This window comes from Acetobacter sicerae (genome assembly GCF_011516765.1).
Taxonomy (GTDB): domain Bacteria; phylum Pseudomonadota; class Alphaproteobacteria; order Acetobacterales; family Acetobacteraceae; genus Acetobacter; species Acetobacter sicerae.
The window spans coordinates 458487-516157 of record NZ_JAAABN010000001.1 but is presented as its reverse complement, the minus strand read 5'-3'; the positions used below and the strand labels follow the sequence as shown (position 1 = coordinate 516157).

53 protein-coding genes and 2 tRNA genes (2 of these 55 cut by a window edge) are annotated in these 57671 nt (G+C 57.6%); 37 read left to right on the top strand and 18 right to left on the bottom strand.

The features are described 5' to 3' along the window. Both GVI59_RS02325 and GVI59_RS02320 read right to left on the bottom strand, forming a co-directional pair. A protein-coding gene (locus GVI59_RS02325; protein WP_173572756.1) for an AsmA family protein crosses the window boundary here: on the bottom strand, positions 1–1300 show its 5' portion. The gene continues 575 nt to the left of window position 1, outside the view; only the first 1300 of its 1875 coding nucleotides appear in the window; the start codon lies at positions 1298–1300; the stop codon falls past the left edge of the window. An 81-nt stretch (positions 1301–1381) separates the two neighbouring features. Then, on the bottom strand, positions 1382–2071 hold the full coding sequence (locus GVI59_RS02320; RefSeq protein ID WP_242012874.1) for a TetR/AcrR family transcriptional regulator: 690 nt from the start codon (positions 2069–2071) through the stop codon (positions 1382–1384). Positions 2072–2262: 191 nt separating this feature from the next. Between GVI59_RS02320 and GVI59_RS02315 the strand changes: the two genes are divergently transcribed. The 5 genes from GVI59_RS02315 (at position 2263) to GVI59_RS02295 (ending at position 8869) form a co-directional block, all read left to right on the top strand. Next, a complete protein-coding gene (locus GVI59_RS02315; protein ID WP_173572654.1) occupies positions 2263–3498 on the top strand; it encodes an efflux RND transporter periplasmic adaptor subunit in 1236 nt (411 codons plus the stop codon). A gap of 5 nt (positions 3499–3503) precedes the next feature. Further along, positions 3504–6656, top strand: coding sequence for an efflux RND transporter permease subunit (locus tag GVI59_RS02310; RefSeq protein WP_173572653.1), 3153 nt, complete (start codon positions 3504–3506; stop codon positions 6654–6656). Then, the gene (locus GVI59_RS02305; protein ID WP_173572755.1) at positions 6656–8158 is read left to right on the top strand and encodes an efflux transporter outer membrane subunit; all 1503 of its coding nucleotides are present in this window, start codon (positions 6656–6658) and stop codon (positions 8156–8158) included. Before GVI59_RS02310 ends, GVI59_RS02305 begins: the two co-directional genes overlap by 1 nt. Before the next feature lie 77 nt (positions 8159–8235). Beyond that, positions 8236–8309: transfer RNA gene (locus GVI59_RS02300), tRNA-Gly, on the top strand. 146 nt (positions 8310–8455) lie between these two features. Then, positions 8456–8869, top strand: coding sequence for an alcohol dehydrogenase (locus GVI59_RS02295; protein WP_173572652.1), 414 nt, complete (start codon positions 8456–8458; stop codon positions 8867–8869). Between the two features lie 71 nt (positions 8870–8940). Here the strand turns inward: GVI59_RS02295 and GVI59_RS02290 are convergent, their stop codons facing one another. Beyond that, positions 8941–9195: a DUF1653 domain-containing protein gene (locus tag GVI59_RS02290; RefSeq protein ID WP_173572651.1), complete on the bottom strand. Its 255-nt coding sequence runs from the start codon at positions 9193–9195 to the stop codon at positions 8941–8943. 107 nt (positions 9196–9302) lie between these two features. Between GVI59_RS02290 and GVI59_RS02285 the strand changes: the two genes are divergently transcribed. Beyond that, complete coding sequence (locus tag GVI59_RS02285) at positions 9303–9977, top strand: hypothetical protein (protein ID WP_331253044.1); 675 nt, start codon at positions 9303–9305, stop codon at positions 9975–9977. Positions 9978–10106: 129 nt separating this feature from the next. Here GVI59_RS02285 and GVI59_RS02280 read toward each other — a convergent pair whose 3' ends face one another. The 5 genes from GVI59_RS02280 to GVI59_RS18780 all read right to left on the bottom strand — a co-directional run bounded on the left by GVI59_RS02280 (position 10107) and on the right by GVI59_RS18780 (position 14740). Continuing rightward, the gene (locus tag GVI59_RS02280; RefSeq protein WP_173572649.1) at positions 10107–11534 is read right to left on the bottom strand and encodes a retropepsin-like aspartic protease; all 1428 of its coding nucleotides are present in this window, start codon (positions 11532–11534) and stop codon (positions 10107–10109) included. An 82-nt stretch (positions 11535–11616) separates the two neighbouring features. Next, entirely contained in the window at positions 11617–12585 is a 969-nt protein-coding gene (locus GVI59_RS02275) for an alpha/beta hydrolase (RefSeq protein WP_173572648.1), read from the bottom strand. Between the two features lie 32 nt (positions 12586–12617). Beyond that, entirely contained in the window at positions 12618–13880 is a 1263-nt protein-coding gene (gene murA / locus GVI59_RS02270; RefSeq protein WP_173572647.1) for a UDP-N-acetylglucosamine 1-carboxyvinyltransferase, read from the bottom strand. Between the two features lie 3 nt (positions 13881–13883). After that, complete coding sequence (dcd, locus tag GVI59_RS02265) at positions 13884–14438, bottom strand: dCTP deaminase (RefSeq protein WP_173572646.1); 555 nt, start codon at positions 14436–14438, stop codon at positions 13884–13886. Next, entirely contained in the window at positions 14438–14740 is a 303-nt protein-coding gene (locus tag GVI59_RS18780; protein ID WP_242012873.1) for a hypothetical protein, read from the bottom strand. The genes dcd and GVI59_RS18780 overlap by 1 nt, the downstream gene beginning before the upstream one ends. 255 nt (positions 14741–14995) lie before the next feature. On the opposite strand from GVI59_RS18780, the gene GVI59_RS02255 reads away from it, so the two are divergent. The 10 genes from GVI59_RS02255 to hflX all read left to right on the top strand — a co-directional run bounded on the left by GVI59_RS02255 (position 14996) and on the right by hflX (position 28431). Next, positions 14996–15190: an entericidin A/B family lipoprotein gene (locus GVI59_RS02255; protein ID WP_173572645.1), complete on the top strand. Its 195-nt coding sequence runs from the start codon at positions 14996–14998 to the stop codon at positions 15188–15190. Between the two features lie 189 nt (positions 15191–15379). Next, entirely contained in the window at positions 15380–16120 is a 741-nt protein-coding gene (locus GVI59_RS02250; protein ID WP_173572753.1) for a hypothetical protein, read from the top strand. Between the two features lie 254 nt (positions 16121–16374). After that, positions 16375–18975 carry a cation:proton antiporter gene (locus GVI59_RS02245; protein WP_173572644.1) on the top strand — a complete coding sequence of 867 codons (2601 nt, stop codon included), beginning with the start codon at positions 16375–16377 and terminating at the stop codon, positions 18973–18975. A 67-nt stretch (positions 18976–19042) separates the two neighbouring features. Beyond that, positions 19043–20152 (top strand): tRNA dihydrouridine synthase DusB, encoded by a 1110-nt coding sequence (gene dusB, locus GVI59_RS02240; RefSeq protein ID WP_173572643.1) that lies wholly within the window; start codon positions 19043–19045, stop codon positions 20150–20152. Then, positions 20149–21312, top strand: coding sequence for a two-component system sensor histidine kinase NtrB (locus GVI59_RS02235; RefSeq protein WP_242012872.1), 1164 nt, complete (start codon positions 20149–20151; stop codon positions 21310–21312). The genes dusB and GVI59_RS02235 overlap by 4 nt, the downstream gene beginning before the upstream one ends. Before the next feature lie 84 nt (positions 21313–21396). Continuing rightward, on the top strand, positions 21397–22872 hold the full coding sequence (gene ntrC / locus GVI59_RS02230; protein WP_173572642.1) for a nitrogen regulation protein NR(I): 1476 nt from the start codon (positions 21397–21399) through the stop codon (positions 22870–22872). A 50-nt stretch (positions 22873–22922) separates the two neighbouring features. Further along, a complete protein-coding gene (locus GVI59_RS02225) occupies positions 22923–25178 on the top strand; it encodes a sensor histidine kinase NtrY-like (protein WP_173572641.1) in 2256 nt (751 codons plus the stop codon). Then, complete coding sequence (ntrX, locus tag GVI59_RS02220; protein WP_173572640.1) at positions 25168–26556, top strand: nitrogen assimilation response regulator NtrX; 1389 nt, start codon at positions 25168–25170, stop codon at positions 26554–26556. Before GVI59_RS02225 ends, ntrX begins: the two co-directional genes overlap by 11 nt. A 248-nt stretch (positions 26557–26804) precedes the next feature. Beyond that, positions 26805–27131, top strand: coding sequence for an RNA chaperone Hfq (gene hfq, locus GVI59_RS02215; RefSeq protein ID WP_173572639.1), 327 nt, complete (start codon positions 26805–26807; stop codon positions 27129–27131). Then, entirely contained in the window at positions 27091–28431 is a 1341-nt protein-coding gene (gene hflX, locus GVI59_RS02210) for a GTPase HflX (protein WP_173572638.1), read from the top strand. Before hfq ends, hflX begins: the two co-directional genes overlap by 41 nt. Before the next feature lie 228 nt (positions 28432–28659). Here hflX and GVI59_RS02205 read toward each other — a convergent pair. Next, positions 28660–28736, bottom strand: a tRNA-Asp gene (locus GVI59_RS02205). 271 nt (positions 28737–29007) lie between these two features. Here GVI59_RS02205 and GVI59_RS02200 point away from each other — a divergent pair. After that, positions 29008–29901 carry a retroviral-like aspartic protease family protein gene (locus tag GVI59_RS02200; RefSeq protein ID WP_173572637.1) on the top strand — a complete coding sequence of 298 codons (894 nt, stop codon included), beginning with the start codon at positions 29008–29010 and terminating at the stop codon, positions 29899–29901. Between the two features lie 100 nt (positions 29902–30001). Here the strand turns inward: GVI59_RS02200 and GVI59_RS02195 are convergent, their stop codons facing one another. Both GVI59_RS02195 and GVI59_RS02190 read right to left on the bottom strand, forming a co-directional pair. Further along, entirely contained in the window at positions 30002–30526 is a 525-nt protein-coding gene (locus GVI59_RS02195) for a carboxymuconolactone decarboxylase family protein (protein WP_173572636.1), read from the bottom strand. A gap of 143 nt (positions 30527–30669) precedes the next feature. Further along, positions 30670–31212, bottom strand: a complete 543-nt coding sequence (locus tag GVI59_RS02190) for a peroxiredoxin (protein WP_173572635.1) — start codon at positions 31210–31212, stop codon at positions 30670–30672. Positions 31213–31359: 147 nt separating this feature from the next. On the opposite strand from GVI59_RS02190, the gene GVI59_RS02185 reads away from it, so the two are divergent. The 3 genes from GVI59_RS02185 (at position 31360) to GVI59_RS02175 (ending at position 33296) form a co-directional block, all read left to right on the top strand. After that, positions 31360–32301, top strand: a complete 942-nt coding sequence (locus tag GVI59_RS02185) for a hydrogen peroxide-inducible genes activator (protein WP_173572634.1) — start codon at positions 31360–31362, stop codon at positions 32299–32301. A 176-nt stretch (positions 32302–32477) separates the two neighbouring features. Continuing rightward, the gene (gene ykgO / locus GVI59_RS02180) at positions 32478–32603 is read left to right on the top strand and encodes a type B 50S ribosomal protein L36 (protein ID WP_003625637.1); all 126 of its coding nucleotides are present in this window, start codon (positions 32478–32480) and stop codon (positions 32601–32603) included. A gap of 87 nt (positions 32604–32690) precedes the next feature. Further along, positions 32691–33296: a tetratricopeptide repeat protein gene (locus GVI59_RS02175; RefSeq protein WP_242012871.1), complete on the top strand. Its 606-nt coding sequence runs from the start codon at positions 32691–32693 to the stop codon at positions 33294–33296. Positions 33297–33362: 66 nt separating this feature from the next. Here GVI59_RS02175 and GVI59_RS02170 read toward each other — a convergent pair whose 3' ends face one another. Further along, a complete protein-coding gene (locus tag GVI59_RS02170) occupies positions 33363–33917 on the bottom strand; it encodes a Dps family protein (RefSeq protein ID WP_173572632.1) in 555 nt (184 codons plus the stop codon). A 216-nt stretch (positions 33918–34133) separates the two neighbouring features. After that, complete coding sequence (locus GVI59_RS02165) at positions 34134–34841, bottom strand: tRNA1(Val) (adenine(37)-N6)-methyltransferase (protein ID WP_173572751.1); 708 nt, start codon at positions 34839–34841, stop codon at positions 34134–34136. A 193-nt stretch (positions 34842–35034) separates the two neighbouring features. Between GVI59_RS02165 and GVI59_RS02160 the strand changes: the two genes are divergently transcribed. After that, positions 35035–36174 carry a polyprenyl synthetase family protein gene (locus tag GVI59_RS02160; protein WP_173572631.1) on the top strand — a complete coding sequence of 380 codons (1140 nt, stop codon included), beginning with the start codon at positions 35035–35037 and terminating at the stop codon, positions 36172–36174. Positions 36175–36256: 82 nt separating this feature from the next. Here GVI59_RS02160 and murI read toward each other — a convergent pair whose 3' ends face one another. Both murI and GVI59_RS02150 read right to left on the bottom strand, forming a co-directional pair. Beyond that, positions 36257–37180, bottom strand: coding sequence for a glutamate racemase (murI, locus tag GVI59_RS02155; protein WP_173572630.1), 924 nt, complete (start codon positions 37178–37180; stop codon positions 36257–36259). An 18-nt stretch (positions 37181–37198) separates the two neighbouring features. Beyond that, positions 37199–37954, bottom strand: a complete 756-nt coding sequence (locus GVI59_RS02150) for an orotate phosphoribosyltransferase (RefSeq protein WP_173572629.1) — start codon at positions 37952–37954, stop codon at positions 37199–37201. A gap of 123 nt (positions 37955–38077) precedes the next feature. Between GVI59_RS02150 and GVI59_RS02145 the strand changes: the two genes are divergently transcribed. The 15 genes from GVI59_RS02145 to GVI59_RS02080 all read left to right on the top strand — a co-directional run bounded on the left by GVI59_RS02145 (position 38078) and on the right by GVI59_RS02080 (position 53809). Continuing rightward, entirely contained in the window at positions 38078–38992 is a 915-nt protein-coding gene (locus GVI59_RS02145) for an ELM1/GtrOC1 family putative glycosyltransferase (protein WP_173572628.1), read from the top strand. A gap of 194 nt (positions 38993–39186) precedes the next feature. Beyond that, positions 39187–39525, top strand: coding sequence for a hypothetical protein (locus GVI59_RS02140; protein WP_173572627.1), 339 nt, complete (start codon positions 39187–39189; stop codon positions 39523–39525). 271 nt (positions 39526–39796) lie between these two features. Further along, positions 39797–40885, top strand: a complete 1089-nt coding sequence (locus GVI59_RS02135; RefSeq protein WP_173572626.1) for a PilN domain-containing protein — start codon at positions 39797–39799, stop codon at positions 40883–40885. A 44-nt stretch (positions 40886–40929) separates the two neighbouring features. Next, positions 40930–41514, top strand: a complete 585-nt coding sequence (gene gspM / locus GVI59_RS02130; RefSeq protein ID WP_173572625.1) for a type II secretion system protein GspM — start codon at positions 40930–40932, stop codon at positions 41512–41514. Between the two features lie 60 nt (positions 41515–41574). Continuing rightward, the gene (gene gspD, locus GVI59_RS02125) at positions 41575–43872 is read left to right on the top strand and encodes a type II secretion system secretin GspD (RefSeq protein ID WP_173572624.1); all 2298 of its coding nucleotides are present in this window, start codon (positions 41575–41577) and stop codon (positions 43870–43872) included. 5 nt (positions 43873–43877) lie between these two features. Then, complete coding sequence (locus GVI59_RS02120) at positions 43878–44735, top strand: type II secretion system minor pseudopilin (RefSeq protein WP_173572623.1); 858 nt, start codon at positions 43878–43880, stop codon at positions 44733–44735. Between the two features lie 585 nt (positions 44736–45320). After that, complete coding sequence (locus tag GVI59_RS02115; protein ID WP_173572622.1) at positions 45321–47021, top strand: cholesterol oxidase substrate-binding domain-containing protein; 1701 nt, start codon at positions 45321–45323, stop codon at positions 47019–47021. Positions 47022–47049: 28 nt separating this feature from the next. Further along, the gene (locus GVI59_RS19250; protein ID WP_269150899.1) at positions 47050–47181 is read left to right on the top strand and encodes a hypothetical protein; all 132 of its coding nucleotides are present in this window, start codon (positions 47050–47052) and stop codon (positions 47179–47181) included. 44 nt (positions 47182–47225) lie between these two features. After that, positions 47226–48914, top strand: coding sequence for a GspE/PulE family protein (locus GVI59_RS02110; protein WP_242012870.1), 1689 nt, complete (start codon positions 47226–47228; stop codon positions 48912–48914). A 5-nt stretch (positions 48915–48919) separates the two neighbouring features. After that, entirely contained in the window at positions 48920–50161 is a 1242-nt protein-coding gene (locus tag GVI59_RS02105) for a type II secretion system F family protein (protein ID WP_173572620.1), read from the top strand. Next, positions 50158–50637 carry a prepilin-type N-terminal cleavage/methylation domain-containing protein gene (locus GVI59_RS02100; protein WP_173572619.1) on the top strand — a complete coding sequence of 160 codons (480 nt, stop codon included), beginning with the start codon at positions 50158–50160 and terminating at the stop codon, positions 50635–50637. The genes GVI59_RS02105 and GVI59_RS02100 overlap by 4 nt, the downstream gene beginning before the upstream one ends. Then, on the top strand, positions 50624–51019 hold the full coding sequence (locus GVI59_RS02095; protein ID WP_173572618.1) for a type IV pilus modification PilV family protein: 396 nt from the start codon (positions 50624–50626) through the stop codon (positions 51017–51019). Before GVI59_RS02100 ends, GVI59_RS02095 begins: the two co-directional genes overlap by 14 nt. Then, positions 51016–51594, top strand: coding sequence for a prepilin-type N-terminal cleavage/methylation domain-containing protein (locus GVI59_RS02090; protein ID WP_173572617.1), 579 nt, complete (start codon positions 51016–51018; stop codon positions 51592–51594). The genes GVI59_RS02095 and GVI59_RS02090 overlap by 4 nt, the downstream gene beginning before the upstream one ends. Before the next feature lie 145 nt (positions 51595–51739). Beyond that, positions 51740–51988 (top strand): acyl carrier protein, encoded by a 249-nt coding sequence (locus tag GVI59_RS02085; RefSeq protein WP_010668610.1) that lies wholly within the window; start codon positions 51740–51742, stop codon positions 51986–51988. 36 nt (positions 51989–52024) lie between these two features. Then, positions 52025–53809, top strand: a complete 1785-nt coding sequence (locus tag GVI59_RS02080; RefSeq protein WP_232876241.1) for an HAD-IIIC family phosphatase — start codon at positions 52025–52027, stop codon at positions 53807–53809. Positions 53810–53985: 176 nt separating this feature from the next. Here GVI59_RS02080 and GVI59_RS02075 read toward each other — a convergent pair whose 3' ends face one another. Next, positions 53986–55290, bottom strand: a complete 1305-nt coding sequence (locus tag GVI59_RS02075; RefSeq protein WP_173572615.1) for a hypothetical protein — start codon at positions 55288–55290, stop codon at positions 53986–53988. A gap of 305 nt (positions 55291–55595) precedes the next feature. Between GVI59_RS02075 and GVI59_RS02070 the strand changes: the two genes are divergently transcribed. Beyond that, complete coding sequence (locus tag GVI59_RS02070; RefSeq protein ID WP_173572614.1) at positions 55596–55838, top strand: hypothetical protein; 243 nt, start codon at positions 55596–55598, stop codon at positions 55836–55838. A 145-nt stretch (positions 55839–55983) separates the two neighbouring features. On the opposite strand, the gene gltA is transcribed toward GVI59_RS02070, so the two are convergent. After that, complete coding sequence (gltA, locus tag GVI59_RS02065; protein ID WP_173572613.1) at positions 55984–57276, bottom strand: citrate synthase; 1293 nt, start codon at positions 57274–57276, stop codon at positions 55984–55986. A gap of 160 nt (positions 57277–57436) precedes the next feature. Continuing rightward, positions 57437–57671 carry the 3' end of a SixA phosphatase family protein gene (locus GVI59_RS02060; protein ID WP_232876239.1) on the bottom strand. It continues 305 nt past the right edge of the window, so 235 of the gene's 540 nt are visible here — the last part of the coding sequence; the start codon falls outside the window, past its right edge; it ends in the stop codon at positions 57437–57439.

Below are 57671 nucleotides of genomic sequence, written 5' to 3'. Positions count from 1 at the left end.
TGCTTACATCCACTGTGGCATGCAGCGAGGAGCCGCGCGGATGAGTGGCGATCTCACCCGAAGCGTGCAGTGACGCCTTCATCCAGCCGAGTTGCAGGGAGGAGATGTTGATTCTGCCGGGCTGCTGGCTTGCCGCAAGGCTTGCGTCGGAAAACACAAGGTTGTTGTAGCGCACGGATCGGGCTGAGAGATGGACGTCGAACAGCGGATCGGGGCGGGCAGGGGCCACAAGCGGGATGTCGGTGACGTGCTGTCCGGATTTCGGACTGCTCTGGCTGGCGGACTGCAGGCCGTTCAGGTCGAGCTTTGCAAACGCCATGTTTCCGGTGATTTCATCAGGAGAGCCTGATTTGCCTTCGGTGAAGGTGATGTCGGCGTTTTCAATGGGGTTGTCGCGCAGAAGGCCGGTGGTCCGGGTCATCGTCCAGACATCGCCCTTGTGTGTAAAATGCCCTTCCAGATTGAGAACCATGCTGAAGCTGTCAGGGTTCGCACCGGCGATGGCCATCAGGGGCGCTGATGTCGGTGTGCGCAGGGTCAGCTTTCCGTCAATGCCGTCAAAATCGAACAGGTCGGTCATGGCGCCGTCGAGATCGAGCGTCAGATCTCCGGATGAGACATGCAGGTTGGTCGGGTAGAGTTTTCCGGCCTGACGCAGAATGGTCAGCGGACCAAGATGAGCCGTAAGCGCGATGGGGGTGTCATTATAGCCGCCCGCGACGGTCATTTCGAAAGGACTGCTGTCGCTTGTTGAAGAGAGCGTGACAGTATCGAGGGTGGTGCGATAGGCGTGCCCGTTCGCCGAGCGATAGATGATTTCGCTGTCCTTGATGGTCGCCTGCCGGATGCCGGGAAACCAGTTCCAGTCCGCTGCTGTCTCTTTCTTTGCTTCCGGTTTCCTGTCCGGTCGGGATGGTGCGCCAAACCGCCAGTTCGGGGTGCGATCTGCCGTGCGTTCGAACAGACCGGAGAAGCGGGTCAGCACGAGATCACGGGTTTCGGCAGGTCCATGCAGAAGCGACATCAGACGCACCTGCGTATGGAGATGACCGAGGGTGATCATCTCCGGCCTGCTGCCGTTCGGGATATTGGCGATGCTGAGATCATCGACATCGAGCGTCAGCCAGCGGCCCGGAGAGACGTGCGCGCTGCCGACATGCACTGTGCGCCCGGTCGCCTTGGTCAACTTTCGGGTTGCGAGTGCGGCGAGATCAAGATGGGAGAGGGCAAGGAAACCACCGCCGCAGACCACGGCGCTCAGACCGACCACACCGAGGGCAACGAGAGCAAGACGACGCACAGACGAATCTCCGGCTATTGAACCGGGCTCTCTCATGCTCCTCAAATCGTGGGGAAATAAAGGCCGGACAGAAAAAACAGGTTATCGGGAAGACTGTTGCGCGATCCCGACAGGAGACTGGCCCCATTCCGCATGGAGGCCGGCGAGAAAGAGGCGGGCGCCTTCAGCAATGACGGCGCGGGATTCTTCAGCGCTGGTTTCCTTGTTGAACAGGGCGTGCAGCATTCTCTCTCCTGCGGTCAGGCTGAAGAGCTGCTGGGCCTTGCGGTCTATCCGTGTCTCGGGATGACCATGCTGCGTGCAGTAGGCGCATAGCCATGCCTGCAGGACGTTCGATTTCCCGCACTGCTTGAGGCTGTTCATGATGTCACGAAGATCTTCGGCCTCCGACGCGCTGGCGATGATGGCGCGGATCAGTTCGATGGTTTCCGGCCGGGTGAGGTGAGCCGCCAGATCGTCCAGCAGTCCGATCAGTTCGTCTTCGGAGGTGCGGGCATGTTCGCGGATGGACAGTGAAAAACAGAAGAGCCGTTTTTCTATCAGGGATTGAAACAGGTCCTGTTTGGACGGGAACTGCTGATACAGCGTGCGTTTGGACATGCCGGAGCACTGGGCGACCTTGTCCATGGAGACGGCCTGATAACCATATCTCCGCAGGGCTTCATCCGCCGCAGAGAGAATTCGCTCACGCCGTTCGCACTCCGCCATTTCCGGTGGTCGACCTGGGCCACGGCAGGAAGAATGCTGGTGTTCCTTAACATTCATAACCATCCCCATGTGCGCCTTCGCGCAGGATCTGTCCATTGGATGATGTGACAGAGCAGGCTTGACCTGAGGTTAGGAAACTAGGTAGTTTCTATTCAATCAGGCAATGAGATTCGTCAATTGTTCCTTTTTTTAAGGAACAGGGCCGATCATGCCGTTCCCGTTTCTATTCTACACACAATCAGCAGGATGTATCCGTGAAAAGCCCCGTCCGTAGTTTTTCAGCCCCGGCCCTGTGCGCATCGGTTGCCAGCCTGCTGGTTCTGACTGCCTGTAACAAGAAAGCCCCGCAGCAGGGTGCGCCACCGCCACAGCAGGTGGAAGTGCTGACCGTGAAGCCCCGTCCGGTCCAGATTCGTACCGTGCTTCCCGGACGTACCGAAGCCTATGAAATCGCAATGGTCCGCCCGCAGGTCAGCGGCGTCATCCAGAAGCGCCTGTTCGTTCAGGGAACGGATGTGCAGGCCGGGCAGCAGCTCTATCAGATCGATCCGAGCATCTATCAGGCGGCTTATGACAGCGCCAACGGTCAACTCGCGCAGGCTCAGGCAAATGCCATTACGGCAAAGGCCAAGCTGGAGCGTTATGGTCCGCTGAAAGCAGCGCACGCCGTCAGCAAGCAGGAATATGACGACGCTCTGGCCGCCTCGCGCTCCGCCGACGCCCAGATCCTGATCGCGAAGGGACAGGTGGAAAACGCCGCCACCAATCTGCGCTACACGCACGTCAACGCGCCGATTTCCGGACGCATCGGTCGTACGATCCTGACGGTCGGCGCTCTGGTGCAGGCCGGTCAGTCGAGCAACCTCGCCATCATCACGCGTCTTGACCCGATTTACGTTGACGTCAATCTGCCCGCGATTTCCCTGCTTCGTCTGCGCCGCGAGGTTGCCGCAGGACAGATTCACACCAATGCCGACAATTCCGTGCCGGTCTCGCTGGAGCTGGAGGACGGCTCCACATACGATCAGGTCGGAAAGATGCAGTTCAGCGAAGTCAATGTGGATGAAGCCACAGCGACAATCGTAGTCCGGGCCGTCTTCCCCAATCCGCAGAAATACCTCCTGCCGGGCATGTATGTGCATGCAACGCTCGATGAGGGCACCAATCCGCAGGCTCTGCTCGTGCCCCAGCAGGCTGTGACGCGGAACAGTCATGGTGATCCGCAGGTGATGGTCGTGGAAGAAGGGGACAAGGTCGCCCAGCGCGCGATCACGACCAGCTCCACGCATGACAGTGACTGGATCGTAAGCTCCGGCCTGAAGGCAGGAGACCGGGTGGTGGTGATCGGCCTTCAGAAAGTGCATCCGGGCGACAAGGTCACGGTTACGCCGTTCAAGGAAGCCGCTGCCCCTGACGCGCAACCTGCCAATACCCAGCCTTCAGACGCCCAGCCTGCTGGCGCGTCCTCCTCAGACGCCGGGAAAAACTAAGCAGCATGTCACGCTTCTTCATTGACCGGCCGGTCTTCGCGTGGGTCATCGGCCTTATCATCATGCTGATAGGCAGTGTGGCCATATTCCGCATGCCGATCGCGCAGTATCCATCCATCGCCCCGCCACAGGTCTCCGTCAGTGTGACCTATCCCGGCGCTTCGGCGGAAACCGTGAACAACACGGTGGTGCGGCCGATCCTTCAGCAGATGTTCGGTCTCGATCATCTCGAATATATCTCGTCGCAGTCCTATGCGTCGGGTCAGATGGAAATCGACCTGACCTTCGAGCAGGGAACCAATCCTGACATTGCGCAGGTGCAGGTGCAGAACAAGCTGCAGCTTGCCCAGCCACGTCTTCCAACGGAAGTGACCGCGCAGGGTCTTACGGTCGCCAAGGCCGTGAAGAACTTCATGATGGTCATCGGCTTCATCTCCGCCGATGGCTCCATGAACGCGCAGGATATCGCGGACTATGTTGCCTCCAACGTGTCCGATCCGCTGTCTCGTGTCACCGGCGTGGGCGATCACACCCTGTTCGGTTCGGAATACGCGATGCGTATCTGGCTCGATCCGCGCAAACTTTACAGCTACGGGCTGACCGTAGGGGACGTGCAGGCGGCTATCCAGAGCCAGAACATTCAGGTCTCGTCAGGTGAACTGGGTGGTCTTCCTGCGGTGCCGGGCGCCAGTCTGGATGCGACCATCATCGGTCCGACACGACTGACGGCGCCCGAGGAGTTCCGCAAGATCCTGCTGAAGGTCATGCCCAACGGCTCACAGGTCCGCATCGGCGACGTCGCCAAGGTGGAGTTCGGCGCGCAGAGCTACAACTTCAACTCGCTTTATAACGGCCATCCGGCCGCCGGTATGGCGCTGAAGCTGACGCCCGGCGCCAACCAGCTGACGACCGAAGCCGCCGTGCGTGAGGAAGTGAAGCGTCTTGAGAAGTTCTATCCGGCCGGGCTGAAGACCTTCTACCCGCTCGATACCGAGCCGTTCATCGTCCTGTCCATCCATGAAGTGGTCGTTACCCTTGCTGAAGCAATCGGGCTCGTCTTCCTTGTGATGCTGGTGTTCCTCCAGAACTTCCGCGCCACGTTGATCCCGACCATCGCTGTTCCGGTGGTGCTGCTCGGCACGTTCGGCTTCCTGTCGGCTCTGGGGTTCTCGATCAACACACTGACCATGCTTGCCATGGTTCTGGCCGTCGGCCTGCTGGTGGATGACGCCATCGTCGTTGTCGAAAACGTCGAGCGCGTGATGCACGAGAAGAATCTCTCACCGAGAGAAGCGGCCCGTGTGTCGATGGATGAAATCTCCGGCGCGCTGATCGGCATCGTGCTGGTGCTGACGGCCGTGTTCCTGCCCATGGCGGCTTTCACCGGCTCCACGGGTGTGATCTATCGCCAGTTCTCCATCACCATCTGCGCCGCCATGTGGCTGTCCGTGCTGGTGGCGATGATCATGACCCCGGCGTTGTGCGCGACGATGCTCAAGCCGGGCGAGCATGAAAAGACCAGGGGACTGGCTGGCTGGTTCAACCGTGCCTTCAACCGTCTGACGCATGGCTATCTGCGTGGGGTCAATCTGATCATCGGCCATCGGGTCCTGTCGATGATCGGGTTTGCCGTGATTACGGCCTGCGCGGTCTTCCTGTTCATGCGCCTTCCGGGCGGCTTCCTTCCCGACGAGGATCAGGGCCTGATCTTCGGACAGGTGACGACGCCTCCGGGCGCGACGCAGGAACAGACGGCGAAAGTCACGAAGAAGGTCTCGGATTACGTTCTCAAGACCGAGAGCGCGAATGTTGAGTCCGTCTATGTCATGAACGGCTTCAACTTTGCCGGGCAGGGACAGAGTGCCGGCGCCTTCTTCATCAAGCTGAAACCGTGGGATGAGCGCACGGGAGCGGGGCAGGGCGCGGCGGCTGTCGCCGGGCGTATCATGATGCATTTCTGGGGTGACCCGGAGGCGCAGATTTTCGCCATCAATCCGCCTGCCGTGCTCGAACTGGGTAACGCTTCAGGCTTCGACCTTGAGCTGGAAGATCGTGGCCATGTTGGTCATGACCAGCTCCTTGCCGCCCGTAACATGGTTCTCGGACGCGCTGCGCAGGACAAACGCCTGATGGCTGTCCGTCCGAACGGCATGGAAGACGCGCCGCAATATCATCTTGATATTGACCGTGAAAAAGCCAACGCGCTGGGTGTGTCGGTTGCGGACATCAACACGCTGGTCAACGGCGCATTGGGTTCCATCTATGTGAACCAGTTCATGCGCGATGACCGTGTGAAGCAGGTTTATATTCAGGGCATGCCGTCCTCGCGCATGGTGCCGGTTGATCTGGACGCCTGGTACCTGCGCAACACGGGTGGGACGATGGTTCCGTTCAATGCTGTTGTCAGCGGGAACTGGATTGTCGGGCCGCAGAAGGTGGAGAACTACAACGGCCTGAACGCCTTTGAAATTCTCGGTCAGCCTGCGGTCGGTTACAGCTCCGGCGACGCCATTGCCGCGATTACGCAGATCCTGAACGATCTGCCGCCCGGCATCGGTTATGAATGGACCGGCCTGTCCTTCGAGCAGATGGCGGCTGGCTCTTCGACCGGTCCACTCTATGCGCTGGCCGCAACCGTCATCCTGCTCTGCCTTGCGGCTCTGTATGAAAGCTGGGCCATCCCCTTCGCGGTGATCCTGGTCATTCCGCTCGGCGTGCTGGGCGCCATTGCCGCCACACTGTGGTGCAACCGCGACAATGACGTCTATTTCCAGGTCGGCCTGCTCACCACGGTCGGTCTGGCGGTCAAGAACGCCATTCTGATCGTCGAATTCGCCAAGGCGAACTTCGAAGCGGGGCAGACATTGGAAGAGGCCGTGGTCAACGCTGGACGCGAGCGACTGCGCCCGATCCTGATGACGTCGATCGCCTTCGTGCTGGGTGTGCTCCCGCTGGCCATCGCCTCGGGCGCCGGTTCCGCCGCACGTCAGGCCATCGGTATCAGCGTGGTCGGCGGCATGCTGACCGCGACCTTCCTGGCCATCTTCTTCGTGCCGCTGTTCTTTGTTCTGGTGCTGCGCCTGTTCAGGGTGCGTCGCCTGTCGGAGCGCCGTGACGATGACAGACTTCCTCCCACCGCCACGCCGGAGGCGACATGATGAGCGTTCTTTCTCGCGTCCGTAGTGGAGTGGTCTCCCGTTCCGGCAGTATGACCATGGCGGCGATGCTGCTGGCGGGCTGTACCATGGAGCCGACCTATCACAGGCCGAAAGCGCCTGTGGCGGGCGCCTATCCTGCCGAGCCGATGGCGAAGCCGAAGAAGGCTGAAGACGTCCTGCAAACACCGGCTTCTGATATCGGCTGGGCGGACTTCTTTGTTGATCCGCGTCTCAAGGCGCTGATTGCGATCGCCATGCGTGAGAACCGTGATCTGCGTGTCGCCGTAGCGAACATCGCGCAGTCGGCGGCGCAATATGACGTGCAGCACGCGTCTCTGCTTCCGCCCATCGGGGCGACGGGGCAGGCGATGTATATGGCTCCGTCCCAGACTGCCGGTTTCAGCTTCGCGCCGGGCGTCGGTGAGACCATTTCGACATTCCGTTATTACAGTGCGGGCATCGGTTTTTCTTCCTATGAGATCGATATTTTCGGTCGTATCCGCAGTCTGTCGAAATCGACGGCCGAAGCCGCCCTGAAACAGGTGGCGGCCGAACGGTCCGTGCGGATCAGCATCGTTTCGCAGGTCGCCAACGCCTATCTGGCCTGGTTGGGGGATAAGGAAGTTCTCGACATCGCCAACAGGGCAGTCGCGAATCTGGATGAGAATCTCAAGCTCATTCGCCTGCGCTACGATCATGGTGAAGAAAACCTGCTGACCGTGCGACAGGCGGAAACGCAGGTGGATCAGGCCCGTCAGCTTCAGGCGCAGCAGACCCGGCTTGTGGCGCAGGATGAAAACAACATCACCCTGCTGATCGGTGCGCCGATCCCGGCCGATCTCCCTCCGGCCCGTCCGCTGGGCGAGCAGAACCTGATGGCGGATATTCCAGCCGGACTCCCGTCGGATCTTCTGTTCCGGCGTCCGGACATCATTGCCGCCGAGCATGATCTGCTGTCGGCAAACGCCACCATTGGCGCGGCCCGCGCCGCGTTCTTCCCGAAATTCACACTGACGGCGACAGATGGCGTCAGCAGTCTGCTGTTCCACCGTCTGTTTACGGCTCCAGCGACGACATGGGGTCTGCAACCCAATGTCAGCATTCCGATATTCACTTGGGGTCAGAACAGGGGAAATCTGGAATCTGCCAAGGCGGGCAGGGACATCAAGCTGGCGACATATGAAAAGGCGATCCAGACGGCTTTCCGCGAGGTGTCGGATACGCTTGTGGCACGCGCCACCTATCTGGAAGAGAGCCGCCGCATGGACGACTATGTTCATGAGATGGCCGATGCGTACCGTCTCTCCAAGATGCGGTATTCCGTGGGAACGGACTCCTATCTCAATCAGTTGGTCATGCAGCGGAATCTGCTTCAGGCGGAGCAGTCCCGTGTGGCGGTGCAGGTCGCTCGATATGAAAATATCGTGACGTTCTATCGCGCCCTTGGGGGCGGATGGAGCGAGCAGACCGTGCGTTCACCAAGAGTTCCGTCGAAACTCTGATGATCTATCCGCCGGGCGTGGCAGTGGGCGTGGAGTGATTGCCATGCCCGATCGGGCAGATTATAGAGCAGGGGAATGCGGGTGTAGTTCAATGGTAGAACGGCAGCTTCCCAAGCTGCATACGAGGGTTCGATTCCCTTCACCCGCTCCAGAAAGACTTTTCTGAACGGGGTTTTACAAACCTCCCGATATTGTGAACGCCTGTTTCCCCCGTGAGACATGGCCCTATGCCTCCTGCATGTGTTGCGCGGAAGATTGCATTGAAGCAACATACCGACAAAGCAACAGGAGCTTTCGATGACCCGTTTTTACCTTCGCGTTCTTGCTGCGACGTCTTTTGTCGCGGGCGCCGCGTCCGTCGCACTTTCAGCCCATGCCGCCGAACTGCCTGCTGTTTACGGCAAGGCTCCTACGGCTGTTGCATCTCCGGCAGATGTCGCTTCCGTTTCTCCGGCCAACGTGGCTGGCCTGCTGAACTATTGCGTGGAGACCAATCAGGTCTCTCACGATGATGGTGACTCGCTTCAGGCTGCGATCAACGCCAAGACGAACGCTGTTCCCATGGATCACAATGGCAACATGGACTACGCGATCGGTTCATCAGGTGAGTTCCTGATCAACGGCAACCGTTCGACCATCACGTCGCTGGAACCTGCTGCTCAGGGCAATGTCTGCTCATCAGTTCTGGCCCGCGCCAAGTCTCTGATCTGATATTTCGGACAGTCCGGCAGGAAAAGTCCTCTCCAGCGCACGTTGGAGAGGACTTTTTTTATGGAAAGATCTCAGGCTCGCCCTGAAAACCTGTCTCCGGATCTGCTGCCCTCGTCGGGTTCCACGAAGGCGAACCGGGGTCTGCCATCGACAAGTTCGGTCCACATGGACAACGGTCGCGCCCACAGGGTGCCGTGGGCTTCACTTCGATAGATAACCAGCCACTCCTCCGTTTCACTGTGACGCACCGTATGAAGGACTGTATAAAGTCCCCCCTTGTAATGCCGGTACAGACCCGGCTGAATGGAAAAAGGGATGTCCTGCAAGATCGTCTCGCTCCTTCAGGGAATTACGGTATGGTAGCAGGAATAAGTGGTTGATGTGTCTTCGTCATGACCCTTCGGGCATGATCGTCAGGTGGAGTTTTTCAGTCTTGCATTCATTTTCCCTGTCGCCATCAGTAAAACGCTTCGCAGTGACGGCTTCATCTGTTCAGCAGCGTCTTCGCGGGCAACGGTCAGCGGTCATGCTGGGAGCCTGTCTGTCCTCTCTGGTGTTTTCATCAGGGTATGTACAGGCGGCCACCACGCAGACCCATCACACCACCTCCCATACAAGGCATCGCGCCACCTCTAAAACGACGAGTGCTTCGTCGAAAGGCAATCCTGTCATTCTGACCCAGCAGCCGGGAACGGAACTGGACAGGGAAGCGCGTAAACTCGCGGCTGAGGACATCGCGACATCGCGCCGTCACAAGGAAGAGCCTCTTGTGCTGATAGGCTCGGCTCCGCTTTCGACCCAAAAAGGCGATGTTGCACTGTTCATTGAACTTCAGTCGGCCGCATTATGTGGATCGGCTGGATGTTCAACCGATGTGTATCTGCACAAGGGTCAGGACTGGGTGAAAATCCTGGATTCCGTAAGCGGTCAGATTGCCGTGCTGCCGACCAGTCATCGTGGCATGTATGATCTTATGGTGGATGGTTCGGATCGCTGGCTCTGGGACGGCAATACCTATCAGGACACGATCAATGCTGCGCCGATTGGCAATCTGCGTGGAGAAATCGAACAGTTTCAGAATAAACATAAAAATACAAAAAGCAGATAATAAGGTTTAATCATATATTTCCGGCATTCATCTGTTCTGCAACTGATACAGAGCAGATGAATGCCCATTCTTTAAACAAGGCCGCCGTTTGCTCTAATTCCTATGCTGTAAGAGTAATATAGCCCGTTACTATCGGGTTGTCTGAAGATTGACGCAGAAGACGCGGCTGTTTCTGTCAAACTGGATGGTTCCGTAATTCAGGATGGCTGTTGTCAGTAACGGTCGCATATGGACCGGGGTCTGCTGGTAGCGAACAGGCGCCATGAGTTGCTGCGAGCCAAAGGCGACCGAGGCTTGTTCAATCGCTACGATTGCAGTCTGTTCTCCTGCAATCGTAGCCAGGTGTTCGCGGAAAGCATGTTGTCGGAGTGAGGGTGTCAGGGAAGGCGTATTGACTTCCAGTATCTCCGGAACGTTGTTACCCGTATCGACAATAGTGAAATCCTGACTTCCGTTCAGTGTGACAATATCCATCAGCCAGGCCTTCTGTCCGCTTCTGAGCGTAGCGAGAACAATAGGATCCGTGCAGTTCAGAGGCTTTTCCGAACCAAATTCGAGCCCTGTTTTGCTGAAAGTCACGTGAGATAATTTCAGCAGTTGCTGAAGCCCGACAATGACAGGACTATCCGGGCTGGTGACGGATGCGATCTGGTTACGAAAAACTGTTCCGCCAATATTCAGGGACGGCACAATCACAAACTGCGATGTCGCAAAAAAGGAGTGCCCCGCGCCATCCTGAATCAGGGAGCTTTTTGCGATCACCCGCAGGTTGTGTCGTCTGGCGAAGCCGCTTGGCACTGACAGGGTATCCGAACCCGTATCGAAGACAGCGTCGGTTTTTTCTCCGTCAACGGTTACGCGGCCTTTTGCGTTGATCGGCTGGTGGCCATTCACCAGTTGTGTGCTTTGCCAGAAGGGAATGGTCTCGCTTGGGGAAAGGCTGACGCTCTGTTCCGGTATGGTGTCTGGTGAAACCACGAGATCCATCTGGGAAGCGTTTCGCACTGTCAGATCCGGGATGTGATAGAACGCCCGAAGCGGCTCAAGGTATTGTCTGCGCATGGCGTCTGTCGCGATTGCCCACGCATGGATGTCACCATCGAGAAAGAAGTTGCCAGTCCGCATGGTCGCTATGATCAGACCGAGAGGCGTGATCATGCGCTCCGGGTCAGCCATTGGGCCAAGAGCATGAGCGAGTTTATCGAGCTGTTCGTTGGATGCGGAAAAATTACCGGCACTCCGCGCAATGGCCGCCAGTGAAAGCCGGGCTTCAAAAACCTTTTCAAGCGGAGACGCCGTAGGGCTGGCCTTGAGATGCTCGATGACTTTGCTCAGCCCGATAACATCTCCATCTTCCATCTGAAGTATGACGCCGAGTTTGTCGCGTGCTGAAAGATAGTAGGAACCATCAGGGTCCTGATGGATCATGCTTTTATCGAAAGCAGCGATTTTTCCAGATTGGGCGTGAAGTGTAACGGGCGAGAGGGCTGTTGCGCCAGTCAGAAACAGAGTGGCGAAAACAGCTCGCAGGCCGAGACGAAAAGCGGAAGAGCGCATGAGAAATTCCGAACCGTGACTGTAACAGTCTGTTTCGGAATGTAGCAGAGGTCAAGTTCGGGAGGCAGCGGAGAACACGGGCCTAGCCAGCGTATGGGAGAGCCATGGCGCGTCGCATGGCGTCAAGGCGTCTTGTGGACGACCGGATTGTGACACCGGCACGTGGATCAAGCTCGAATGCATGGAAGGCTCCCGGGAAAACTTCCAGTTCCACAGGAACACCCGCCTGCATGAGGCGCGTCGCGTAGTTCAGGTCTTCCGGCAGGAAGAGGTCGATCGAGCCGACGCCGATATAGGTTGGCGGCAGATCGTTGAACGAGGCGGTGCGGGCAGGCGCGGCGAACGGAGAGACGCCATCCTCTCCCGGTGTGGTTCCCAGATAGGATTCCCATCCGAACAGATTCATTTCCGGCGTCCAGACAAAAGCGCCGCTGCCGGGGATCTCCGGTGTCGCGAGAACAGTGCGATCATCGAGCATCGGGTATTGCAGGTTCTGAAACGCAAGCGCCGGACCGCCGCGCTGGCGCGTCAGCAGGGCGAGACCTGCGGCCAGTCCACCTCCAGCGCTTTCACCCGCCACACCGATGCGTCTCGCGTCAATATGCAACTCCCCGGCCTTGTCCGCCATCCACAGCAGGGTAGCGTAACAATCTTCCATGAGAGCAGGGAAAGGATGTTCCGGAGCCAGCCGGTAATCCACCGAGACAATGATGCAGTCCAGTTCCAGAGCCCACCGGCGCAGTGTGGGAGCCATGGCGTCCGGTGTGCCCATGACAAATCCGCCGCCGTGGATATGCAGAACAGCAGGGCGAGGCATGTCGGAACTCGCTTCGGGTTCGATAACGAGAACCCGGACCTCCGGGTCATCCGGCATCCCGGGGATCAGCCGCTCGGCTGTTATGACCGGAAGGTCGTCCTTCATTCCGGGAGGCGGCTGACGGCTGGCCCGTGCAGCCGGAAGAGATGCGGCATCCAGCGAGGCTGGTCCAAGACGGTCAAGAAGAGGACGCAGTTCCGGGTCAACAAACTGCCGGAGATCTGTTTCTGTCATGATGTCCTCCTCCTGCTTTTTTCAGATAGGGTTCAGCCCTTCACGCGCTCGATGTTCGCGCCACAGGCCGCCAGCTTTTTCTCGACCGCTTCATAACCACGGTCAAGATGATAGACCCGGCTGAGCGTCGTCTCTCCATGCGCAGCGAGGCCAGCGAGGATCAGCGAGAACGAGGCGCGCAGGTCCGTGGCCATGACCGGTGCGCCGGAAAGGGCATGCACGCCGCGGATAATCGCGGAAGAGCCATGCACGTTGATCCGCGCGCCCATCCGGTTGAGTTCCGGCACATGCATGAAACGGTTTTCGAAGATCGTCTCGGTGATCATCGAGGCGCCTTCAGCCACCGCCAGCATCGCCATGAACTGGGCCTGCATGTCGGTCGGGAAACCGGGATAGGGCTCGGTCATGATGTCGATGCCACGCAGCGCACCGGTGCGACGCACCCGCATGCCGTAGCTTTCCTGCGTCACTTCAACGCCGGTTTCTTCCAGCGCCCGGACAACCGCGCCGAGATCGTCCACCCGACCGCCAAGGAGCTTCAGGTCGCCACCGGTGATGCCCGCGGCGCAGGCATATGTCCCGCATTCGATACGGTCCGGCATGATCCTGTGTTCCGCGCCATGCAGGGAGTCCACGCCGTCAATGACCAGCGTGCCGCTGCCCGAACCGGTAATCTTTGCGCCCATCGCGTTGAGACAGGCGACCAGATCGCCAATTTCCGGCTCGCGCGCCGCGTTGACAATCTCGGTGCGTCCTTTGGCCAGCGTTGCGGCCATGAGCAGGTTTTCTGTCGCGCCGACCGAGGCGAACGGCAGGATGACGCGGTCGCCGATCAGTCCTTTGGGAGCGGTAGCGTTGATGTAGCCGCCCTCAAGACGGATTTCCGCGCCGAGTGTCTCAAGCCCCTTGAGGTGCATGTCCACCGGACGGGTGCCGATGGCGCAGCCGCCGGGAAGGGAGACACGGGCCTTGCCGCAACGGGCGAGCAGCGGACCGAGCACGAGGATGGAGGCGCGCATCTTCGACACGATGTCGTAGGGCGCTTCGGTGTTCGTGATCTCGCCGCCGATGGAATAGGACGTGCCGTCGCCCTTGAGATCTTCAACGGTAACGCCGTGCTGGACCAGCAGATCGCGCATCGTGGCGATATCGGCGATGCGCGGCACATTGGTCAGAACCAGACGCTCAGCCGTCAGCAGGCCGGCGACCATGAGTTTCAGACCAGCGTTCTTGGCGCCACCGATGGTGATCTCGCCATGAAGAGGCCTGCCGCCCCGGATGATGAAACGGTCCATATCTCAGAGCCTCGGTGTCGCGACGCCGCGCTGGTGCATATATTTCCCCGCACGGTCGGCGTAGCTGACCTCACAGGGAGACGCGCCCTGAAAGAACAGGAACTGGCAGATGCCTTCGTTCGCATAGATCCGGGCGGGCAGGGGGGTCGTGTTGCTGATTTCGATCGTCACCTGACCTTCCCACTCGGGTTCCAGCGGGGTGACGTTCACGATGATGCCGCAGCGGGCGTAGGTGGATTTGCCGAGGCAGACCACCAGCGTGTCGCGCGGAATGCGGAAATACTCGATCGTATGCGCCAGGACGAAGCTGTTCGGCGGAATGATGCAGACATCGGCCTTGCGGGAGACGAAGCTGTCCGCGCTGAAGGATTTCGGATCGACGATGGCGCTGTTCACATCGGTGAAAATTCTGAAGTCGTCGGCGACGCGGGCATCATAGCCGTAAGAGGACAGGCCGTAGGAGATGACGCCATCACGCTTCTGGTTTTCCACAAAAGGCTCGATCATGCCGGCATTGAGCGCCCTGTCTCGGATCCAGGTGTCAGGCATGATTGGCATCAGGGGGTCTCCGGAATGGTGGGGGAAGCGCACGAGGCATCGCCGCTCTCTGGTAAATCCTGGCGGTCTGATGATGTTTCCATCGCGGTCCGCGCACGTGCCTGCGCCTTACGCCGCCTGAGGTTGGCGCGCAAGGCCTCGGCCTCATCCGCGAGGCGTTTCTGGCGCGCTGCTTCTGCCGCCGGCGTCAGGTGCGATGTCTCGGGTTTGGGCTTCTTTTCGCCTTTTCCGGCCGAAGGGCGGTCCGGCCTGTGTGCCGGTCGGCCAACAGTATTGGTGCTGTCATCACCTGGCGCTGACATTCTGAATTTTCTGCCTGTTTTCTGTGGGTGACCCCATAAAGAAGCCAGATCATGAATTTTTCTGCAATCCACTCCTTTGTAGAGTCTGGTCGCAGTTGACCATCCGTTCATGACGTCATTCTGACGACACGGCGCGCAGGATATCTCATTGTTTGTTCATGTATGGAGGTTAAATCGGCGCAACCTTCCGTAATGACAGGCGTTCTCAGGTCATCACGCTATCTGGGAGCTGAAACAGAAATGCAGAATGTTAAAATGATCAAGGCTAGAACAACCGGCGGCCGTATTGTCCGTCTCGCCGGCGCGGCGGCTTTCATGCTGAGCCTTGCGGCATGTAATGCTGTCCATGGCGCTGGCAAGGATGTCAGTGCGGTCGGTCATGATGTGTCCCGTGGTGCGAGCGCTGCCCAGCAGGGCATCACCAACTCGACGGGTGCATCCACCCACTGATTCGGGGCTGAAGAAGCGAACTGATCAGGAAAGCAGGTCAGCCGAAGTTTTCGGTCTGGCCTGTTTTCGGGTTTTCAGGCTGGTCGCTTCCTGTAATGGAGGCATTGATCTGTCCATGAGGCGTATCGAAAAGAGATCGCATGTGGAATGATCGGTGTTCAAAATGAGGCGGAAGGAAGAGCGGAAAGCATGCGGAAAAATATGGGGCGGATTCTGTTGCTCCTGACATCGGTTTCGCTGGGGGTTGCGTTGTCCGGGCCGGCGACGGCGCAGAAACAGGCTCAGACGTCAAAAATTTCCCATGTACACCGCCCGGTTCCAGCCGGAGATGTGACGACAGGCGATGCTGCTGTTGATCGTTTCAACGATGCGCAGCTTGCTTCAGCGTATCGGGGGCCTGTTTATTATCCGGGGCAGCCTGTTCCTCAGGCGCAACCGGTCAAATTGGGCCAGAATCAAACGGTTGAGGGGGATGCGACAGGTGACGCCGAGGTTGATCTTCTCAACGATGCGCAGATAGGAGCGGCTTACAAGGGGCCGGTGTATTACGCAGGACACCCTGTTCCGCAGGCGCAGCCAGTCAGGATCGGCAGGAATGTTCCCGTCGCACTTCCAGAGAAAACCCCTCTGGCTGGTGACGCCAACGGGGACGATAAGGTCGATCTCCTGAATGCGTCCCAGATTGGTGAAGCCTACAAGGGGCCTGTCTATTATCCCGGACAGCCTGTGCCGTCGGCAAAGCCGGTCAAGATTGCGACCGTTGCGCTTCCTGCCGGGCACGGAGCGGGTGTCGTTCCTGCAGCGCCGGTTGCGGCAACCCGGTCGGTGCTCGTCGTCGCGCCGATGGCGGCCCCTGTCGCCATACAGACGATGCCTCCGGTTCCAGCCTGCGCGCCCGCTGCGTCCGTCCCGGTAGCGCCCCACCACTGATGCGATATCTGTGATAGAGCGTGAAGGCGATGCGAGTTTCGGCTGTGTGGGCGGGCCATGAAGTGGGATTGCGTCCGGGGCAGGAATCCCGGACCTTCCCGGGATCATTTATGGTTCTGAGTAGGCGCGCCATATGGTTGCCCGAAATGTTCCGCAATAGGGACAAGCTCACAGTACGGGAAACCGTTCTGGGGTAAGTCTTGTGAGACAGGATTGAGAACCGGCGCAGGACCGCTGCGCTGAAGGGGAATTTGATGGAAGTGACGGGCCTGGCGGCAGTTCTGCTGGCAATTGCGCTGCTGTTGGTTGTTGTGAGTGCGGTGCAGCCCGTCGCCCGACGCTTTGAGGTGTCGGAAACCGTGCTTCTGGCTCTGGTCGGCATCGTCATCGGTGGTGGTGCGGACCTGATCATCCGCAGCACCTATACCGGGAAAATACCCAGCGTCGCGGGAACGGCCCTGAACGGGGTGGCTGAAACCTTCCTCGACTTTCCCGTCAGCAGTGAGGTCTTCCTGCTGGTCTTTCTGCCTGTGCTGGTCTTTCAGGGCGCGCTCGTCATCGACGTGAGGCGACTGGCTGACGAGGCCGCGACTGTCCTTCTGCTGGCTGTCGTCGCGGTGCTGGTGTCCACCGCGACCATCGGGTTCGCCCTGATGCCGTTCGCGCAGATGCCGCTCATCGTCTGTCTGCTGCTTGGTTCGATCGTGGCGACCACGGACCCCTCTGCCGTGGCCGGAATTTTCCGTGACATCGGTGCTTCCTCGCGCCTGACCCGTCTGGTGGAGGGCGAGGCGCTTCTCAATGACGCCGCCGCCATCGCCATCTTCGCGGTTCTGCTGGCAGCAGTGACGTCACATCAGTCGATTCATATCGGCAGCGCTGCCCTTTCTTTTGTCATTTCATTCTCCGGGGCCATCGCGATCGGCGTCATCGGCGCGCGTATGATGCTTTATATCATCACCGCACTGGGCAACGCTCCGGCGGCCGAAACGACCATGACCGTCGCGCTGCCCTACATCGTCTATATTCTGTGCGATGAAGTGATCGGGGTGTCAGGCGTGGTGGCGACCGCCGCCGCCGGGCTGACGCTTTCGGTGTATGGGCCGTCCACGTTCCGGCCCCAGACATGGCAGTTCCTGAACGAGCTGTGGCAGCAGCTGGTGTTCTGGGCCGGGTCACTCGTCTTCGTGCTGGCCTCGATGCTGATCCCGCGCCTGCTGGTCGGCATGACCCGCTGGGATGTGGTGCTGATTCTGATTGCGAGCGCTGCGGGGCTGGTGGCGCGAGGTGCTGTGGTGTTCGGGTTGCTGCCTGTTCTGGCTTGGACCCGTCTGGCGCCTCCGGTTCCGACACCATTCAAGGTGACAATGGTGTGGGGCGGCCTGCGTGGCGCCATTACGCTGGCTCTGGCGCTGGCGGTCACGGAAAATCCGCACGTCTCCACGCCGGTTGCGCACTTCATTGGTATCATCGCCACGGGCTTCGTGCTGATCACCCTGCTGGTGAATGGCACGACCCTGAAATCCGTGGTGCTGTTCCTGAAGCTCGATCAGCTGTCGCCAATGGATCAGGCGTTGCGACATCAGGTGCTGAGCATCTCTCTTGAGAAAGTGGCCGAACGGGCGAAAGAAACCGGTGAAGAGCTTGGTTTCTCGACCGACGCCACCCGGTCGGTGATCGATGCGCTGGAAGTCCGCAGCCACGAGGAACGCTCCGCCAACACGTTCGATACGGCGCTCGGTGACCGTCAGCGCGTTACGCTGGCTCTGATTACGGTCGCCAATCAGGAGCGGTCCATCCTGTTGGATCTGTTCCGTATTCAGGGACTGTCGCGCCGCGTGATGGAAACGCTGTTGCGGACTTCGGACGCCATGGCGGACGGAGCCCGGCTGGAGGGACGCTTCGGTTACGTCAAGGCGCTCCGGAAACGTCTCAAACCGTCAATGAAATTCCGGATTGCGCAGACCATCCATAACCGGTTCCATTATGACAAGCCGCTCATGGCGGCCATGGCGGAACGGTTCGAGATGCTGATGGTCAGTCATCTGGTTTCGCTGGCTCTGGCCCGTTTCCTGAAGGACATGATGGAACCGACGCTCGGCACGCGTGTCAGCGAAATCGTGGCGGAAACCCTGTCGCGTCAGCGCAAGATGCTGGACGAGGCGCTGCTGGCCCTGCGGCTGCATTATCCCGGTTATTCGGAAGCGCTGGAGACCCGCATTTTCAGGCAGATCGTCATCCGTCTGGAAGCTCAGGAAATCGATACGCTGCATGCGGAATCGCTGATCAGCGACGAACTCTCGCGGGAACTGCACAAGGATGTGGACCGGCGTCGTGTCCGTCTTGACCGGCGTATGACCTTCAATCTGCGTAACAACATCGAGACCCGTCTGCGCGGCGCTCTCATCTTCAAGGGTTTGCCCGCCGTGGCGCTGCACGATCTGGCGCAGACAGCATCCCTCCGTTTTCCTTCTGTGGGTGAGGCCCTGCTGAAACGGGGTCACAAGGCGCATACGGTGTTTTTCGTGAGCGCCGGGCGTGCCGAAATGCATGTCAGTGAGCGCGATATCGACTATGGAGCGGGCGACATTATTGGCGCACGCGAAGCGATTGAGAACGGTCCGATGCCGGGGACGGTGCGCGCGGTTCGCTTTGGCCACATGCTCGCCATTCCGGCCCATCGTTTCAGAAGGCTGGTCGAAGAATACCCCATCGTGGCCAGAAATCTGGATGACCTCGCCAAGGTAAGAGCGCGGAGTGAGACGAGCGCCCTTGAGATGGTGGGGACGAAGGAGCCCGGTCCGGAGCCAAAAGGGCCGGGAAGCATGAAATACCTCTCTGCATCCAAGGAGTAGCCGTGGGAGCCCGTTGCATGGAGATTCTGTTGAACTCCTGCGCGCGCGCAGGTAGGTTGACGACATCATGGGCACGGCAGAAATGAACAGGGCGGAGGGGCTTGACCTCGCGCCGATCGATCTTGGTGGCGTTGTGCTGGATGCACCCGTCATTCTCGCACCAATGGCGGGCGTGACGGATGTTCCGTTCCGCAGGCTCGCCCGCCGTTTCGGCGCGGGACTGGTGGTCTCCGAGATGATCGCGTCCTGGGCGATGGTGCGCGAAAATGAAGCGACGCTTCGGATGGCCGAAGTCGCTGACGCCGCCGGACCGAATTCCATCCAGCTGGCCGGGTGCGATCCCGACGCCATGGGGGAGGCGGCCCGCATTGCCGTCAGCAAAGGCGCGGACATCATCGACATCAATTTCGGCTGCCCGGTGAAGAAGGTCGCGGTTGGTCAGATGGCGGGTTCGGCCCTGATGCGTGACGAAGTCGCGGCGGGGCGTCTGCTTGAGGCGACGGTGAAAGCGGTGAATGTGCCTGTCACGCTGAAGATGCGGATGGGCTGGGATCACGATCATCTGAACGCGCCCAATCTTGCCCGTATCGCGCAGGAATGCGGCATCCGCATGATCACGGTTCACGGGCGGACCCGACAGCAGTTCTATAACGGCTCCGCTGACTGGGCTTTCGTCCGTCAGGTGAAGGAAGCTGTCCGTCTGCCGGTGATCGTGAACGGCGATATCGTCACGGTTGACGACGCACGACAGGCGCTTGCTCTCTCGGGAGCCGATGGCGTGATGATCGGACGCGGCGCGTACGGTCGTCCATGGTTCCTTGGGCAGGTAGCGGAAGCGCTCCGCACAGGCGAAACACCCGCTGACCCTGATCTGGCGACTGAACGCGCTGTCGTACTGGAACACTATGATTCGATGCTGCGCCATTTCGGTGAGCATCCCGGCCTGCGGCTCGCCCGCAAGCACGTCTCCTGGTATTCGGCTGGCCTGCCAGAATCGGCAGGCTTCCGTGCTTCCGTAAACCGCATGGACACGGCGGCCGAGGTGATCGACGCGATCAACGCGTTCTATGACCGGCAGATCGCGGCGGGCGCTGTCCGTGCGCCGCACCGCTCGCGTGGCGATGGCAATCACACGGGTGAAGCGAGGAGTGAGGCCGACACACTTCAGGCGGCATGAAGAGCGTCTCGGGAAGAGAAGTTCATTCGCTGCAAAAAGCGCCCGGCGCGGTGCACCGTAACGAAGCCGAAGATCGTGTGCCGGATGCAGCGCTTCTGCTGGAAACCTTGCCCACCCCGGTCGTTCTTGTCGGTCAGCAGGATCATATTCTCTTCGTGAATTCGGAGGCTGAGAGCTTCTTCGCGCGCTCCCGCGCCCTGCTCAGGCAGGAAAAACTGTCTGATCTGCTGCCCGCCGATCATCCCCTGTTTCTTCTGCTTCATCAGGTTAGGCAGACCGGTAATACGGTCACCGAACATGGAGTGGTAATCAGTTCGCCGCGTTTTCATTATGACGGCGTGACCGTGCAGGGGGCGGCTGTCGCCGAGTTCCCCGGACAGGTGCTTCTCCTGATTCAGAACGCGTCTTCGACCAGGGTTCTCGATCGTCAGCTCGCCTTCCGCTCCGCCGCACGCAGCGTGTCAGGCATGGCGGCCATTCTGGCGCATGAGGTTAAGAATCCGCTTTCTGGCATCCGTGGCGCCGCCCAGTTGCTGGAAAGTTCCGTTGCCGAGAACGACAGGGAACTGGCTGTTCTGATCCGGGACGAGGCCGACCGTATCCGGGCGCTGGTCGATCGGATGGAAATGTTCAGCGAAAATCCCGAAGGCCGCCGTCCGGTCAACATTCATCGAGTGCTGGAGCATGTGCGGGCGCTGGCCGAAAATGGCGTGGCGAAAGGAATTCCGATCGTCGAGCAGTATGATCCCTCGCTCCCGCCGGTCTGGGGCAACAGGGACGAGCTGATTCAGGTTCTGCTCAACCTCATCAAGAACGCGGCGGAAGCCATTCTGGATACGGGAAAGCCGGGACAGATCACGCTGATCACAGCCTATCGACAGGGGCTGCGCCTTGCCGTGCCGGGATCGGACCGTCGGCGTCATCTGCCTCTTCTGGTGACCGTCCGGGACACGGGGCCGGGAATTGCCGAGGCGATACGTCCGCATCTGTTCGAACCGTTTCTCACGACCAAGACCTCCGGTTCCGGTCTGGGGCTGGCGCTTGCGGGCAAGATCATCAACGATCACGGAGGAGTCATTGAAGTTGAAAGCAGGCCCGGATGCACGGAGGTGAGCCTGCATCTCCCCGTGGTCAGGGACGAGGCTGGTGGTATGTCGTGACGATCCTGAAAAGGTTGTCGCTTGTTTTCCTGTAAAATCCGCTCATTATCGAGCGTGGCTTATCAAAGATGGTAAAAGACCCGCATGCCGTTGCCCACTATTCTTGTTGCTGACGATGATCGCTCGATCCGGACGGTTCTCAGTCAGGCTCTGGGCCGCGCCGGGTATCAGGTCCGCACAACGGCGAGCGCTGCGACCCTGTGGCAGTGGATTGAGGAAGGCGAAGGCGATCTGGTCATCACGGATGTGATGATGCCGGATGAAAATGGTCTGGACCTTGTGCCGCGCATCAGAAAGGCGCGTCCGGACCTGCGCATTCTTGTAATGAGCGCGCAGTCCACGCTGGTCACGGCCGTCAAGGCGACGCAGCGGGGTGCTTTCGAATATCTTCCCAAACCCTTTGACCTGACGGAACTGCTCTCTGTCGTTGAGCGGGCCCTGAGCACGCCTCAGCAGGCGCAGGTGTCTTCTCAGCCTGCGCTGTCTTCCGCCGAAGAGAAGATGCCGCTGACAGGCCGTTCGGCGGCAATGCAGGACATCTACCGGATGATCGCCCGTCTTACGACGTCCGACCTCACGGTGATGATCACGGGAGAAAGCGGGACGGGGAAGGAACTGGTCGCAAGAGCGCTCCATGACTACGGGCAGCGGCGCACAGGCCCCTTCGTCGCCGTGAATGTCGCCGCCATTCCACGAGAGCAGATCGAAGCCGAACTGTTCGGGCAGGAACGCAGTGTCAACGGTCTCACCGGGACGCGTTCCTCGGGACGCTTTGAGCAGGCGGCGGGAGGAACCCTGTTTCTTGACGAGGTCGGTGACATGTCGCCGGAAGCGCAGACCCGGGTTCTGCGTGTCCTGCAGGAAGGAGAGTTCACCACGGCGGGCGGTCGGCAGCCGATCCGGTCCAACGTGCGGATTGTCGCTTCCACGCATCGTGACCTGCATCAGGCCATCCGGGAAGGGACGTTCCGGGAGGATCTGTTCTATCGCCTGAACGTGGTGCCGATCCGTATTCCGCCGTTACGGGAGCGGACGGAGGACATTCCCTTGCTGGCGAGACATTTTCTCAGCCAGTGCAATGAGGAAGGGCAAGCTCCCAGAAGCCTCACAGATGATGCGATCATGCGTTTGCAGGCCTGGCGCTGGCCGGGGAATGTGCGTGAGCTTGAGAACTTGATGCGTCGTATTTCTGTGCTGTATCCGCACGATGTGATCAGCGGCTCGGTGATAGAGACGGAACTTTCGGAAGCAAGCAGGCAACGTCCGTTGTCCGTGGCGGCGCACGATGAGGAGGAAGAGCCTTTCTCCGTCGTCGTTGAGCGTCACCTGCGGAAATACTTCACGGCGGCCGAAGAGAACGGGGTGCCGCCCACAGCCCTGCATGAGCGGGTGATCGCCGAGATCGAGCGCCCTCTGATCAGGCTCACGCTGGATGCGACGCGCGGGAACCAGATCCGCGCCGCCGCCATGCTGGGCGTCAACAGAAACACCCTGCGCAAGCGTATCAGGGATCTCGAAATTCCCGTGACCAAGGGATCTTCCGCTCGGGAGGCAATCTGACTCGTCATGCGGCAGAAAACGGACAGCGGCCTCATGGCGGAGAACCCGGCATGCTGAGGCGTGCGCTAGAAATGCGGAGTGTGACCATCACGCTCGTCGCGCTGGCGCTCCTGCTGGTGTTCGCCATGTTCGTGGTGCTGTCGGGAGGAGGCGCGCTGGCGCATCATCCGATCCTGCAGAACAGCATCTTCATTCTGGGCGGCGCGACGCTGCTCCTGCTGGCGGTGACCAGCGGCCTCTGGGTCCGGCGTCTGATCCATGAGCGTCAGCTTGCCGGAACCGCTGGCGCCCGACTGCATGTCCGTCTGGTCGCCCTGTTCGGACTGGTCGCGGTGGCTCCTACAATCGTGGTGGGCATTTTTGCGACGATCTTCTTTGATTACGGCATCCAGATATGGTTCTCGGACCGCGTCAATACGGCCCTGAATGAAGCCCTGCAGGCGTCGCGCGGTTATCTGACCGAGCACAACGCCAACATCCGCACGGAAGCCTTCTCCCTCTCCAACTTTCTGGTGAGCGCGGAGAACGAGCTTCAGAGTAACGGTACGGATCTGCTGCATGACCCGGAAACACTGGGCCAGATGCTGGACAGTCAGGCCACCATCCGTGGTCTGACGGAAGCGGTGGTCTATGACCCGATCACCAACAAGGTGATCGCCGCCGGTGGCCTGCTCAGCCGCTCGGGCTATGACCAGCCGCTGCCACCGCCTGCGGCCACAATGATGGCCCGCACCAATGATGTGGCGATCTACGACAGCCCCGACGAGAAGGTCGTACGGGCTGTCGTGGCGCTCGGTGAAACGCCGGAAATGATGCTGGTCATCACGCGGCCGGTCGATCCGGAAATTCTCGGTCATATGCGCAAGACCGAGAAGGTGGTGTCGGATTACAAGCGGCTGGATCACAACCGGACGAAAATCCAGATCATCTTTGTGATCATCTTCGCATTGGTGGCGCTGCTTGTGATGCTGGCGGCCGCCCTGATGGGACTGACGCTCGCCCGGCAGATTGCGCGTCCGCTCGGGCTGCTCATGGATGCGTCGCATCGTGTCAGTGAGGGCGATCTTTCCGTGCGTGTGCCGGAAGAAGGGCGGGATGATGAAATCCGCAGCCTGTCTCACGCCTTCAATCTCATGACGGATGAGCTTGCGAGCCAGCGTTCGCAGCTCATGGACGCCTATGAGCAGATCAACGAGCGACGGCGATTCACAGAGGCCGTGCTTTCGGGCGTGTCGGCTGGCGTCATCGGTCTGGACGGGCTGGCGCGCATCGAACTGCCCAACCGCGTGGCGTGTGACCTGCTCGACAAGGATCTGACGGAGCATGTGGGAGAGCCTCTGGCGACTGTCGTACCGGAGTTCGAACCTGTTCTGAATGCGCTTCAGTCGGGGGATGGGCGCGTTCAGACGCAGGAATTGCAGATCGGCGTGCCCGGCAGTCGACGCGTGCTGTTCGTGCGTGCTGCTGCGGAAATGCGCAACAATCTGGTAGCGGGCTATGTCGTCACATTCGATGATATCACGGCGCTCCAGTCGGCCCAGCGCAAGGCGGCATGGGCGGATGTCGCCAGACGGATTGCGCATGAAATCAAGAATCCGCTCACGCCGATTCAGCTTGCCGCTGAACGGCTGAAACGCCGGTTCCTGCGCGAAATCACCTCTGACCCGGACACATTCCAGCAGTGTGCGGATACAATTGTTCGTCAGGTGGGTGACATCGGACGGATGGTTGACGAGTTCTCGGCGTTTGCCAGAATGCCGCAGCCACGCATGACGGAAGAGAACCTGTCCAGCATCATTCGCGACGCCCTGATCCTGCAACAGGGAGCACATCCGGAAATCCGCTACGATGTGCACCTGCTGCCGGGAGGAGGGCCGCTGCTTTTCTGTGACCGGCGGCAGATCGGCCAGACACTGACCAACCTGCTGCAGAATGCAGCGGACGCCATCGCCATGACGGGGCGCACTGTCGAGGTGGAATCTGAAAAAGGAGACGAGGCTGCCTCAGAAGTGACAGGTTCCATCGGTATGATCCGCGTTGACGTGACAGAGCAGGACGACAGGGTGCATATCGTAGTCACGGATGACGGAATCGGTCTGCCCCGGCAGGATCGGGATCGCCTGACAGAGCCTTACGTCACGCACAAGCCCAAAGGGACAGGTCTGGGGCTGGCCATTGTCAAGAAAATCATGGAAGACCATGAAGGAACGATTGAGCTGAGGGACCGTCCGAATACGGAAGGCACTGAAGCCACACTGATTTTGCCGCTCAAGGCTGGAACACAGAAAGAGAACCATGGCGTATGAAGTCCTGATCGTCGACGACGAACCGGATATCCGCATGCTGATCGAGGGCATTCTTCACGACGAAGGATATGAGACCCGTGTCGCCGGAGACTCCGACTCTGCGCTGGCGGCCTTCAGAGCGCGTAGACCCTCCCTTGTGATTCAGGATATCTGGCTTCAGGGCTCCAAACTGGACGGGCTTGAGATCCTCAAGACCATGCAGGCTGAAGATCCCAGCGTGCCGGTGGTGATGATTTCGGGGCACGGCACGATTGAAACTGCCGTCGCGGCCCTTCAGCACGGCGCCTACGACTTCATCGAAAAACCGTTTCAGTCCGATCGTCTTCTCGTCATTGTCAGGCGCGCCATCGAGGCGTCCCGTCTGGAGCGGGAAAACGCGGAGCTGCGGCTGCGCGCCGGACCGGAGAGCACGCTGTTCGGTGACAGTGTGGCGATTTCCGCCGTGCGCTCCCAGATCGAACGGGTCGCCCCGACCGGGTCACGCGTGCTCATTACCGGTGCGCCGGGCGCGGGCAAGGAAGTTGCGGCACGCATGATCCACGCCCGATCCCGGCGTGCGGAGGGACCTTTCATTGCCCTGAACTGCGCCACGCTGGCTCCAAGCCGCTTTGAAGAGGAGCTGTTCGGGCTGGAGGGCGTCGAGGGTATCCCCAGAAGAATTGGTGTGCTTGAGCGCGCCCATGGCGGCACGCTGCTGCTTGACGAAGTCTCCGACATGCCGATCGAGACACAGGGCAAGATCGTGCGTGCGCTGCAGGATCAGAGCTTTGAGCGGATTGGTGGTTCGACGCGGATAAAGGTGGATATCCGGGTCATTTCATCCACGAATCGTGATCTTCAGGCCGAGATCGGTAACGGTCGCTTCCGTGAGGATCTTTATTACCGCCTTGCGGTGGTGCCTCTGCGGATTCCGAGCCTGCGTGAGCGCCGGGAAGACATTCCCGAACTGGCGCGGCTGTTCCTGCGTCGGGCTGCCGAGACAGCCGGCCTTCCGGTGCCGGAACTGAGCGTGGATGCGATGGCGGCGTTGCAGGCCTATGACTGGCCCGGCAATGCCCGTGAACTGCGCAATCTGATGGAACGCCTGCTGATCATGATGCCGGGGAACGGCAGTGATCCGATCCGCGCCGATATGCTGCCTGCATCCATCAGTGAGGGCGCGCCTGCTCTGCTGAAATTCGATTCGAACGCGGATGTCATGAGTCTGCCTTTGCGGGAAGCGCGCGATCTTTTCGAGACGCAGTATCTTCAGGCCCAGCTTCTGCGTTTTGGTGGAAATATCAGCAGAACGGCAGGGTTCGTGGGAATGGAACGCAGCGCCCTGCATCGGAAGCTCAAGCAGCTTGGCGTCACGGCGGAAGATCGCGCCGGCGTGTAATCCTGTCTTTCGGGAAGCGGACTTCTCCTGTTCCCGTCCCGTATGCTGGCTTGCTGGGATGTGTCCAGAGGGCTGGACAGATCGTGGGGAAGCGGGCATGTCGCCTGCGTTGATCACGGCATATTTGTCGTCAAAATTAATCTGGATGACAGGTCCGGTCTTTGAGCTTCACGTTTGTGAGCGTAATGACAGAGGTAAGCCTCGAATCATACCGGGCAACAAGAACAAAGAAGAACAGGACTCCGATCGTGGCAAAGACACCGCCTCAGAACGTCCAGGACGTATTTCTCGGTCATGTCAGACGGGGGAAGGCTCCGGTTACGATCTTTCTCGTCAACGGCGTCAAGCTTCAGGGCGTTATCACCTGGTTTGACGATAGTGTGATCCTGCTCCGCAGGGACGGTCACACCCAGCTTGTCTACAAGCACGCCATCAGCACCGTCATGCCACTTGCTCCGGTCAATATTGTCGAGACAACGTCCGGCAAGGCTGGCGTCACTGTTGAGACGGAAGCGGATCAGCACCATATCCTTCATGCGGAGAGCGACGAAACTCTTGTCGACGATACCTACTGAAACAGCCACGCCCGCCACACGGGCCGCCGTTATCCTGCCTTGGGAAAAGCCTGACCGCGATCAGGATGTCAGGGCGGCCGAAGCACGACTGGATGAGGCCGTTGGCCTGACATCCTCCATCGGGCTGGTGGTTGTGCTGAAAGCCGTTCTGCTTCTCAGGGCGCGCCGACCCGCGACCCTGCTTGGAACAGGGCAGGTGGAATCCCTGCGCGAAGCCGTTGCTGAAAAAGAGATCAAGGTTGTCGTCATCGACGCCAAGCTGTCCCCCGGTCAGCAGCGCAATCTTGAAAAAGCGCTCGGTTGCAAGGTGATCGACCGGACTGGTCTCATTCTCGATATCTTCGGCGCCAGAGCCGCCACGCGGGAAGGTAGTCTTCAGGTCGAACTGGCGCATCTGGAATATCAGAGATCGCGTCTTGTCCGTCTGTGGACCCATCTGGAACGTCAGCGCGGTGGTTTCGGCTTCCTCGGTGGACCGGGTGAAACGCAGATCGAGGCTGACAGGAGAATCATTGGAGACCGCATCGTTCGCCTCAAGCGTGAGCTGGAACAGGTGCGCCGTACCCGTGGGCTCCATCGGAGCGCGCGCCGACGTGTGCCGTTCCCGATCGTGGCGCTCGTGGGCTACACCAATGCTGGCAAATCGACGCTGTTCAATGCACTGACCGGCGCGTCGGTCTATGCGCAGGATCAGCTCTTCGCCACGCTGGACCCGACGATGCGGGCGATCAGTCTGCCGTCAGGACGACAGGTGATCCTGTCCGACACTGTGGGCTTTATCAGCGACCTGCCGACAGAACTGATCGCAGCGTTCCGCGCCACACTGGAAGAAGTCGCCGAGGCCGACATCATCCTGCATGTGCGGGATATCGCGCATCCTGATACGGATGCCCAGAAGGCCGATGTGCTGTCCGTGCTGTCCGGCATGGAGCGGGACGGAATGCTGGATCCGGAATGGCGTTCCCGTGTCATCGAAGTGCTCAACAAAGCCGATCTTCTGGGCGGCCCAGAGCAGGTGGAGCATCACGGTACAGCTGTGCCCATCTCGGCCATCACGGGAGACGGCCTGCCGGAACTGATGTCAGCCATTGATGCCCATATGGTGCATGCCATGGAACTGCTGCGTTATAGCATTCCGGTCGAGGCTGGTGACGCTCTGGCGTGGCTGTATCAGCACGGCGAGGTTGTTACTCGGGAGGATCATGAAACGCACATGGACGTGCTTGTGCGTCTGCGTGAGGCTGATCGTGCGCGCTTCGATGGGCAGTTCGGAAAACTGGTCGAAAAAACAGAGTCCTGAGGAAAGGAAGGACTGTTTCTTTATCGCTGATACTTCTCGCGAGAGGGTATGGCGATGGGAGACAGTTCTACCGGTCCACACGGCCAGACAGACAAATTGCTGGGACGATCTATTCGGAAATAGAGAGGACCAAGTCTACAGTCATTTCTGTATTTTGGAAAATATCTAATAGGATGGTTGCGCTTTTGAAGAGGGCAACCGCGCCACTTTCTGATAGTATCAGGAAAGTGGCGCGAGTGACGGGGCTCGAACCCGCGACCTCCGGCGTGACAGGCCGGCGCTCTAACCAACTGAGCTACACCCGCTTTTTTCTAACGATGCCGCGTTCTGCGTCGTCGTTGAGCGGCTTTATAATGACGTTTTCAGGACTTGCAACCCCCCTTTCAAAAAAACTGTCATTTTTAGGAAAATCAAAAGGTTGCCGGTCGTGATATGGCGGCGATCCCTGAGTTTCTGGGCGGCTTTGTTCCCGAAAAGAAAAGAGGACTGTTTCCTGCAGCGATTCCGGTCCATCGGAATACTCGTTGGAAGCCTCAGGAGTGGCGTCACGCTGTCAGAGAAGGCAAAAGACGTGGAATGCGACGCGCCTTCTGCCTGATTGTCCTTCTGATGCCTCTGGTCGCGTGCACGCGCTCCATCCCCTCATCTTTCTGTCCGCAAAGTTTTTCCGAGGTGCTTCCCGTTCTGCCTGACACCGAGTTTCCGGTCGTGCAGGTGCGGCTGAACGGACATGCTGCCGCCATGCTCGTGGATACGGGGGCAGGGCGTTCCGTGATCACGCCTGAGGCGGCAAAAGAATTCGGATTGTCAGAGACAGGACAGAGCCTGACGATGCACGCTGTAGGCAGTGATATTGCGACTCCCATCGTGCGGGTCAGTTCCCTGCAACTGGGGCGACTTAAAGCCCTGGAAGCGACATTTCTGCTGGCGAAGATACCGGTCGGGTCCGTGGCCGGTCTGCCGGTAGCGGGCCTGTTCGGCGCCGATTTTCTGAGTGGTTATGACGTGCTGTTTGACCTGCCCCATCACCGCATGGCGCTGATATCAGGAAACGCCTGCATTCCGGACAATGTGCCGCCCGCTGATCGGATGGCTTTTCCTGCTGATCCGGCCGCCCGTGTCTTTCTACCGATCAGACTGGATGATCGTTCGCTGATGGCCGTTCTGGACAGCGGTTCAAACCGGACGACAATCCCGGTCTCGCTGGCTGGCGTGCAGGGCGCGAGCCTTGAAAAGGACGAAAATGTCGGCACGCGCGGACCGGATGGCCAGTATCTCGACGCCTGGCTTCATCGCTTCAGGACGGTTCAGATCGGCGCCAGCATTGATCGGGATATCGAACTGGCCATAGCCCCGATGCGGGTGCCCTATGCGCTGCTGGGAACGGATTTCCTGCGGCGTCGGATCATGCTGATCTCCTACCGTCGAGGCATGACGTACCTGCTTGTGGCACCACCGATCGCGCCCTGAGACGGTTATGGCCTGACGATACGAAAAAGGGGCACAGTGCTTCGCACTGATGCCCCTGTCATGCGTCCTGTGAGGACAGCCTGTGTCTTCCAGACGTGTTTCAGGCGACTGGTTCGGCCTGCAACGCGACGGCAATGCCGTGCACGGTCGCCGCAATGCGCACGGACGTCTGAACCTGCTCGCTGGTCAGTCCACCTTCACGCACGGCGTGTTCATGGCTCTTCACGCACATCTCGCAGCCATTGATGGCGGAAACGGCGAGGGACCAGAGTTCAAAGTCCACCTTGTCCACACCGGGACGGGCGATCACGCTCATGCGGAGCTTGGCGGGCATCTGGGTGTAGTCGCCACCCATTATGTGGGTGAAGCGGTAATAGATGTTGTTCATGCCCATGATGGCGGCCGCGGCTTTGGCCGCGTTCAGTGCTTCCGGGCTCAGCTTCTCACTGAATTCTGCGATGATGGCCTTGGTCACTTCCTCATTGCGGGAAGCGATGGCTGTGGCGACGAAGGTGCCTGCAAGCTGCTGCTCGTTCAGCGTGATGTCGGAAGCAAGGCTGCTGAGATTGAGGCGGAGGTCTTTCGCGTAATCGGGCAGGCGCTCTTTCAGGGCTTCAAACGACATGATGCTTCACTCTATTTCATGGGGGCAGGACATAGTCCCGGTAACTGGACTGGTAGCTGGGCTGGAAAAACGGAAACCAGCCAGGTGGAACGCTGCGGAGCAGGCGAGGGCGCACCCCGCAGCGTTTCGGTGTTCCGGAAGGATCAGACCTTCAGGAAGTCGTCGCCCTGTTTCCAGTTGCACGGGCACAGCTCGTCGCTCTGGAGACCATCGAGAACGCGCAGGACTTCCTGAGGGTTACGGCCGACCGACAGGTCGTTGACCGACACGTGGCGGATGATGCCCTGTGGGTCGACGATGAACGTGGCGCGCAGAGCAACACCCGGACCGGCAGCGATCACGCCGAGGGATTCGGACAGCTCGCGCTTGATGTCGGACAGCATGGGGATCTCAAGCTTCTTGAGGTCCTCATGGTGCAGACGCCAGTTCAGGTGGACGAATTCGCTGTCGATCGACACGCCGTAAACGACGGCGTCACGGTCTGCGAAGTCTTTCGCCAGCTTGCCGAACGCCACGATCTCGGTCGGGCAGACGAAGGTGAAGTCCTTCGGCCAGAAGAACACGATCTTCCACTTGCCTGCATCAGATGAGTCGGAAATCTGAACGAACTTGCCGTTCAGGCCTTCCGGACCACCCGGAACGGAAGTCAGGTCAAAGGAAGGAAACTTGTCGCCAACGGTCAGCATCGGAATGCTCCTTGCATATCTCGGTAACAGTGCAGTGCGTCGATATGGCGCGCCGCTGAACGTATCTATGGCCATGCTGCGGCAATCATGCCAATGAATAATTTATCATAATACTATTGATGAAATCGATTGAGCGGAGCGTCGGCCATGATGATCCTGCCTTCTCCCCAGCAACTCCGTTATCTGCTGGCACTGGCGGAGTTACGCCATTTCGGAAGAGCCGCTTCCGCCTGCGCCGTGACGCAGTCCACCCTGTCCGCCGGGATTCTGGCGCTGGAACGGCAGCTTGACGCCAGTCTGCTGGACCGGGAGGTCGGCAAGCGTGTGGTGTTTACGCTGCTCGGTGAAGAAGTCGTGCGACGGGCCCGTGTGGCGCTGGAACTTCTCGAAGGGATTGCGCAGATCGCCCAGGCATCGCGTGAGCCGATGACGGGGCCGGTCAGGCTGGGCGTCATCCCGACGATTGGTCCTTTCATTCTGCCTCGGCTGATTCCTCTTGTGCGGGAATGGTTCCCGCAGATCCGTCTCATCATTACGGAAGACATGACGGAGCGTCTGATAGAAAAAATCACCATCGGACGGCTGGATGCCATGCTCCTCGCCATGCCCTGCGTGTGCGAAGGGCTGGAAACGATCCCTCTCTGGCGCGATCCGTTCGTGCTGGCGCTGCCACGGAATCATGAACTGGCGAAGCTTCCGGCCGTACCGCTGGAGATGCTCACTGAAGAACGCATGGTGCTGCTGGAAGATGGGCACTGTCTCCGCGATCAGACGGTCGATGTCTGTCGTCAGGAGCGTAACTGGGCAGGAAGTGAGCCTGAGTCGGCCCACACGGCGTCTTCCCTGCACACACTGGTCCGTATGATAGGCGAGGATCTTGGTGTGGGGCTTCTGCCCGAACTGGCTGTCGCTTCCGGCATTCTTGACGGAACAGGGGTGGTGGCGCGCCCGGTGACCGGAGGGCCGGCGTGGCGCACAATCGGCTTGGGCTGGCGGCTGAAATCGCCACGGAGTGAGGATTTCCGGGTTCTGGCGCGGACATTGAAGAAGCTGGCGCCCGCTGGTGCCGAGCCTGTTTTGCAGGAGTAGCAGGAGGCACGCGCATTATCGCCGGAAGATCCGACACAGGTCATGCCCAAGACACGGTTGTGTACTTCTGATGCAGAGAAAACCGCTCTTTGCATTGACTTTTCCGCTTTGGCTGCGTATGTCGCAGCAACTTTTTCATGCGGACACCGGCCGCAGACGGATAGAAGAGACGAGTTATGAAGATCAGAAACAGCCTCAAGTCGGCAAAAGTCCGCGACAAGGACTGCCGCGTTGTGCGTCGTCGCGGTCGCGTCTACGTCATCAACAAGAAGAACCCGCGCATGAAGGCTCGTCAGGGCTGATCCTTCGATCAACCTGATGATCCCATGCACAGGAAAACCCGCCCACTGGCTCTGGAAACGGACCCAAAAGGCGGGTTTTTTCGTTGTATGAACAGAATTTCTCCCTTTGCTGCTCTGGTCTTCCTGCTGACCGCGACAGCTGCGCATGCTGAACCTGCGGCTACGAAAGCGGCTCCTGCCACGACACCCGCCTCACCGCAGAAGCTCTCGGTGGAGACCAAGAAGGCCGGGCTTGTGGCTCAGCTTGCAGCGTCAAAAAACCCTACGGAAGCAGCGCTGATCCGGGGACAGCTTGAGGAACTCCGTACACAGTCCATCAGACCCGCGACCAGACTGCTCATGCGGCGGGCCGCACGTGAGCTGTCGAGCGAGAAGCCCGGTGAGGCTGTTGAGGATTTCGGAGCGGCTCTGTCATTGCAGAATGACGTTGCCGTTCTATGGCGGCTACGGGCGCAGGGGCGGCTTATGGGTGGCGATACCAGCGGCGCGATCAGTGACCTTGGCGTCGCGCTTCAGCATGATGGAAATGATGCCGTAAGCTGGCAGCTTCTGACTGCCGCCGAAGATGCCGCAGGAGACGGGCAGGCTGCTTTAAAGGCCTGGCAGCGTGTGATGGAGCTTGATCCGCAGTTGCCGGGAGCCGCGAAGAAGTTCGAAAAGCTCCAGCTGAAAGCCTTCGGGCGTCCCACCTGATTTTGTGCTGCGGATAGTCAGCAGGCAGGCCTGAAGAACTCTTCCGAGTCTTCAGGCCTTTTTTGATCAGCTGTTCGCGCCAAACGTGGTGCGTGTGACTTCAAACAGGAACCACGTCCGCTTTTCGCTTTCGTCGATCCAGTTTTCCAGCAGGCTTGTCGTGGCGCAGTCGCCGACCTCGTCCGTCAGACCATGTACCTGACGCATGGCGGCGACCAGTTGCTTGTTGTCCTCACACAGTTCGGCGATCATGTCAGGCGCATCGACATAGACGGCGTCATTGTCCTTGATGCGCTGCAGACGGCTGATCTCGCCAATCGAATGGACCGTGATACCTCCGATGCGGCGGGCGCGTTCGGCCAGCGGATCGGTCATGGCGAGCAGTTCCGCACCCTGATCGTCCAGCATCAGATGCAGGTCGCGGAAGTGGCGACCGCTCATGTGCCAGTGGAAATTCTTCGTTTTCAGATAAAGAGCGAAGACGTCAGCAAGCAGGGCGCGGAGAGCGGCGGAAATATTTTCCACGCCTTCCTTTGGCAGGTCCGAAGGTGTGCCCAGATAATGCTGGACCTCAGCAGAACGCGCCTGTTCGACTTTGCTGGAAGCAGGTGACTTGCTCATCGGTGTTTCCCCTTTGAATGTTCCCCCTTGGCCGGTCCGGTCGTGGGACGCGCATTCCGTATTTCGGAACGTCATCAGGGCCGGAAGCGAGCGGGACAGAGCCATCAGTGGCTGCACGGTCAGTATGCAGCCGCTCAATGAAGAGGGATGTCAAGTGAAGAGAGTGTTTCGCAAAATGCGTGGCAGCATCTCTGTTCCCTGCAGAGCAGTGGGGAGTCAGAGTTCTTTCTGATGCCCGGAGACTCGCCTCGGGCTCCGGAAGGACTCGGGGAAAAGAGGCTGCCCGTTTCTCAGGATCGCCTCTGCGGCAGGAGTGAAACTGCCATCATCCTTATGCAGGACTAATCCCGGCAGGATTCTGGAGCCCGCCTGTCCTCCGCGACGGGCGCGAATCAGCACGATCCGGGATTCTTCTCCCTCATGCGGCCACAAGGGAATGATTTCGGCGCTACCGATCCGCACCTTTTCACAGGCAGCGAGTGTTTCAGCCAGCCGTGTGCTGGGAATCGCAAGCGTCAGGGAGCCTTTTTCCCTGAGAAGGCCGGCAAAAGTGGAAATCCAGCGATGCAGGGTGTCCTTTCTGGCGCGACGGGCCTTGTCCCGGCGGGGTTCGGGCGAGGCGGTCGCATTTTCCTGATGCCACGGGGGATTGGCGAAAATATGATCGAATCGGAAAGGCGGCGTTTCGGGGGCGTCGCGTAAAATCTGACCAGCATTGCAGATATCGTTCGTAACAATTTCAGTATCGTTGCAGGCGTTAAGGATGAGATTGATTCGGGCCAGAGCGGCTGTCGCGGGATCGATTTCAAATCCCGTGACAGCGAGATTCTCCACGCGGGCCTTGAGGCACAGCAGGCCAGCGCCAGCGCCGCATCCGGCTTCCAGCACGCGGTTTCCCGGACGGGCGGGAATGAGGGCCGCCATCAGGACGGGTTCGAGCCCTGTACGGTAACCCTGCCGGAACTGGTGATAGACGATGCGCCCCCCCAAAAGGGTGCCATTCGTGGTCTCGGGAAGGTCAGAAAGGGAGGGGATTGCGGGGCGGACAACTTGACCGTCTCCGGAGCGCCGCTCATATGGTTGCACTACTAGGGTCCCTTTTTCGGGAGAAAGTCATTTGCACGTTGCAGTCAATCTGCCGAATACGGAGGGCGCCGCAAGCCCGAATGCAGGTCAGGTCGAAAAGAAGGCTGGCGACAGCACACGTGTGGATGATGCCGTGAAACCTCAGAACAGTGAAAACGTCCTGAAAGCTCTGGCTGATTATCTCGCCGATGACATGATGGCCTGCAACAGGGAAATCGTGGCGCGGATGCAGAGCGACGTCCCGCTGATCCCGCAACTGGCAGCCCATCTGGTGGCGGCGGGCGGCAAGCGTCTCCGGCCTCTGCTGGTGCTCGCGGCGGCCCGTGTGGCCGGATATCGGGAGCATGGCGACGATATGCGTCATGTCGGCGTGGCGGCCTGTGTGGAGTTCATCCATACGGCGACCCTGCTGCATGACGATGTGGTCGATAACAGTCAGCTTCGTCGCGGGCTGGCGAGTGCGAACGCCGTGTTCGGCAACAAGGCCTCCGTGCTTGTGGGTGATTTCCTTTTTGCCCGCGCCTTCCAGATTCTGACAGCGGACGGTTCTCTGCCGGTCATGGCCATCCTCTCCGCTGCTTCCGCGACGCTGGCGGAAGGCGAAGTCATGCAGATGACCACGCAGAACGATCTGACCACGACGGTCGATCGCTATCTTCAGGTCATCTACGGCAAGACGGCAGCCCTTTTCGCTGCGGCCTGCGAGACGGGCGCGGTGGTCGCGAAAGCCGATGACCAGACGCGAGAAGCGCTGCGTCAGTATGGTGCGAATCTCGGCATGGCGTTCCAGCTTGTGGACGATGCGCTTGATTACGCCGCCGATCAGGCTGTGCTGGGCAAGACGGTTGGTGATGATTTCTATGAAGGAAAAGTCACTCTGCCTGTGCTCGCGGCCTATCACGCAGGAGACAGCGACGAGCAGGCCTTCTGGAAGCGCACGATCGAGAACAATGAAGAGCAGCAGGATGGCGACCTTGAGCGCGCACTGGATCTGATCGCGAAGACAGACGCCATTGATGCGACCATGGCCAAGGCCCGTGAATATGCCGAGGCCGCGAGCGCTGCTCTGGATCAGGTCTCCGACACATGTCGGGCTGCGAACGTCGATATGGAGCCGCTGCGTCAGTTGTTGAAAGACGTCGCAATCTACACGGTTGATCGCGCCCGCTGAGAGCTTGATCCCCCCTGCAGGCTGTTTTTAGCAGAAGCTGAGGAGGCGTTTTTTCAGGAAAACGTCTCTCCGTGAATGTCTTTTATGCCTTGTCAGAGACTTCGCAGACTGACGGCGTCTTTGACGATGCCTGGACAGCAGGGGGCCACTGTTCTGTATGGGTATAACCCAGCGGACGCAGATGAGCCTCCAGCTCGTTTCCATCCAGCGGTGGGGCAGTGAACCAGAGATGCTCTTCTGTGTCGGTGAGGGATTTCGATCCCGCTAAAGATTCGAGCACAGTGGCGGTCTGTCGCGCCACTGCGTCAGCCGGATCGAGCCAGACTACATGGTCGGGTGAGGCGGCACGCAGAGCATCATGCAAGAATGTGTAATGTGTGCAGCCCAGCGCGACGGCATCAATCCGATCCCCATTCGGTTGCCCGAATAAACCGGCGACTTCCCGCTCAATCAACTGTGGGACAGGGGGCTTTCCCCTGAAAGCCTCTTCTGCGTAGTCGGCCAGATGACGCGCCCCGTGTGCGATCAGCGTGCAATCGGGAGCGAACTGCCGGCGCAGCGAGTCCACATACGGGCGTCGCACGGTCGCCTTGGTGGCGAGCAGCCCGATGACGCGGCTACGGCTGATGCGGGCAGCCCAGCGGATGGCTGGAACACATCCGACAAACGGGGTCTCCGGGCAGGCTTCCCGTAACGCACCGAGCGCCAGTGTGCTGGCTGTATTGCAGGCGACGACAACGACATCTGGCCTGTATGTGGTGATGGCGTCTTTCAGCAGAGCCACGATGTGAGCGCAGAGCGCCGCGTCTTCCTGCTCGCCATAAGGAAACAGGGCGGTGTCCGCGATGTAGCTGATGCTGGCTTCAGGCAGGCGACGACGCAGCGCCGCCACGATACCCAGGCCGCCAATGCCGGAATCGAACGCCAGAATACGACCGCAGGCCGGAGAGGGGGCGAAACTCTCTCCGATTGCAGACTGATCTGACGTGGAAACCGGCACGTTCATGACACCTGGGCGTTGCCGTCAGGAATCGCGGGCTGTCTTCAGGGCCAGAGCCTCTTCAAGGCTGCCGACGCCACCATGCCTGGCGGACCATGCGCATGGGTCTTCAAGGAAGCGACGCACCTCGGCGGCGGCGCCTTCCGAGAAATACGGTCGCTCGGCGCAGGCTTCCAGCACATCCCACCAGGTGCAGAGGGAATGCAGGGTGATGCCCATTTCCGAAAGGGTTTTATGAGCGCCGGGGAATACACCGTAGAAGAACACGACGAAGGTGTGATCAACGATCGCGCCTGCATTGCGCAGAGCCTTGGCGAAGCCGATTTTTGACGCGCCGTCAGTCGTCAGATCTTCAACAAGAAGAGTACGCATGCCTTCCGGCACATCGCCTTCGATCTGGGCGTTGCGGCCAAAACCTTTCGGTTTTTTGCGGATATAGGCCATCGGCGTCATCATGCGGTCAGCAAACCATGCCGCAAAAGGAATACCGGCGGTTTCACCACCGACCACGGCGTCGATGCTCTCATATCCCACATGACGGCCGATTTTCTCGACACCGAGCTCCATGATCTTGGCCCGCGCGCGCGGGAAGAAGATGATGCGGCGGCAGTCGATATAGACGGGCGACTTCCAGCCGGATGTCAGCGTGTAAGGATCTTCAGGGCGAAAGTTGACCGCCTTGATTTCCAGAAGAAGCCGTGCGGTTGTAAGGGCTGCATCCCGGTCCCACGCAGAGGCATCATTGCCGAGAACCGATTCCTGTCCGATCATGTGCTTCATGTCCCTTTCCCATCGCGCGCATTCGCCTGCGTCGACGTGGCATAGCTGCACACAGGCGGAAAATCCATCACTGACGGCCGAAAACCCACTGACTTGTGCTGTGGGCAGGATTCGATCCTTCTCATGACAGATAGGCTGGTGCCCTCGCGTGTGCCTGTATGGGTCATTGAGTCGGCTCAGCCGGGAGGCTGTGGACCGGCTCATGCACTGGCTGGTCGTCTGGGGACTTCCTTCAGACGGCTCACGGATGTCTCTTTTGTCGAGGATGATTCAGCGTCGCCGGGTCTTGTTCTGACAGCCGGGTTCTCCGCCGGGATGGCGGGTCTTTCCCTGCGCAAAAAACTGAAGGTTCCGGTTGTTCATTGTTGCAGCAGCCGGTCAGTGGCTCTGGCTGCCAGTCGGGTTTTTGATGAGGTGATTCTTTCCAGCTGGCATGTGCCGGAGCGCGAAAGCAGTCGTGTTTTTTCTGTTCTGGGGCCTTTGAGCATTGTTTCGCCGGCACTTTATGAACGGGCCGAACGCCTCTGGAGAGAGAGGCTTGAGCATCTGCCGCGACCAAGAATTGCCGTGCGGCTGGAAGCTGGATGGAGTGACTCGGTCTCCGACGCCATGTTGGCGGCGCGGCAGATCGAGCTAAGTATGCGGCTGTTCGGAGGGTCTCTTCTCGTCACGATCGGGGAGGGGGTTCCCGCCGCGTTTGCTAATGCTTTTGCTGATGGGCTTGGTTCCTGCATCAAGCTGATCTGGCGGCACGGTGAACCCGACGATAATCCCGGTCTTGGATTTACGGCCTGTTCCGACGCTGTGATCCTCTATGGAACAAGAGTGTCTGCTCTGGTCGAGACCGCGGCTAGTGTTCTTCCCTTGTTTCTGGGACATGTCCCGGGTCATTTTGGTGGCTATAACAGTCTGGCGCGTGTTCTTCTGAAACGCGGAAATGTCCGTATATTCGACAGTGACTTTTCTCCGTGGCCACGTGAAGTTCTGGATGAGGCCGGGCGGGCTGCGTGTTTTGTCCGGAATCGTTTTGAGCTGTGAAGTAAATAAAGATATATATTTTATATTTATTTTTATTTCGTTATTTTACTGTATTTATTTTCATGCATCGTGAATGCTTATTTTTATTTGTATAAAATATAAAAAATACATCTTTTATTCGTTAAAATTCTATTGACCTTAAATTTCAAAGTTTATTATTTAAAAGCGATTGAATAATTTAAAAGGAGACTGAAATGAGAGAACTGAATACCATGGAAATGGATGCCGTTAGCGGTGGTTCAATTTCTTCCCTGATCGGGTCAGCAGTTATCGGCGTAACCAATGCTGTGAACGAGGCGTTCGACAGCCCGCTCGGCGCTGCTTTCGGTAATGCCTTGTCAGATGTTGGGCTCGGACCAGTGCATCAGCTTGCTGATCTGGGTGGTCTTGCGCTCAGCACCGCAGCCTATGCTGTTGGAACAGCTCTGGGCGGCACAGGTGATCAGACTCTGCATTATGTTGATGATGCATCTGCTGGCCGTTATGGCGTCAGCTTCTTCCAGTTTCCGCTCTTCTCCAGCGTCGGTAACTGATCGAACATTAGCCTTTGGGCTGATGTCGCGTGTAAAAGGGGCAGGCGTTTCGCTTGCCCCTTTTCTGTTAAATTTTGATGTATTAATTCCAGTCGGACAGTGATTGTCATGTCCGGCTCTGGTCTGGAATGGCAAAGCTGATATCAACGCTCCTGTAATCGGGCTATTGGGGATCTGCTGTCTGCAATGTGCTAAGCAGTTTGTGATTGAGGGAGTTTTGAAAGGTGGTGCTGACGTTGTTGGGCGAGACAGCATCCTTCAAGAGTATCCTATGAATTACAAAGCCGGCTGCGCCGATCTGCTGTCGTGGTACAAAGCGCAGATCTTTTCCTTTGTTGATGGCGCTTCAAAAAATGGCCCGTTTGGGAAGCGATTTTACATAGTTGATGGCGAAAATCATCATTACACGGGTGAAATCTCGGTTGATGTTTATCATGGTCAAACACTGGTAGAAAAAAAAATCATTCCGGTAGAGCAATTCGTGAACATGGTGCTGAAGGCGCAGAAGAGGGGGCGTCAGAGCGCATCGGTGCTTGTCTGTGTGCCTCCACAGAATATGCTGGCAACTGAAATCAGCCTACCGCATGCCGCTGAAACAGACCTTCATTCGATCATGACGTTTGAAATAGAGCGAATAACGCCTTTTTCACCCCAGGAGCTTTTCTGGTCTCTGAAAATCATAAAAAAGCTTACAGAAGCAGGAAAAATTCTGGTCACGCTGACATACGTTCCTAAAAGAAAAATTGCTTCTCTCGTTGAGGCTCTCGAACAGCATGGAGTGCAGGTCAGAGCACTTGTTGCATCACAGGATCAGAATAGCGTGCGTCCGGAAGGCTGGCTGCGCGTGGATATGCTTCGACCAAGGCAAAAGCGCGTTCCTGTTGTGTCGCTCTGTGTGGCTGCGTGTCTTTTTGTTCTGCTTGGGGGGATGTTCTGGCAGCAATACCATGAATTATCTGTGACAAATAAAGCTATAAGCACCCTGCAACCGATCGTTAAAAAGGTGCAGGCTGTCCGTTCGCACTATGAGGAACTTGTCAGCGGACCGGAAAATCTGCGCCGACAAATTGCCGGCAACCATGCCACCGCGCAGACGCTTCGCCAGCTTTCAGAGCAGATACCTGACGATACCTATCTCACGGCTCTGACAATCCAGGGGCAGCATCTGGAGATTCAGGGGATTTCGCATTCTGCGGCCAGACTTCTTGAAACTCTGGATCGTGGCGGGATGCTGAAGGACCCGGTCTTTGATGGTCCGATTGTGCGTTCGCCTGATAATGCGCAGGATATGTTCACCCTTCAGGCTGGATTTTCTGACGGAAAAGAAGGGCAGGTCCGGGCGCAAAGGCGTGGGCCATGAGCGGGATTTCTTCCATGTCATTACCCGATGGTCGGCGCGGGCAGGTGCTTGCTGGCGCTCTGACGGTCCTTGCGCTGGCCATGCTGTGGCTCTTGATTGTTTCCCCCTTATCGGGCTTTTACCTCCGAAATCGAGACAAACTTGAAACACAGCGTGCGATGTTGAGTCATATGGAAACCGTGCGCGCCACATTGCCTGCACTTGAAAGAAAGTTGAGTCGTGTTGGGCAATCAGCGCAGCAGGAAACATTCTTTCTGCCTGCGGCCAGTGACGCCACAGCAGGAGCTGAACTTCAGCAGTTGATCGGGGCTCTTGCACATGAGACGGGCTGTGAAACCTCGGCGCTGGAGAACATGCCGGCGCAGACCACGGGAAATCTGCGGAAAGTGGGGGTGCGCGTTAACCTGTCTGCTTCGTGGAGCAATTTTGTCGCGTTTTTGACGGCGCTGGAGCAGTCACAACCCAGATTGTTTGCAGATGAATTTCATATTCGCAGCCTTCAGTCGAATGATGTTGCTCAGGGTGAGATCGTGGATGTGACACTCGTGGCGAGAGGTTTCTGGCTGCCAGCACACGATGCCGGAACGTCCCGGAAAAATGGCCAGTCTGCTTCTGCAGGAATTGAATGACGTCATGACAGGCTACCGTTTTTTTAATTTGTTTCTACTTCAGGCTGCCCAGGAATACCCATGAAGAATACCCAGAATCTGTCTCTGACAGTCGGAGTGCTGGGCCTGCTGTCTCTGGCCGGCTGTCAGGAAAACGAACCTGTCGTAACGCCCTTGCCCGGCTCCGTCGTGTCGATGAACGCGCCGGAACGAACAAATGGCCAGATCAGTGTGGCAACAGGTTCAAAAGCGCTGGCGTCCTACGGACGTCGCTCTTCCAGTGGCCTGACGTCAGGCGGGCAGGGGGCTTCGGGAGACATCACACTGAACTTTGCCGGCACGGACGTCAGGGCAGCCACTGACCAGATTCTGGGTGATCTGATGGGGGTCAATTACACGATTGATCCGGGGGTGCAGGGCTCCGTCACACTGCGGGTGACGCATCCGGTCAGAAGAGATCAGCTTCTCCCTGTGCTGAAAGATCTTCTTGCGGGTGTCGGCGCAACAGTTGTGCAGGATAATGGTCTCTATCGTGTCGTTCCGCTTGCTGGCGCCGGGGGCAGGGCCGGTGGACAGGGTGGTGGCGTCGAACAAGGCCAGATCGCCATTGCGCTGAAATACACATCCGCAGAAAATCTGGCCAAGGTTCTGAAACCGTTTGAGCAGAATGGCGGACATATTGCCGCATCCTCTGGGTCAAACGTGATTATCGTCAGTGGTGATCCGGCCACGCGACAGTCTCTGGCGGATCTGGTCAGAAGTTTCGACACAGACATTCTGTCCGGGATGTCGTATGCGCTCCTGCCATCCATTTCCGGAAATGCCCAAGAGCTCTCTCATGCTTTGCAGACAGCTCTGGACGCGGGAAAGAGCGGGGCACTGTCTGGACAGCTCCAGATCGTGCCGATGTCGCGCATCGACAGCGTTCTGGTCGTAGCCCATACCGAACGGCAGATTCTGGATGTTCAGAGACTGTATCGTCTGGTGGAAGCCCGACGATATAAAACGGCACGCGTCTGGAACGTTTATTATCTCCAGAATGAGCGTGCGAATGATGTGGCCTACGTTCTGCAGCAGGCGTTTACCCCAAACCATGTGACGGCTCGGCCGACAACGCAGAACTCCTCGGTTGGTCAGATGGGCAACGCGATGAGCCAGAACGGCATGTCCGGCGGCAGTAGCTCGGGTTCCAGCTCTTCCATGGGAGATAGCAGTAGCCAGCAGGGGCTTGGCAGCCTGTCATCCGGCAGCAGTTCTTCCAACGGTCAGAGCGATGGTACGACGGGAAGCGGTGGAAGTCAGTCGTCCCAGCAGCAGGATGACGGTATTTCCAACAATCCTCTGCTTGGAGGCCTTGGTAATCAGGGGAGCGGTGAAAGCTCCCGTGAGACTGTGAAAATCATCCCTGATCTGCAGAACAATTCGATACTGGTTTATGGCACGCCGGAAGAAACCGGCGATGTGATCGCCATGCTGCACAAGATCGATATTATTCCTCTTCAGGTGCGGATTGACGCCACCGTGGCGGAAGTCACCCTCAATGATAATCTTAAGTATGGCACTCAGTTCTTTTTCAAATCGGGTGGCGTAAACGGTATTCTGAGCAGCGCGACGCAGAGTATCTCAACAACCCTGACCTCGTCCCAGTTGAGCAGTTCATTTCCGGGCTTTGTGCTGGGGGGAAGCAGTCAGGGAGGCGCGCCTTTCGTCATCAATCTTTTACAGGGAATCACGAAGGTTCAGGTTCTGTCCTCCCCTGAGCTGATGGTCATGGATAACCAGTCCGCCTCCCTGATGGTGGGTGATCTGGTCCCGTATCTGACCGGCTCCACGACGGGCGTGCTGACCTCCAATTCGACAATCACCAACTCCATCAACTATCAGCCGACCGGTGTTATTCTCCAGATCACGCCGCACGTCAGTAACGGCGACCTGGTGACGCTGGATGTGTCACAGCAGGTCAGTCAGGTATCCTCTTCGACAACAACAACCGGCAGCGGCTCCATCAACAGCCCGACCTTTTCCGAACGTCAGGTGAAATCCCGTGTGGAGATCGCCGACGGTCAGACTGTCGGCCTTGCCGGCATGATCACGGATAACCGTCAGACGGGAAATCAGGGCATGCCCTGGATCAAGGATATCCCGCTTCTGGGTGCTCTGGCAGGAAATCAGACGAACTCACGGTCCCGCACCGAGCTTCTGGTGCTGATTACGCCGCATGTCATTCACAGCCAGACGGATGCCTCAAAACTCACTCAGGACATGCGTGAACTGCTGCCCCATGCGGCAATGCTGCAACCCGAAATGGCCAAGTTGCCCATGTCAGGATCGTCTAATCCCAACCATCGTGTTCTGCGTGCCGTCGGTCTGAACGACTGAGAAGAATGCGGATTACGGGAGAGGCGATTGCTGGGCGCAGATGCCACGATCGTGGATTTGCTCTGCTCTCAGTCCTTTTTGTTCTCGGGTTCGTGGCGCTCCTGATTTCTCAGGTGACGGCCAACGGCCGGATGGAAACGCATATTGCCGAGGCGGCGCTTCTGCGAGCCCGTATTGAGAGTGCGGCCGATAGCGGTGTCCAACTGGCTCTGTTTCATCTGGCGGCCTCGGGTGAGAAGCGCTGGTCCCCTGATGGAATTGTTCGCAAACTTGCCGATGAAAACGGTATCGAGATAAAGGTCCGGATTGTTGCGGACGGCGGCAAGATCAACCCTTCCAATGCGGCGCACCCGCTTCTGTCGGCCATGCTGACAGAATGTGGCGCCAGCGAGAGCAGTGCCGCAAAAATTGCTGATGAGATTGTCGACTGGCGTCAGCAGGATCAAAAAGGCGAGGTCCTAGCCCGATACAGACAGGGTAACCATGATTTTGGACCCAGCGGGCACGCTTTTTATTCCATAGCGGATTTCCGGCTTGTTCTGGGGATGACACCGTCTCTCATTGAGTGTCTGGAGCCTCATCTGTCATTTACCCAAAGCACACAGCCTGATTATGGAAGTCATGACGTGTTTGTAAGAACAGCCGTCAAAATGAGTCTGAACGGGGCGCTGGAAGAACAGTTCGCAGCGCTTGGCAGGAAGCAGTCTTACCGCACAGAAGATACGCAGGAAGTCATTGTTGATTCGATTGCATCATTTGGAAAAGGCGAGTTGCACAGAAGGGTGTTTCTGACCGTATCGCCACAGACGAGCGCCCGGCCATTCGAGATTAAGCGTGAAATTAGTGTGCCACTATCGGATTGACCCTTCATTGCGGCTGGGGTGTCGGAGCGCGAAAACGTGGGGTCAGTCGAATTTTTTCTGACCCACGCTCAAGGTTTACAGCTGCGGGCGTGATGCTGGTCACCTTCCATCCTTCAATCATGCCTCCTGTTCCGATGGCTTTTGATGTCCTTGCTCCTGGGATCTGAAAAACCGCCTGTAACCAGTTACGGCTTGAGACAATCCCCGTAAGGATCATTTCCTCCGCGGGAACTGCGCTCGAACTGTTCTGAGAAGCGCGACGATCAGGCTTGAAAAGAGGGCGGTCGAGTAGATCATCCGCGCAGGCGTAACCCGGCATAAGCGTGAGCATCACACAGAACGCTAGGACTTTCCGGATCGTTCCAGACGGGGTTCCGGTCTTGTCTGGAGTAAACGAACATTGTGACATTTCTGGTTCCTGATGTGTAATTGAAAGAAAAGATTCCTATTGTGTACAACAATTTTGTATATTTATAAGATGTAAGAAATAAGTATAATTATAAATTGTTAAAAAGAGTTTACAATATGATATAAATACTACAAATCTAAAAATACAAACTAATAGATAAAGGGTGTTTGAGAGTTATGAAGCTTTCCAGACGTTCAGTGCTGAAAGCCGGGGTTAGCGCCGGGTGTGTCGCCGGAGGAACAGTCGGCGGATTCAGGACTGCAAATGCGGGTATGTTTCTGCCCTTTACTTTCCCCCGAAACGTCCATGTTCAATTCGGAAGTTACGTTAACTGGTCGCAGGAAATTAACATTCCTCTGATCAAGGAATTCAAGCCGACATCCGTGGATCAGCTTGTCAGCGTGATCAACTGGGCAGCTAAAAACGGCTACCGTGTGCGTCCACGCGGCAGCCGTCATAACTGGTCGCCTATCAACGTGAATCCGAATGATTCCGTGACGGGGAATGTTCTGGTGGCTGATATGACGGCGCTGACAGCGTTTTCCGTCAACACTTCCGGCGCGACCGCGAGCATCACCGCCCAGCCTGGAATCATGATGGATGACTTCCTGACCAAGGCTGAACAGTATGGCTTGGGTCTGGTGCATTGTCCCGCGCCCGGCGACCTGTCACTGGGTGGCGCGCTGGCGATCAATGGACATGGCACAGCCATTCCGGCGAAAGGCGAGAGACTGCCGGCTGGAGGTACCTACGGCTCACTGAGCAATCTCATTCTGGCTCTGAAAGCGATCGTCTGGGACGACTCCTCGCAGGCCTACGTCGTAAAGACGTTCACCCGTGATCAGCCTGAAATCGCGCCGTTCCTGACGCATATTGGTCGTGCCTTCATCGTTGAAGTCACACTGCAAATGACCCAGAATTTCCGCATGCGTTGCCAGAGCCTGGTGAATGTCAGTGCAGACGAGCTTTTCGCTGCTCCGGGTTCGTCCGGTCGTACAATAGCTGCCCTTCTCGATCAGTGTGGACGGGTCGAGACGATCCAGTTCCCGTTCACATCCAACCCATGGCTGAAAATCTGGACTGTTGCGCCGACGAAGCCTCCAACATCCCGTCAGGTGACAGGGCCGTTCAACTATCCTTTCAGCGATCTGCTCCCGCTCGATCTCACCAACATTATCGGCGCCGTTGACCGTGGCTCCTACGCGCTTACGCCACTGCTTGGCGCAACAGCTTATGGTGTTGTGACTGCGGGGCTGGCTCTTACCAACAGCGCGGATATCTGGGGCTGGGCACATGACACCCAGCATTACATCCGGCCTACGACCCTGCGTGTAACGGCAAACGGTTATGCTGTGCATATGTCTCGCAGCAATATCCAGCGTGCTGTTCACGAATTCTATGTACAGTATCAGGCGCTGGTGAAGAAATACCAGAATATGGGGCTGTTCCCGATGAACAGTGCTGTTGAGATCCGTATTACCGGGCTGGACCATGCCTCGGATGTAAGTGTCGCGAATGCCGTGACGCCGACTTTCTCGGCGCTGAGTCCGCGTGTCGATCACCCGGAGTGGGATGTTGCTGTCTGGTTCGACATTCTGACCATTCCGGGTACACCGGCAGAGGCGCGTTATTATACGGAACTCGAAAGCTGGATGTTCAGCAACTTCCAGTCCTATGGCTGCGTGCGTGCTGAATGGTCGAAAGGCTGGGCCTACACAAACAAGGGCGCCTGGACCAATCAGGATGTCATCAACACGAAGATTCCTGAATCATTCAACAACACAAACGGTTCATGGAACGATGCGGTCGCCATTCTCGATAAATACGACCCGAAGAAGGTCTTTACTGCGAACCTTCTGAATTCTCTGTTTTCCTGAACGATCAGGGGAAACGGCGAGCGCCACGATGTCCGGGGCAGGAACATCGTGGCGTCGTCACAACGATGATCTTTCCGGTGGAAACACCGGAAAGACATTTCTGACAAACCGCGAATGGGCCGCGGCAGGAAAAGCCCGTGACAGTAGCCTGACGGCGTGATCATTGGCAGAATGGCAACCGGCAACAATCAGGCGATATTCCCTTTGAAACCCCTCGCGGCAGATGATCTGCTGAATTTTCTGACGGCTCACGCAGGGCTTGACCCTAATGCTGCAGCCCGAGCGCAAAATGTTGCGGAGGAAACCGGGCAACGGGTTGCGCGGATACTGCTTCAGCTTGGTCTGCTGAGCGAACGTCAGCTTGCTCAGGCCTATGCTGAGTTTCTTGATCTGTCCGTCGCCCCCAGTGAAATTTACGAAGATCTTGAATTTCCGCCCTGTGCGGAGCGTCTGTCACCACGTTTCCTGCGACATGCAAGATGCCTGCCACTTGCGATCGAAGGTCAGACGCTTTTTCTGATCATGGCCGATCCACTGGATCACTTTACCCGTCGCTCGATTGAAATGGCGACGGATCTGGAGGTGTCCCTTCTGGTGGGTGTGCCGGTTGAACTGGAAGCTGCCTTCAACCGCTTCTGGCCTGAAGACACGGAACGAGAATCCGTGGTCGATGAAGAAAGAGACGGTGTCGAGGAGGACTCGGACCGTTTGAAAGATATGGCGTCAGAAGCGCCGGTCATTCGTCTGGTGAATCAGATGATCGCCCGGGCAGTTGAAACGCACGCTTCCGATATTCACGTCGAACCTTTCGAAAATACTCTGCGTATCCGGTATCGTTATGATGGTGTGCTGCATGAGGCTGAAACTCAGCCTGTGCGTATCACGCCTGCTGTCGTCTCCAGAATCAAGATCATGGCGCATCTGGATATTGCTGAACGACGACTGCCTCAGGATGGCCGGATCAAGCTGGCTGTCCGCGGACATGAAATCGATCTCCGTGTCTCCACGGTCCCGTCTCTGTACGGAGAAAGCGTGGTCATGCGTGTTCTGGATCGCAGCACGGTTAATTTTTCCTATTCATCGCTTGGTCTTTCTCCTGACATCACCAGAAAATTTCAGGAAACGCTTGATCTCCCCGATGGCATTGTTCTCGTCACAGGGCCTACGGGCAGCGGCAAGACGACAACACTTTATACCGGTCTGAGCGACATTAACGCCGAGACGCGCAAGATCATCACGATTGAAGATCCGGTCGAATATCAGCTTGGCGGCATCACACAGTTGCAGGTCCGTCCCCAGATCGACCTGACTTTTGCCTCTCTTCTCCGCTCGATCCTGCGGCAGGATCCCGATGTGATCATGGTGGGCGAAATCCGTGATCTCGAGACGGCCCGGATTGCCGTTCAGGCTGCTCTGACGGGGCATCTCGTGCTTTCCACCCTGCATACCAATTCAGCAGCCAGCGCCGTGACCCGTATGCGGGACATGGGGCTGGAAGATTATCTGCTTTCGGCTGTCCTGCGCGGTGTTCTGGCTCAGCGTCTTGTCCGCAGGCTCTGCAAGTCATGCCGGGTTCAGGAAGAGCCGGAAATCAGCAGGGCGCTTTGCTCACGATTTAACCTTCAGCCCCGGGAAGGGCAGGGATTCTGGAGAGCAGCAGGCTGCCGTGACTGCAATGGCACGGGATATCACGGAAGACTGGCGATAGCGGAATTTCTGCAACCCACGCCTGCAGTGCAACGGATGATCCTGTCCGGCGCCAGTGATATGGAGATTGAGGAAACTGCTTTAAAGGAAGGCATGAATTCACTTCTGTCCATAGGGCTGCATGAGGCTCTGTCCGGAGAAACGACTGCGGAAGAGGTGCTCAGGGTCGTGCGGATGGAAGGATAAGATCTGTGTCCGAGTTCCGCTATGTGGCTCTTTCAGCCGACGGTTCGACGCTGCACGGAAACATTGCTGCCGAAAACAGGGAAGAAGCCGTTCGAAAGATTGAGCGGGACGGCTTTTACCCGGTGCGTGTGGAAGATGCCGATCAGGCCAGCCAGCCAGCATCCCCGGGTTTTCTCCTGCGTTTGCTGACATTTTCCATCCAGAGAAAAAAGGGATTGCGTCAGGGGGAAATTCTGGAGTTCACGCAGGAACTGGCCCTGATGCTGGAAGCTGCGCATGATCTGGACAGAACGTTGCGTTATATCGTGGATGTAACAACGCGTGCGGAAGCACGTGAGATCATCACGAATATCCGGGACAGGATAAGGGAAGGCGGTTCGCTTGCGAATGCCCTCGCGCTTTATCCGGAAAGCTTTTCCAAACTCTATATCGGGCTGGTGCGTGCAGGTGAGGCCAGTGGGGCTCTGGCATCCGTGTTGGTCGATCTGGCGCGTTATCTGGAAAACCGTGGCCGTCAGATTGCAGAAATCCGTTCGGCGATGATCTATCCTGCTTTACTTGCGATTGCATCAATCGGGGCCGTCGTTTTCCTTCTGACCATGATTCTTCCTCAGTTTGAAACGCTTTTTAGCGAGAATGGTGCACAGATGCCGCTTGTGACGCGCATTGTGATCGCGGCAGGGCATGGATGTTCGCAGTACGGCCCGTTGCTGCTGGCCGGGTGCATCGTGTTTTATGGCATGGCGAGAGTGGCGCTGCGCTCACCGGATATGCGTCGTCGTGTTGATTCCATACGACTGAAACTCCCTGTTTTCGGAAAACTGGAACGCACCATCATTGCCGATCGTGTTTCAAGAACTCTTGGCACATTGATGAGGAATGGCGTGCCGCTGGTCAGGGCGCTCCGCATCACCGTGGATGTGGCGGGCAATGAAAAGGCGCGGACAGCTCTGGAAACTGTTCTGATCAGCGCCAAAGAGGGTGGTGGCCTTCATCGCGCCCTGAGCCGGACCGGAGTGTTTCCACGCCGAATGGTGGACCTTGTACAACTGGGTGAAGAAACAGCACGTCTGCCGGAATTATTGCTTAAATCAGCCGATATTCATGAAGGACAGGCCAGGGCGACGCTTTCTGGTCTTGTGACGCTACTGGTGCCTGCCATCACCATTCTGATGGGCGGAATCGTTGCTTTTATTGTCACGGCATTGCTGATGGCGATGCTGAGTCTGAATGACCTTGCCGCATGAGGAAGGCTTCAGGTCGATCATTCTGTGAGCACGAGCGTGGCTTTACACTTCTGGAAATTCTGATTGTTCTTTTTATTCTCGGTTTGACGACACTGCTGCTTGTGCAGCGAGGACCATTTCGCAGCCCGCATGCCGATCTTGCTGCTGCGGCAGGTAGTTTTGTCCGGCTGGCGAGGGCGGGCAGGGAAATCGCCCTGTCATCAGGCCGGCCCATGCATATTCGTATGAGTGGAGAGCAGCATCGGATTGAAGTTTCCAGTCCCGCCATGGCCATGCTTCACGACAGGCTTCCGGCTTGTATTCGTGTTGCGGAAGCGACGGTACGCGATGGCGAAGCCTCTCCTGATTTCCTTATCCAGCTTGACGGCAACGGGCTGGCGGACAGACGGCTTGTGCGACTGCGTTGTGAAAACAGTCAGATGGTCGTGTCCCTCGATCCTCTCACAGGAAGGATAGAGGCGCATGAAGTACGCTGAAGACTGTGATGGTTTTACGTTGCTTGAATGTCTGATTGCACTTGCGATCGCCTCCATGGCGCTCGCCGTGCTGTATGAAGCATCCGGCACAGGGTTGTTTGCAACCCGTCGGGCGACGCAGACGGAACTGGCTTTGTCAGTTGCCAGATCGTGTCTGGCAGATATGCGTGCCCGCCCGGTTCTGTCTGACGGTACGCGGGAGGGAGACGCCGCGAACGGTTTTCATTGGGAGGAAACTGACACACTGGTTGAGCGGGGTCTGCATCCTGATTCGCCAGCGGGAGCCCTGTTTCGGGTGAGTGTGACTGTCAGTTGGGAGGGAAGGCACCACCTTACTCTTTCCACACTTCGAACGGCTGCCATGACCGGAGCCGGTTTATGATCGAGCACAGGCGCGACAGGGGGTTCACACTGCTGGAAACCCTGATTGTTCTCGTGATTTTTTCAATGCTGTATGCGGCATTATGGGCCGGCGTGCGATATGGACTGCGTTTCTGGGACCATCAGAGAACGGATATCCGGCAGATTGAAGAGATGCGGTCCGTTGAGGCGACACTGCGCCGTCTGATCGCGCACGCTGATCCGGGAAGTTTCGTGCATGGCCTGCCTCTTGTGTGTCAGCCCGATCGCTTTTCATTCGTGACATTCATGAAAGGGGACGGCACGCTTTCAGATATGCCTGTCCTCGTGGCCATTGGCCGTGATCTGAATCACCGTCTGGTTGTTCGCTGGCAACCCTTTGTGGATGCAGCGCCTCTGGCGGGACCGGAAGCAATGCGTGAAAGCGTGCTGGTGGACGGGATACATACCATTAATTTTTCATATGCCAGTCTGACAGGGGAATGGCAGGGTTCCTGCCTGCGGGGGTTAGGGCCGACCGCGGTCAAAGTCCTGATTCAGTCGGAAGACAGGGCTATTGTCTGGCCGATTATCGAACAGGAAATATTTCTTCGTTAAATCTGGTCTTTCGTACGTGAATGCATGCTCACAGCAGAAAGGTGTGCCTTTGAATCCGTGCATTTAAGTGTAAGATACTGGCATGACGGTAGTCACATGCTGATCCAGTTACGATCAGTAAAAGAAACAATTACGGAGAGTTTTAATGGCCATGACTCCTGAGCGTATTCGCAAGCGTCTTGTGCGTGTGTTCAATACCATTCTGCCGGGAAAAAGTGCTGAGGAAATTCCCGAAGCAACAATGGACAACACGGAAGCCTGGGACTCTCTGGCGACACTGTCACTCTTCACGCTGGCTGAAGAAGAATTCGGCATCAAGCTTGGACTGGACCTGATCGGTCAGACCAAAAGTTTTGCAGCGCTTGAGAAGCTGGTCACCGAAAAAGTCGGCTGATCAGTTTCCTGTCCTGTCCAGCATTAGGAGTTGTTTGTGTCTGATTTGCCTCTTTCTGCAAAAACCATTCCCGGTCTCGGTGACATTCTGTCCACCGGCACGCGTATTGTCGCAGGGGCATGGCCGTTTGGGGAAGCGGAGGAGTTCCGCAATCTCAAAGTCCATATCATGGGCACGACAACCACCGATATGCTGGCGCGGGCGATTGCCATCGGTTGCGTTCAGGAGAAGATCCGTCCGCATATCACGCAGTCCCTGTATGGCTCATTCATGCAGGATGTGCTGAACCCGGCTTCCGAGTTTTACAGCATCAAGCCGGATATTGCGGTTATTGTCTCGGACTGGCGCAGTCTGGTGGCGGATATTCCGGCCAGCACAAGCGAAGAAGACGTCTCCGCACTCATCGACAAGAAGGCGAATGAAATCCTGTCGATGTGGCGACGCATCAGCCAGAATTGCGGCGCGAAGATCATCCACCACTTTCCGCCGCCGCCGCAGTTCCGTCTCACCGGCATTGCCGAGCAGTATCTGCCGTCCTCCTATACCAACCAGCTTCAGCAGCTTCTCAGGAGACTGTGGGCTGCCGAGACGTTTGGCGTCCAGATCATTGATTTCGGTCGGTTTGCGCTGGAATATGGGAATACCGCCGCGTTTGCTCCCAGAAGCTGGTACAGCGCCAAGCTGCCGATCGAAAACAGCGCGCTGCCTGCTTACGTGCCGCTGTTCCGCTCGGCCCTGCGCGGCGCTCTGAATACAGTTAAAAAGGCCCTTGTGCTTGATCTCGACAACACCCTCTGGGGCGGTGTGATCGGTGATGATGGCGTGGACGGTATCAAGATCGGCAGCGGTGACGCTGTATCCGAGGCTTACGCGGCCTTCCAGAGCTATGTGAAGCTTCTTGCCGATCGTGGAATCATTCTTGCCGTGTGCAGCAAGAACAATCCTGACATCGCAAGAACCGGTTTTGACAAGCCGGGCAGCATTCTCAAGGTCAGTGATTTCGCTGCTTTCGAAGCTTCATGGGGCGATAAGGCCAGCGGTCTGCGCAAGATCGCCAAGCAGTTGAATATCGGTCTTGATGCGCTTGTGTTCGTCGATGACAATCCGGCGGAATGCACGCTTGTCCAGCAGGAGCTTCCACAGATCGGCACCGTGCATCTGGATGGTGATCCGGCAGACTTCATCGCGCAGGTCGAGCAGGGCTACTGGTTCCAGTTCCAGAAATACAGCCGCGACGATTTTGCCCGCACGCAGGCTTATGCCATGCGTGCGGCGGCGCTTGCCGAGCAGGATGATGCGTCTGATCTTCCGTCCTATCTCCGTAGTCTGGAGATGGTCGGGCAGGCAGTCCGTCCTTCGGAAGGACAGATTGAACGCGTTGTGCAACTGGGACAGAAAACCAATCAGTTCAATCTTCTGACGCAGCGCTTCGACGAGCAGACAGTCCGTGGCTTCATGGCCGATGACGGCAATGTCGTTCTGGCATGCTCCCTGAAGGACAAGTTCGGCGATCATGGTCTGGTTTCGGTTCTGATTGCCCAGAAGCAGAATGATGACCTCGATATCGTCGAGTGGACGATGAGCTGCCGCGTCTTCTCTCGTACCTTCGAACAGTTCATCATGAATGAACTGATCCGGATCGCTCAGGAAAAGAATGTCCGGCGCATCGTGGGGCGCTTCAAGGCAACAGCCAAAAACAGTGTCGTGGCAGATCTTTATGAACGTCTTGGCTTTGTGCGCGAAGGCGACGATCTGTGGGTGCTGGAGCTTGCTGGTGTAACAGAACCGCTGGAAACCTATGTGACAGCAGTTTCTGCATAAAGCTTCTGGAAACGAAGAAGGGCTTCAGAGTAGTCTTGCTCTGAAGTCTTTTTTATAGGTAGCGGTATATGTTGAAAATACAGGCACGATAGCTTTTCTGCGCCTGCCGACAAGAGAGCGCAGTGCGCGTGTTTTCTGGTCTTAAAGCATCTGAACTGATCAATCCGGAGATGGTGTCAGATCAGAGCGCCTTGTTCCCGGTCCATTTTATCAATTTCATTTTTGATGGCCGCTGTTATCCGGGTGTCAAAGGCAAGTCCCACATCTTTCGTGAAATTGTTGATCTCGTTCCAATTGTAGTCGAATGGAAACGGGATGTGGAAATAGGTGACATATCGGGACTCAGGGCATTCCTCAACGGGACGGTTGCAGTTCAGGACAAGGAGCCGTGAGGCGTTCTCTTCAAGGGCTTTTTCCATGCTGCGGACAAATTCAGGAAGATCGCACTCGCCTGTTATGGCGTAGACAAGCAGGCAGTTGCCTTTGCTCCACATGCTTTGAAACGCATCTATTTTCCTGTTAATCAGAGAGAAGAAGTTTTTGTGGTCAGCACCAATGAGCGTACGACCGCGTTCGTGACCAAAATGAACGCCACTGGGCCTGTGCATCATCCGCGGAGCGCCTGCAGGATCCTGGCTTTCGTAATAATTTTCCGGATTACGAAAACTCTCAAAGTCACTGAGCAGGGCTTCTGCGGCTGAGTTCCGTCCAAAAGCACCCAGATCAAAAATCGTTATCGCATCCGGGTCACCGATATATTTGAGCAGTCCCCATCGGTTTGCCATCGAATAGGGAAGGCAGTTCTGACCGAAAGACAGGATCTGCGTCCTGCTGCTGTGGCGGGAAACTATTTTTCGGTTCCAGAGAGCTGACTCAACGATGACACGAAGATTGGCGTAATTGATGCCATCAAGGACCGGGTCGTTCGGATCGCAGCGTTGGAGAAAGATATCACAGAACTCAAGCTGACGTTCAAAATCGCCGATTGTCTCAAGAGCGAAGTAGAGCGCAGCGCCGCACTGGTCTAACCGTGTCAGCATATCCCAGTATCTGGCGAGCAGCGCCCTGATGGCGCCGAAGTCTTTCTTTTCAACGAGCGGCAGAAAAATCTCGGTTATAACGGGGAAATAGCAGAGATCCGCACGTGGATCATGCTGTTTTAATACTATGTTTCGTCGCCGGATACATTCATCCCAGTCGGCACGAGCGTCAAAGGTGCGCGTCCAGGATAGTGTAAAGCCGAGGTCATCCGGGAATGCCTTGTAACACCGCTCTATGCATTCATCCGCTTTCTCCGTCAGACGGGCATGCTGCAATGCAGACAGATATTGCCACCAGACGCCACGATCATCAGGAAAGCTTTTTGCAAGATTTTCGAATATGTCACATGCTTCTTCGTAATCCCCATCTTCCATAAGCTCTTGCGCTGCCTGGAATCTTGACGATTTTTCCTCTTCAGAAACAAGACTGTATTCTGACACCACTGCTTCTCCGGTGTGACCTACGCATTGCATAATAGAGTAACGGAAGGAATCAAGGCGAGGCGGTCAGCCAGCTGGAAGCCGAAGGTCCATCACGTTCAGAGCAGCGGTTGTTGGTCAGAATTTATCCGGCTCAGTTATTGATGTGCATGATGAAATGGGCGAGCGGCCATAGTTCTGAAGAAGCTGACACATAACGTGAGTTAAACGTGATGCCGGATCGGAAGTCATTTCCTTGCGGAGGTGGGAGGCATAAGATATAATCACGTAGTTGCAAATGATTATCAATTCTAAGGATAAATAAAGTGGTCGATAGCAGTCGGATAGCGAGAAACTGCGAAAGGGCTGTGATCACGGCTTATCATGAGCTGAAACAGGTCGGGACAAATGATGTCTCCGCGTTCAACGCCTGTACGACCCTCTACCGTATCCATCATCCCGAATCCTCCATCAATGAGGCGAGGCGTCTGGTCTCTGAATGGATTGATCATCACGTCATCAAGAAAAGCAATGAACCGACAAACGGGTGTGACTGCGTCGTAAAGTAAGCGGCGTTTTTCCTGAGCGATATGTGATTGCAACCAGTTTTTTCTGACGGGCCAGATTGGAGGGATCCTAGTCTGGTTGTCAGGTGAATAAAAAAAGGGAGGCCACCTATTATGGTAGCCTCCCTTTTTGCGGCAGTCAGAGACCTCAGCCGCGCTTACCTAGCTCGACGAAATTCCGTTCCGCATAACCGGTATAGAGCTGACGCGGACGGCTGATGCGCTGACCGGGCTCCTCGATCATTTCTTTCCACTGGCTGATCCAGCCTGTGGTGCGGGCGACGGCGAACAGCACCGTGAACATGCTGGTGGGGATGCCCATCGCCTTCAGGATGATGCCTGAATAGAAATCGACATTCGGATAGAGCTTGCGCTGCACGAAATAGTCATCGCTGAGCGCGATCTTTTCCAGCTCAACGGCGAGATCAAGTTCCACATCGTCCTTGATGCCCAGTTCGGACAGCACTTCATGGCAGGTGGCCTGCATGATTTTCGCGCGCGGGTCGAAATTCTTGTAGACGCGATGCCCGAAGCCCATGAGCTTCACGCCGCTGTTCTTGTCTTTCACCTTGGCGATGAAGTCAGGGATGTTTTCCTTGGAACCGATGCTGGCCAGCATTTTCAGCACGGCTTCATTGGCGCCGCCATGCGCAGGTCCCCACAGAGCCGCGATGCCAGCTGCGATACAGGCGAAAGGATTGGCTCCGGTCGAACCGGCCAGACGCACCGTGGAGGTCGAGGCGTTCTGCTCGTGATCGGCATGCAGGATGAGGATACGGTTCATGGCGCGGGCCAGAACCGGGTTCACCTTGTAAGGCTCGGAAGGACGGGCGAACATCATCGAGAGGAAATTCTCGGCGTAGTTCAGGTCGTTGCGCGGATAAACGAACGGCTCGCCAACCGTGTATTTGTAAGCCCAGGCGGCAATGGTCGGAATCTTGGCGATCAGACGCATGGCCGAAAGATCACGGCTTTCCTTCTTGGAGATGTCATTGGCGTCCGGATAGAAAGCGGACAGCGCGCCGACGGTGCCGCACAGGATCGCCATCGGGTGGGCGTCACGACGATAACCGTTGAAGAAGTTGCGAATCTGCTCATGCAGCAGGGTATGGTTCGTGAGCGTGTTCACGAAGGAAGCATACTGCTCCTTGTTCGGCAGCTCTCCATTGAGAAGCAGATAGACCACTTCCGGATACGATGCGTGCTCGGCGAGCTGCTCGATGGGATATCCCCGATGCAGCAGGATGCCCTTGTCACCGTCAATGAAGGTAACCTTGCTTTCGCAAGAGGCTGTCTCGCCATAACCAGGGTCGAACGTGAAAACGCCCGTATCATGGGTCAGACGACGAATATCGACGACATCCGGTCCCAGAGTGCCCTTGAGAACCGGCAGTTCAGCCGATTTGTCTCCGATTTTGATGCTGGCAGTTGTACCCGTCACAGCTTCCTCCGACGCGCTCTATGGCGCTACTTCTGAAACGATCTGGCCACGCGCCTCAAGGCGGTGGCAACCCGGTGAATGTCCCTGATCGCGAGAGAAATCGGAACCCTGCGGAGGGGTCACCTTGTTGCGAGGCAGGGGGTTCTGAGCCTGTTTCCGCTCAATTTTGCGAGAACGATTCCAGCCACGCTGTTTTTGGCCCAAGAGATTTCCATGCGAGGGCAATGGTTTCACGCTCTTCCACTTCGACATTGAAGGTCGCAAGTGTTCCGAGTTCGAAATCAGACTCGAGCGCAACTTCCACGCCATTCAGATAGCGGGCGAGGGCAGGGAGCCCCGGATTGTGCCCGACAAGCAGAATCGTGTGCACCGAATCCGAAGTGGCCCGAAGGCGT

Bases quoted from the DNA above. Each gene is read 5' to 3' on its own strand.
- GVI59_RS02225 (WP_173572641.1), top strand. From the start codon at position 22,923: ATGCTGAGGCGTGCGCTAGAAATGCGGAGTGTGACCATCACGCTCGTC.
- dusB (WP_173572643.1), top strand. From the start codon at position 19,043: ATGGGCACGGCAGAAATGAACAGGGCGGAGGGGCTTGACCTCGCGCCG.
- GVI59_RS02095 (WP_173572618.1), top strand. From the start codon at position 50,624: ATGAAGTACGCTGAAGACTGTGATGGTTTTACGTTGCTTGAATGTCTG.
- GVI59_RS02170 (WP_173572632.1), bottom strand. From the start codon at position 33,917: ATGAGCAAGTCACCTGCTTCCAGCAAAGTCGAACAGGCGCGTTCTGCT.
- GVI59_RS02150 (WP_173572629.1), bottom strand. From the start codon at position 37,954: ATGAAGCACATGATCGGACAGGAATCGGTTCTCGGCAATGATGCCTCT.
- GVI59_RS02235 (WP_242012872.1), top strand. From the start codon at position 20,149: ATGAAGAGCGTCTCGGGAAGAGAAGTTCATTCGCTGCAAAAAGCGCCC.
- GVI59_RS18780 (WP_242012873.1), bottom strand. From the start codon at position 14,740: ATGTCAGCGCCAGGTGATGACAGCACCAATACTGTTGGCCGACCGGCA.
- GVI59_RS02310 (WP_173572653.1), top strand. From the start codon at position 3,504: ATGTCACGCTTCTTCATTGACCGGCCGGTCTTCGCGTGGGTCATCGGC.
- GVI59_RS02245 (WP_173572644.1), top strand. From the start codon at position 16,375: ATGGAAGTGACGGGCCTGGCGGCAGTTCTGCTGGCAATTGCGCTGCTG.
- dcd (WP_173572646.1), bottom strand. From the start codon at position 14,438: ATGCCAATCATGCCTGACACCTGGATCCGAGACAGGGCGCTCAATGCC.
- GVI59_RS02275 (WP_173572648.1), bottom strand. From the start codon at position 12,585: ATGACAGAAACAGATCTCCGGCAGTTTGTTGACCCGGAACTGCGTCCT.
- ykgO (WP_003625637.1), top strand. From the start codon at position 32,478: ATGAAGATCAGAAACAGCCTCAAGTCGGCAAAAGTCCGCGACAAGGAC.
- GVI59_RS02255 (WP_173572645.1), top strand. From the start codon at position 14,996: ATGATCAAGGCTAGAACAACCGGCGGCCGTATTGTCCGTCTCGCCGGC.
- GVI59_RS02320 (WP_242012874.1), bottom strand. From the start codon at position 2,071: ATGGTTATGAATGTTAAGGAACACCAGCATTCTTCCTGCCGTGGCCCA.
- ntrC (WP_173572642.1), top strand. From the start codon at position 21,397: ATGCCGTTGCCCACTATTCTTGTTGCTGACGATGATCGCTCGATCCGG.
- GVI59_RS02195 (WP_173572636.1), bottom strand. From the start codon at position 30,526: ATGTCGTTTGAAGCCCTGAAAGAGCGCCTGCCCGATTACGCGAAAGAC.
- GVI59_RS02100 (WP_173572619.1), top strand. From the start codon at position 50,158: ATGAGGAAGGCTTCAGGTCGATCATTCTGTGAGCACGAGCGTGGCTTT.
- GVI59_RS02145 (WP_173572628.1), top strand. From the start codon at position 38,078: ATGACAGATAGGCTGGTGCCCTCGCGTGTGCCTGTATGGGTCATTGAG.
- GVI59_RS02295 (WP_173572652.1), top strand. From the start codon at position 8,456: ATGACCCGTTTTTACCTTCGCGTTCTTGCTGCGACGTCTTTTGTCGCG.
- GVI59_RS02250 (WP_173572753.1), top strand. From the start codon at position 15,380: ATGCGGAAAAATATGGGGCGGATTCTGTTGCTCCTGACATCGGTTTCG.
- GVI59_RS02175 (WP_242012871.1), top strand. From the start codon at position 32,691: ATGAACAGAATTTCTCCCTTTGCTGCTCTGGTCTTCCTGCTGACCGCG.
- GVI59_RS19250 (WP_269150899.1), top strand. From the start codon at position 47,050: ATGTCCGGGGCAGGAACATCGTGGCGTCGTCACAACGATGATCTTTCC.
- GVI59_RS02165 (WP_173572751.1), bottom strand. From the start codon at position 34,841: ATGGCGGCCCTCATTCCCGCCCGTCCGGGAAACCGCGTGCTGGAAGCC.
- gspD (WP_173572624.1), top strand. From the start codon at position 41,575: ATGAAGAATACCCAGAATCTGTCTCTGACAGTCGGAGTGCTGGGCCTG.
- GVI59_RS02280 (WP_173572649.1), bottom strand. From the start codon at position 11,534: ATGCGCTCTTCCGCTTTTCGTCTCGGCCTGCGAGCTGTTTTCGCCACT.
- GVI59_RS02305 (WP_173572755.1), top strand. From the start codon at position 6,656: ATGAGCGTTCTTTCTCGCGTCCGTAGTGGAGTGGTCTCCCGTTCCGGC.
- murA (WP_173572647.1), bottom strand. From the start codon at position 13,880: ATGGACCGTTTCATCATCCGGGGCGGCAGGCCTCTTCATGGCGAGATC.
- GVI59_RS02120 (WP_173572623.1), top strand. From the start codon at position 43,878: ATGCGGATTACGGGAGAGGCGATTGCTGGGCGCAGATGCCACGATCGT.
- GVI59_RS02090 (WP_173572617.1), top strand. From the start codon at position 51,016: ATGATCGAGCACAGGCGCGACAGGGGGTTCACACTGCTGGAAACCCTG.
- GVI59_RS02200 (WP_173572637.1), top strand. From the start codon at position 29,008: ATGCGACGCGCCTTCTGCCTGATTGTCCTTCTGATGCCTCTGGTCGCG.
- hflX (WP_173572638.1), top strand. From the start codon at position 27,091: ATGCGGAGAGCGACGAAACTCTTGTCGACGATACCTACTGAAACAGCC.
- GVI59_RS02185 (WP_173572634.1), top strand. From the start codon at position 31,360: ATGATGATCCTGCCTTCTCCCCAGCAACTCCGTTATCTGCTGGCACTG.
- GVI59_RS02135 (WP_173572626.1), top strand. From the start codon at position 39,797: ATGAATTACAAAGCCGGCTGCGCCGATCTGCTGTCGTGGTACAAAGCG.
- GVI59_RS02190 (WP_173572635.1), bottom strand. From the start codon at position 31,212: ATGCTGACCGTTGGCGACAAGTTTCCTTCCTTTGACCTGACTTCCGTT.
- GVI59_RS02140 (WP_173572627.1), top strand. From the start codon at position 39,187: ATGAGAGAACTGAATACCATGGAAATGGATGCCGTTAGCGGTGGTTCA.
- GVI59_RS02115 (WP_173572622.1), top strand. From the start codon at position 45,321: ATGAAGCTTTCCAGACGTTCAGTGCTGAAAGCCGGGGTTAGCGCCGGG.
- ntrX (WP_173572640.1), top strand. From the start codon at position 25,168: ATGGCGTATGAAGTCCTGATCGTCGACGACGAACCGGATATCCGCATG.
- GVI59_RS02085 (WP_010668610.1), top strand. From the start codon at position 51,740: ATGGCCATGACTCCTGAGCGTATTCGCAAGCGTCTTGTGCGTGTGTTC.
- murI (WP_173572630.1), bottom strand. From the start codon at position 37,180: ATGAACGTGCCGGTTTCCACGTCAGATCAGTCTGCAATCGGAGAGAGT.